We start from the raw sequence: 57,671 nt of genomic DNA, 5'->3' as shown, positions 1-57,671 counted from the left end.
TATATTTTTTTAACTCTCCTAAAACATAAATAACTAAGCTAATTCTATAGATTTCTGTACCAATTAAAAAGAGTAGATTTACATTATCTTTTAAATTATTATATCTTTATCAAATAGAAGGTTTTTTATAATTAATATCATCCTTAGGCACTTCTAAGTCCCATTAAATAATTATTAATTAATTTTTTAGGTAAATCCAATTTACATTACCAGGCCCCAGGCAAAAGTCTGTATTTTGTTTTCTCTGTATATTCTGTGTAACCTTCCAGTTCTTTTTGAAGAGTTTCATCCTCCAGATAGGTGCGGACTATCAGAATAATGATTATTATAACGGTGTAAATTAGAGTTAAACCAGATTCCAGTATCATAGGAACAGCAATGGGCCATAAAATCCCTGATAGATAACCTGGATGGCGAACTATCCTGTAAGGTCCTGAATTTACTACTTTCTGGTTTCTTTCTTTTTGTATTCTTACCGTTGGTTCGAAGAATGGATTTTGAACCATAGCCCAGACAATCAGGACTATGGAAATAATGAATAAACCAAGGCCTAACCCAAAATATTCCAGGCCTAACGGCCAGAAGTTTATATGGCCCAGATCCCATCCGGCTACAAAAAACTGGGCATAAATACCCAGAAATGTGTAAACTATGAGTATATATTTATCCCACGTCTTACTGCTCTCCTGAAAGGCAGAACCTCCCCTCTGATTAATTAATTCAGGGGTTAATCTGTACAAGATAATGAAACTTGTAAGATAATAAATAAAAGTTAGAATAAAGAATATCCATGCCCTTGGTATTTCAAACTGGCCTGCAGCAGCAAAAAAGATTATTGCCTGAGCTATCAAACTTAAAAAGAGTCTTAGAATATATCGGAAGGTATTTTTTCTTTCAAAATTTTCTTCCCAAATTATATTCTGGTTACAATTATAAATAAATTTGAGAATGCACAATATTATTCTAAACATTCAAATAAGGTAATAAAATGTCTTTCAACCATTTCCATTCCTTTTTAAACACTATTAATCTCCTTTTAAGACATAGAATTCATTTCAATAAAGAGAAAATAGGTAAAGTTCTAATCACGGAAGATAAACATGAATTCATTATTTTCAGGGAGGTTAAGGTAGATTCAAAAATAGATAAACCTGCAATATTCTGCGTCAAATTCCTTCTTTCAGAGATGAAACCCAAAAGCAACATACGCTTTTCATGGTTACCAGTGCCATTTTTTATAGGGCTACCCGGTTTTCAAGCTAAATTATGGACTCTCAACTATAAAAATAATTATTTTCAGGGAATTTACCAGTGGAAAAACCAGAAATACGCCCAAAAATATTCTAAATCATTGCTTATCGGTTTATGAGTCACAGATCAAAACCAGGGACCGTATATTTAAAATAGTCCTCAATACCAATTTAGAAGAATATTAAAAGTCTTTAAAATGAAAATTCATTATAATTTAGTTATATTATCTCCCCATTTATAGAAATGGTGTAATCCTTGATGATTATATTCTTTTGAGCTTTTTCTAAGGCTCTTTTAACTATAATCTCTATGCCGCCGCAGCATGGGACTTCCATGTGCACAATGGAAATTGAGTTAATATCCTGCTTTTCAAATATCTGGGCTAATTTATCCACGTATTGATCTATGGTCTGATCAAGCTTCGGACAGAGTATTATCAGAACTTTATCTTTTAAAAACCTCTGATGGAAATTTGCATAAGCAAAAGGCGCGCAGTCCGCCGAAATCAAAAGGTCTGCATTTTTCAAGTAAGGTGCGTTTGGATTTAGAAGTTGTAACTGCACAGGCCAGTTTCTAAGTTCTGCAGTCAATATCTTAGGTTTTTCTTTAGATTCAAACTTATTCTGGCTTAATTCCTGGGCCATTGAACCTGGACAAACACATGGAATTGAACTTTCTTCCTTATAATCTGGAATTTCGATATCTTTTTCATTTAAAAAGCTGATTGCCTGATTGAGTAAATCCTCCTGCCCATGATCATATAGATGCTTCAAATGGGCCTTTATTACATTAGGTCCTGCTTTTACAATATTTTCCATGACTTTATACTCATCATAAGGTCCTGCTTCTCTTGTTTCTACTTCTATTGCACCTTCCGGACAATCTCCAATGCATGCTCCCAGGCCATCACAGAATAAATCACTTACAAGTCTTGCTTTTCCGTCAATTACCTGTAAGGCACCTTCAGGACATCCAGTAACGCAACTACCACAACCAGTACATTTTTCTTCATTAATTTTTATAATATCCCTTTTCATAACAATCCCCCATTTTTTTTTCGCAGCTGACTAAATCCTATTATTTAAAGGCCTGATAAAGCATATAATTTGATATATATTAGTTTAATCCTTTAAAATGATGAGATTAGTTAAATCAGCAGAATTATTTTAGTTATAATATATGGAAAAGAATTAATAAAAATTGCGGAGTTTAAAAAATTCTCTACTAAATATTTAAGTAGAAATTTGACAGATGAATTAAATGAGATTAAATTGTTAGTCATTGGTAGTTAAATAGTTTGAGGATAATGTATGATTGAGAAAACCGTTGATTTAGGGGCAAATTTGATGAGAATCAGCTCAATAATAACTTTTAAAACCAATGTTTTTTCACTTCCATGGAGGAGAAATATATTAACAATTTTATGGCTCTTAGGTTTTTCCCTGTTCTGGATCGGTATGAAAATGCAGTTTGAATAAAAAAAAATAAATTTTGAAAGATTCTAATTTTTTGATATAACCATCTTTTTCAAGAAAAAATTCACAAAAATTATTAATATTATCTTCTATGAATAGATTTTATATCAGAAGGTATTTTATGGTTGGAGAACTTCCTGCAGACGGAGTATGCTCAGTTTGTGGTGGAACCCTCAAACACGAAACATGCAAAAACTATCAAAAACGTAGTTTTTGATGCACAGAAAATGCGAAGCATTTTCTTTAGCTTTGTTTTTGCTGCCTGCAAATCTACGATTTGCGGTTCAGGAAATAAATTTCCTTCAACGTCAAAATTTAGAGAATTTTGACAGTGTTTTGGGCCTGCAAAATCAAGATTTTCGAGTGAACTGGGAATTATTGAAGAAGAAACAGAAAGAGATCGAAGAACACCAAATAATCCTAGATGCATCGTGAAAAATGGAAAATTACAAAATGTCTGGAATGTGGACATATAGAAGCAAAAGAACTTTTAAACAGAGAAAAATTTAATTAAATCTCTTTTATTTTAGAATATCAATTAAATTCAAATTTATAATGCCTTAACCCTATTTGGAGGAATTATTTTCCCAACAATGATTGGGGCTAATAAATAACTTAAAAGGACATATGGCCACATATATCCGGCAAAAATGTTCCAGCCAATTAATATTTCCTCCACCGGTCGACCTAATACAAAACTTCCTCCCCATTCAAATATCAAAGTTAAAACCAGCCACAGGACACCGACTGATATCAAATCTTCAGTATTATACTCATCAGCATGCATTAAAAGCAGATATGCAAAGACAAAGTTAATAATTATCCGTGTGACCATTCCAATTTGATGAGCAATGAGTTCACCCCAGAATGGCTGGTAAATAAGGTTCATCAGAATGAAAAAATTGAATCCCGCAACTAATATCTGCATCAACCATGCTCTGATACTTAATATTAAAAATTCCCGGTTCAATATAATCACTTAAAAAAGAGGGAGTTGTTGGGAAAAATTTTTAATCCTGGAATAATGTCAGTATTCCCGTAATTAAAAGCCATAAACCAATTAATATCCCTAAATAAAGTGGATCTTTTATATAAACTGCTACAATAATGTAGATTATACCTAAAATTAAACTAATTAGACCCCCATAAAGTCCACCTTCAATTCTTGAAGCTATAGCTGCTATTCCTGCTATTATCAGCAATATACCTGCTATGAACACAAATATAGCAGCTGCAAAACTGAACCAGCCTGGAATAAAAATGAATCCTAAACCAAGTATTATAGCTAAAATTCCTAAAACTAATGCTGCAATTCCCCATCCTTTGTTTTCTCCCATTGAAGTTATACCTACTGCTAAAAGACCTACACCTAAAAATAGTATTGCAAGGCCCGTTAGTATGGCGAAAGGGACAACTCCTAAAAGCGGGAAAGCTATAATTATTAAACCAAGAACTATAAGAACTAATGCGCTCCCAATTTTCTTCATATAATGCACCTCTCCTTTTTTTTATCCAACAACTCTTTTAAATTTGAATCTATGTTTAATAATATAACTTTCTTAATTATTATAATTTATTATAACTGGATAGTTCCAATTATAGAATTATAATACAAAATGCAAAAAATATTATTAAATAACATTTAAAATAAATATCGAGGTTAATGCTAATGAATATCTAAAAAAAGTTTAGGTGAAAAAATGTTTTCAAATCTTAAAATATCCTCAATTTCTCCTTTAATCATTCTACTGATTATCTTCACGCTTTTATCATTGGGAATTTTATTCCCTATTTTAAGCTTGATTTTACTTGGGGCCATGATTGCCTACATAGTAAGGCCTCTAGCCCAAAAAATCAAACCTTTTGTTAGATATGAAACATTAGCAATACTACTCTCAATGGTAATCTTGGCCACACCCATAGTAATCATAATCTATTTCACTGTGGATCAAATTTCATTAATTGCTGCAGATATTCTTGGTTCAATTCCTGTTCCAACAAATGGTACTTCTACAGCTGTAAATAACACATTAATCAAGGCAAATGTCCAAAATTTAGGCCCATTAAATAATATAGCTAATGAATTAATAAATAAAATCGGCCAAATGATTGCACAATTCATTAAGTGGCTTGCAGGACAAATAATTGCTACTATTGCTTATATTCCTGCTCTATTTACAGATATGATTATATTATTGTTTTCAATATTCTATTTTGCTAAAGATGGGGATAAATTTGCTGCTTTCTTAAGAAGTATTCTCCCAAAAAATGAAACTTTTAATAAATTATATGGGCAAGTTGATGACATTTTAAAGTCTATAATGATAGTAAATGTTGTAACTGCCGTTATTCTTGGTTTATTATCAGTAGTACTCTATTATATCTTGGGTTATCCTTATGTTCTTCTTTTAGGGATTATCACAGCCATTTCAGAGTTTATCCCTGTTGTAGGTCCGTGGCTTGTGTATGGAACTCTTGGAGTATTCGATATTTTAACTGGAAACTATATCAGAGGAATTATTGTTATAATAGCTGGCTGGCTAATCGATACTTTAGTTGATATGTATATCAGGCCCCGTCTTGCTGGAAAACTAGCGGAAGTTCATCCTTTAGCTTTTCTAGTTGGTTTTATTTTTGGAGCAATCACACTAGGGGTCCCAGGACTTTTTGTAGGGCCTCTGATAGTTGGAATTACCTATGTCTTGTATCTGGCTTACAGGGACGAAAAAGTAAACCAAGAAATGCAAAATGTATGAGGTTTTTATGGCCGATAAAAAAGTTGAAGAACTGAAAAATGGACTAAAGGATAGAAACTGCGTATTAAAAACACACTCCGATGTTATAGAAATCACCTTTGAAAGAGAAAAAGATGCAGACTGGTTTGAAGATATTTTCAAATATCTACAAAAAAAATCCGCCGTGTGTTGTTTAATGCCAATCCGGCCAAAGAATGCCTCGCCTAAGTTCATATTCAATGTCAAGGACATGGATAAGCTCATAAAACTTATAAAAGATAATAAATAATATATATCTACTATTTCCTTTTGTGCCTCAAAGATTTTTAAGGTCTTCTTGGTTCAGCTTAAAAAATGTGATGAATGTACGAAATTTATAAAAATAAAAAAATTAATAGTATTTTAATGATACAAAACTACATACTGGCATATTCTTTTTTAGCACTTTTTTTAGGATATAGTTACATTGCGTTGTATGTTTCAAGCAGATATGGTGCTAAAATCGTTGGGTGGCCAACCGCAATAAAAAACAGAGACTATACTCTGTTTATTCTTACGATTCCCGAGGTAGGTCTTACCTTTAATACAGTAATTATATTCAATAATGGAATTTATGATATTCTTCCAGTGATAGTTGGTTTTATCATTATGTTTCTGGGCATGGGCTTTAATTTAATTGTAAGAATGAATTTAGGGAAAAACTGGGTTCCTCTTTCCAAAACAACAGAAGGCCAGGAACTTGTAACTGAAGGTATTTACTCCAGAGTCAGGCATCCTTTCTATTTATCGATATTAATTTTATTTTCGGGTGTTGCAGTGATTTCATGGAATTTATATGGCCTGTTATTTTTGATATTAACATTTTTGGCATTAATAATTAGGATAAAGAAAGAAGAGAATGAATTAATTGCGAAATTTGGCGATGAGTACAAAAATTACAAAAAAGAAACTCCAATGATTATACCTCGACTAAAATAATAAATTTCCAGAAGTATAGCCGGATTATCGAGATTTATATCTCTGGTCAAACTTTCGCCATGATTTGGCTATATACGGCTCGCATTTATCCAGTTCAGTTAAAAGACACATTCTGATATTTTCGCTCTCCACTTTTTCCTTTTTACCTATATTTTTGTTGATATTATTGAGAACTTCATCCAGTATATCCTTTTTTTCTTCTACGCTGTATCCTGCATCAATTGCTGCCTTTTGGAGCGAACCTTTAATTTTATCTGGATTATATGTTTCTATTGTTCCTTTCCTTTTTATTACCCTTGTCAAAATAGCACCTCAAAAATTGAAAATTTTTGTGTTTCGGAAAATCAAAGATTGCAAAAATCGAAGATTTTCGAGAGATTTTCCTCAACCTCTAATATAATATTACTTTTGAAAAGTTAAATATCTTCTTAACCTATTATAATCAGAAGTGATTATTTGGAATTTGATTTAATTTTAAATATATCAAGAAAAGATTTTAATTTAGATAAATTTGTTGATATACCTTACATGACAGCAATGTAGATGATTTCATAGTAAATAAGATGCTGAATATGATAAAATAATGGTTTATTATCATTCTTATTACATTATAGCGCGTGCAAGTGAAATAAGCCCAGAGCTATTTTATGAATATTGGGATGATTTTGCAACGCTGCTTAACCATGAAAATTCATATCATAGGGATTTTGGCCTTTCATTAATTGCGAATTTAACTAAAATAGATAAAATTAACAAATTTTCTAATATTTAGGGATTATTTTGAACACTTGAATGATGATAAATTTTACTACTGCAAGGAAATGTGTTCAAAATAGTGCAAAGATTATTGAAAATAAAGAAGAGTATAAAAATATCGTTGTTTTTCTTTTATTAGACTAGATGATATATACAATTTTCCGCAAAAACAAAAGGAATTAATTAAATCAGATATTATGGAAGTTTTTGATGGAATTTATAAAAAACTAAATGATAAAGATAAAATAATTGATTTCGTTAAGGCTCAATTGGATTAGTATCAGTTCCCCAACTAAAAGGAAAGCTAAAGAGTTTACAGAAAAGTATAATATATAAAATGTTTACTACATGGTGGTTAAATGGATGTGGAAGTAGTTAATTTCAAAGAAAAGTTCTCTAAATAGAGGAATTACATTCTTATAAGGTTATCGCTCAAATGAATGATTATTACTTTAAAATTGTTAAGGCTAAGCGAGAATTCATCTGGCATAGTCATCCAGAAACTGATGAAGTTTTTGTAGTTATAAAAGGAAACTTAAAGATTGATTTAAGAGATAAAACTTTAAATTTAAATAAGGGAGATATGGTGGTTATTCCAAAAGGAGTTGAACATAAACCTTCATGCAAAGAAGAATGCCATGTTATACTAATTGAACCTGCTGCAACTGTTAATACCAGTGATGCCGGAGGAGATTTAACTGATACCCAGATAGAATGGATATAATCTTTGAAAAGTTTTAAAAGTAAATATTATATCTCATATTTAATATTAAAGAGCATTAGGATAGGAAAGTACCTAAATGGATGTATTTAAGATACTAATCCCATATTTGCATTTGTTTAAATTAATACAGTTATAATTTTATTCTAGCATATGAAATAATCAATATATTCCATAAAACAGATACCACTTAGAATCTTCTTTCCAATTATAATCAATTCAATGCTCTGCTGTTTTACCACATTACATTCCATTAAATCTGCAATAAAGTCCAAAATCATATCTATTCCTGAACGCCTGAATTGGTATATATTTCCATATTTTACCTACGGGCTTTTTGGATCCATTCAACTTCATTAATTGATTCTTTCCATGAAAAAACCTGTTTATTTGTGGTTGCTTTCTTAAAATTTAATAATCCTGTTTTTGAAAATAGTATGGATCCTGTAAAAACAGTTGAAATGTATTCTAAATTAATAGACAAACATCTTAACTGATTTAGGAATATTTCATTCTCAATTAACTCACAAGTACCTATACCTCCCGGAATGAGCCTTATATGATTTTTTAAGCCAAATTTAAGAAATGAGTCTTTTAAAACATGTATTCCCTTGATATTTTTTATTATTCCACAATTCATAGAGTAAAAATGTAATTTAAGGATCTTAGTTAGTCTAACCAATATTTCAACTGGTTCATGTACATCTAATGTTCAAACTGGTTAAATAGTTATTACTTTATACATATTAAAACCCATTAAATTGAAATACATTTTAGCTATTAAATCATCCATCTGAAATGTTATCCATGAGATCTTCTTGATAACTTATCATTTATTGACAAAAAAGCGTCAAATAGGGGCATCAGAACAGTTTCTGCAATTTTTACCTTATACTTGAACCCTTTTCCTCCAAGTTCCTTTGAAACATCTCCTAAAAGTTCTGGAATATCCAGTTTTTGTGGGCATGCTTTTACACACTTTCTGCAGTTAATACAGAGATCTGCATGAGACTCGTTACCGCTGAAAACACCTCCAAAACGTGTTAAGTACGTAAAAGATGAACTTTTTGTTTTAAACATGTATTTGTGGTTATATAATCCAAAACATTCAGGTATATCAACTCCAACAGGGCAGGGCATGCAGTATCCGCATCCACCACAGTCTATTTTCATAAGGCTCCTGTATACTTCCTTTACTTCTTCATAAAGTTTTAACTCGTCTGAAGTTAATGAATTCGGTAAAGTTTCATCTGCAATTTTAATATTTTCTTCAACATGTTTTTCATTATTCATTCCAGAAACAACACATGTAACTTCTTCATGGTTTAAAACCCATTTTAATGCCCATTCTGCCGGGCTTCTTTTAATATCTGATCTTTCCCAAACTTCTGCTACTTTCTCAGGCACTTTTCCAGCAAGAAGACCTCCTTTTAAAGGTTCCATAATAAATACAGCCATTCCCTTTGAAGCTGCATATTTTACTCCTTCAGTTCCTGCTTGATTCTTTTCATCTAAATAATTATACTGGATCAAACATGCATCCCAGTCATAAGCATCTGCAATTCCTTTAAATGCTTCGCTGTTATCATGGAATGAAAATCCTGCATATTTTATTTTTCCCTTTGCCTTAGCATCATCTAAAAATTCCAAAACTCCTATTTCTTTAAGTTTTTCGAAGCTTCCTTTACCAAGGCTGTGGATTAAGTAGTAGTCAATACAATCTGTTTGGAGTTTTTCAAGCTGTATCTGGAGGTATTTCTCCATATCTTCATATTTTTTAATGGACCATGATGGCATTTTTGTGCAGAGCTTTACTTTTTTTCTGTATTCATCTGTTAGTATTTCTCCTAAAAATGATTCACTTGATCCTCCATGATATGCAAATGCAGTGTCGATAAAGTTTACTCCATTACCTATCGCATAATAAATCTGCTTTTTGGCACGTTCTTTATCAATTCTGCCGTTTTTTGTGGGTAATCTCATTGCACCAAAACCCAGTGCAGATATTTCATCTCCATTTATTTTTCTATATTGCATATTATTACCTCAATTTAGATTGACTTGTCAGTCGAATAATTTAAAAAAATATTACTTGGATATACCGTCCCAGAAAAGTTCAAATGATAATCCTATATTCTTTTCATTCATTTTTTCGGGATATTTCTCAAAATGCATCACTGTATTAAATACATTACCCCAGAAATAGTCAATAAGGAGTTCATCGTATATTTTTTTGATTTCATGCTCCATGATGCCCTTTTTATACACTTCAAGTAGTTCAATGAATTTATTTTCAATTCTTTCCTTTGTAAAGGCTGTGACATATGGTGAACAGTGAAATGATAGTATAAAATTGAATTTATAGGGGTTTTTTATACCAAAACATACAAATTTTAACCATAATGATTTAACATTTTCTTTAAATGATTTTTTATCGTCGAAATCGCCGCCTACTTCTTCCAGTATGCTTTCTTTGGTATAGATGTAAAGGCTGTCAATGAGTTCTTCTTTGGTCTTAAAATAATGGAAAAGCGTCCCTGTAGCCACTTCTGCAGTTTTAGCAATTTCTGCTGTTGAAGTTCCATGAAATCCCCTTTCAACAAAAAGTTTAAGAGATGAATCCAGTATTTTTTGTTCCTTTTCTTTCATTCTGACATCATGAAATAATTTTTTTCTAATAGACTGATTAGTCAGTTTAGTATTTAAGGTTTTCCATATGAAACTCCTCATTTTACCAATATTTTTAATGCACATACAACAGATCACCTAAAAAAATAAATTTTATTTTCAAGGAAGTATTCATTTTGAAACGCAGAGACAACACCACCCCATATAAATCGGATGATTAAGATGCCAATGTAGTTAATACACTTCCTTACTATGAATCTTATCATAAAGAAAACATAAATTTAATAAAATCCATGGAATTTGAGCCCGAAATCTGGCTTGATACAGGATGCGGGACTGGGACTCTTGTTAAAAAAGCAGTGAAAGAGTTTAAAAATACTAAGTTTTTATTACTGGACCCATCTGAAGGCATGTTAAAACAGGTACAAAAAAAGTTATCTTCCAATAAAAACTATGAAATTGAATTTCTTCGACCATCGCCAACCCCGGAATTAATATTAGAAGAAAAACCAGATGTAATTACCACTATCCAGTGCCATCATTATCTTTCAAGAAAAGACAGGGAAAAAACGGTTAATGTGTGTTATAAAATTCTAAAGGAAGATGGTGTGTTTATAACATTCGAAAATATCCTCCCTATTACTGAAAAAGGTATTGAAGTTGGAGAGAAATACTGGGAAAATTTCCATTTATCCAGTGGAAGGAATCCAGAAGAAATAGAAGAACATTTAAAAAGATTTGATCAGGAATATTTCCCAATAACAGTAGAAGAACATCTCAAATTATTAAGAGATGCTGGTTTTAGTTCTGTGGAGCTTTTATGGTTTGCTTATATGCAGGCAGGATTTTACTGTATAAAATAAACAATTATGTGTTAATATACATTATTTAACCAATTTAGCATATTATCAATTAAATAATGGCCAAAAAAGATTATGGAAAGATTAAACAATTTTCAGAAAATCCGAAAAATGCCTATCTTATAAAATTAAATAATTAAATGTTTAAATTCGAAGTTTAGATGATTAATGAATCCAGGTTTATTAAAATTCCCATTTGCAGGCATTTTTTAGAAAAAAATTGGAAAAAATTTGGGCATAAGTATTTAATAATCTTTATACAATAATATTAGATATATAACAAAATTTTGGCAATAATTATTGCAATTATATTGTTGGACATTTATTGAAATTTTTGAATATCTTTAGGAGTGAAAAAGTGCATAATATAGAAAAACTGAGTTCATTTAAAGAATATATCCCGCTGACCCGTAAATCCGGCGAGAAAAATGTGGGACTTCTTATAGATGGGCCAAATATGCTCCGGAACGAATTCCACCTCGATCTGGACATAATTAAAAAAATAGTATCTAAAAGTGGTAAAATAAAAGTTGGAAAGGTTCTTTTAAACCAGTATGCTTCAACCAAGCTCATTGAAGCTGTAACAAACCAGGGATTTTCCCCAATAATAGTGGCTGGTGACGTTGATGTTCAGCTGGCTGTCGAAGCCTTTGAACTAATCCATAATCCTAATATTGATGTAATTGCGATTATGACCCGTAATGCAGATTTTTTACCTCTAATAAATATTGCTAAAGAAAATGGTAAGGAAACAGTAGTTATTGGAGCCGAACCCGGCTTTAGTATAGCTTTAAAAAACTCAGCAGATAATGCAATAACATTAAACGTGGAACCAAATCCAAGACCTGCTTAATTTTTATCAATTTTAGTTTAATGGAACTTTATATCTTATTCAGGTATTCCTTTAATTTTTCTGAAGCTTTAAATGTGACAGGCTTACTGTGTCCTGTAAAAATTACTTCAATATCCAGATCTTCCAGTTTTTTGATGGATTCATTAGCCTGTTCATTATTTAACGTGAATATACGTGGAGGACCTTCGATTTTTCCCCCTTCATTTTTAAGATTATCACCTACAAAAATAGTCTTATTATTTTTATTATATAAACAAATACTTCCCGGAGTATGGCCCGGTGTATGTATAACCGTGTAGCCACAAATTTCATCACCATCCTCAAGTAAAATATCTGGTTCAACAGTTTGAGGCCTATAAATCATTTTTAATAGCTTTACTAATATTTTTGAAACTACCGGTTCATGCGGTCTTTTCTTTTCTTTAATATAATCTGCATCATCCTTATGAGCAGCGACTTTTGCTCCGGTGGCTTTTTTAAGTTCTCCAAGACTTCCAGTATGGTCAAAATGGTGATGTGTTAGAACAATTGTATTTATATCCTCGGGGTTGCGATTTAGAGTATTTTTCACATAATTTATGATCTTTTTAGAATTACCCGGATTTCCAGTGTCTATTAACATCATTTCATCACCCTCAACCAGATAACAGTTGCTCATTCCACTAAATTGATGTACTTTAGGGACTATCTCCATTATAAGACCTCATTATTAACCTTTTTCAGCTAAAAGCATGTAAATATCTGAAACCTTATCAGAATTCACAGATGATAGGTTGAGATAGCAGAATGGACAGTACGTAACAATCTTTTCAGGAATATTGTTTACTGTTTTTCTTGCTTTTGTAGTTGCAACAGATTTATCATGCGCCATAACGCCTGCACCCGCCCCACAACAGGGGCTTGCACTTTTATTTCCTGCACTGGTGAGTATCCTGCGTACATCATGGCTTTTCTCTCTTGCATGACATGGATCCTGAATTGTAAAATCCCCTTTTCTAACAGTTGATTTGCCTAATAACTCAATTGCAAGAATTATTTCTGGATTAAATTCATATTGCCCTTTATAATATTTATTAAATGCACTATAACAGCCAGGACATATTGTTATAATTTTTTTGACTCCTGCTGCCTTGAATTTTTCAATGTTTTTTCTTACTGTCTCATCTCCAGATTTAATATCCCCTAAATTAAATAATATGTTACCACAACATGTTTCATTGTTTAAAACGCCGTATTCTATGCCATTACTTTTAAGCAGGTTTTCTGCAGATGCAAGTATTTCTGGTGTCTTATATGTAGGTGTACATCCCCTAAATAACACAGTTTCCATTTTGGTTTGTCCATTATCCCCATTATCAGATGTAATCCCATAAGAATTACCTGATTGTGCTATATTTTTCCTTATTTCAGCCGTGTGGCGAGTTATGAGACTTTTACTTACTGCTATTTCTCTAGCGTAATGATTAAAGCCCGCGAGATGGCATTCATTACATAAACTGCATTTATACAGATTATCAAGATTTTTATCCTTTAAATTCCCGGTTAATCTTATTTTTAAATTACAATATAGAGAACTTATAGGAGAACAGTTTGAATTCTCTTCTTTTACTTTCATATCAATCATTCCTATTTTATTTTTTTTATTCTACCCTTTTCCAGTGCTTCAATAAATTTTCTACTTTCTTCTGCCAGAAATAATGTCTGGGCATAATAATCTTTTATTATGGTTAATTCTTCTTCAAAATCCCCTATTTTCTCATATTTCTCTATTATACCTGGAATTTTTTCTAAAGAAGGCATGATACTTTGTTCATATCTTTTTTTCTGCAATTCAATAAAAAATGTAGTTATATCTTTATCCACCTTGACATAGACCTTTCTGGACTTTGGTTTTTTAAATCTTTTTACCATTTGCCTTTCTTCCATGGCTTTTAAGGTGGTGCTGAGTCCAGATAAGCTGTATCCAGTCATTTCAGATAATTCTCCAAGAGATATTTCTTCTGGCTCACTTTGAAGAACAGATAATAGTCTTGATGGAAAATCATCAAGTCCAAGAGCTTTGCAACTCTCATATACAATTTCCCTAAATTCTTCCTTTGGAGAATTTTTTTTATTAGCCATATTAACTAAATCCATTGTTTTAAATTTATCTGAAATAAGTAAAGACTTCTTTATTCCTTTCTAAAGCCTGTGGATTTTTTTTAACTTTATATCCTAAAGATACTCCAAAGTGAACTTCATAATTCTCTGGAATATTGAATTTCTTCATTTTTTCAGGATCCGTAAAATAAAATTTTGCAAATCCAATCCAGCATGAACCTATATCCATGCTTTCGGCTGCAAGAAGCATGTTCTGTACTGCTGCCGAACAATCTACCATTGGAGTTACTGCATCCTTTTTTCCAGATACAATTACTGCTGTTGGTGCTCTATGAAAGATATTGAGCTGTTCTATTGCTCCCATTTGAGCTATCCATTCCACATCCATTTCCCGCATTACTGCCTTTGCACCTTCGCTGATTTCGTTAATTAAATCCTTATTCTGGATTATAGTGAAATGCCATGGCTGGTCATTATGTCCAGTAGGAGCATATATGGCTGCTTCAAGGATTTTTTCAAGTTCTTCATCTTTAATCTGGTCGGGAAGGTACTTACGTACGCTTCTTCTGCTTTTTATGTTTTCTAATACAGGGTTCATTTTTTACACCTTAATTTTTTAACTTTTTATATTTTCATAACTTTTAGTATTTTATGAAAGTTAAGTATAATAAATGTGTTTTGGCATATAAAGTTTTTGATTCTTACAAAAATCTTCAATTATATCATAAACCAAAAAAATAAATAACAATCTTAAAAAAATTCTTATAGTGTTAAAATGGCCTATCTAAGAATCTGAACTAAAGAATAGAAAAAAAGTGTATAAATGACTCTATCATCTTATTTTTCTCCATATATAAATGAATTGCAGGGTTATCCACCATATATCCTCCCCCAAACTTCATTGAATTTGAGAAAGACTATGAAAATTTCTATTTTAAGGATTCCAGTCTTAAAAAGGGCGTAAATATTTATTAATCGCTAAAAGAAAATGAAAAAGAGATTGGGTTTATAAGTTATAAGGCCATTCATCTTAAAAAATGCATGGTAGAAATAGATATCTGGCTTAAAAGCCTGAAATATACTGGATAAGGTTATAGAACTGCTGCAGTTAAGCTTTTATCCGATAAATTGTTCCATAAAGGATTTCATACAATTATAATCAGACACTGCTTAAAAAACATCCAGGATATTCGCTCTTATAAAAAATCAGGGTTTCGTGAGGAACTTTTTATTCCAGAAAATTTCTATAAAAAGAAATATGAAAACCCTATTGAAGGCGACTGTGATCCTTATGATGACCTATTCCTGGTTAAAGGAAGGATTAATTTCTGGAATTAAAAATAGATTCGATTCTATTAACGGTATCAATATCATCAATGCCTTTATCATCCCTTATTCTTTTAACAACAGGGAATCTCAGGGAATAACCGCTTTCATATTCAGGGCTTTTAACGATTTCGCTGTATGCAATTTCAAGTATGATTTCAGGTCTTGATTTCACTTTTCTACCTTTTTTTTCTATTATAAGACTTTCTACTTTATTTGAAAGTTCCAGGAGTGTTGCATCATCCAATCCCGTTGCTGTATGGGCTATTGTTTTCAGATTTCCTTCTTCATCCTGTGCGGCCACAAGATATGAGCCTATGAGATTTGCTCTCCTACCCCTACCATATGTACCCCCAACAACAACCAGATCAAGTGTTTCAGGCTCAGCTTTGAGTTTTAGCATCTTCTTACCCCTTATTCCTGGCATATAGGGAGCAGATGGATCTTTTATCATTATCCCCTCATGACCTGATTTAATGGAACTTTCAAACAACTTTTGAGCATCCTCAATGTTTTCTTTAGTTACAATAACTTGATTACTGAGCTCAAATTTGGAAGGTTCAATCTTAGCAATTGATTCCAGTATCTTCCGTCTCTCACCAAAGGGAGTGTCAATCAGGGGTTTTTTATAATAAAGAACATCGAAAAGATACATAATAAGAGGAACTTCAAGGCGTAATCTCTCAATTTCATATTTTCTGCGGACTCTCTGGAGAATGTACTGGAATGAAATTGGATTTCCATCTTTTGTAGCGATTATTTCTCCTTCCACAATTAAATCCTCAGAGGGAAGATATTTTTCTACATATTCAACAATTTCTGGAACTGCATTCTTTATGTTATCCAGTCTTCTTGTGAAAATTTTTATTTCATCACCAATTCTATGGATTTGAACCCTGAAACCATCATATTTGGTTTCACAGATTGCAGTACCCATTTCTTCTACTGAAACCTCGATTCCTGGCGAAAGCTGTGCGAGCATTGGTTTTACCGGTTTTCCAGGTATAAGATTCAGTTTTTTAAGCCCTTCTTCTCCTTTTTCCTTTGCAACTTCTGCCACAAGTCCCGGATCATTTGTAAGCATTAAAGCCCTTTCAACGACCTCTTTTTCTACATTAAAAGCTTCAGAAACAGCGTCTTTAATTGTGCCCTCGCCAATTCCTACTCTAAGCTCTTCAACCACTGTTCTTGAGATGTATTTCGCCTCAGCAGGGCTGGCTGAAGTCAGAAGCTCAATGAGTATTCTGATCTTCCTGGTCTGAGCATTTTTACCCGATATTTCTGCAAGTTTTGTCATGTTTTTATATACCTTCACTATGGTCAGGGGCCTTGTAAAAAGAGTTGATTGATATCTTTTGGCAAAAAGTGCCTCAGCAGCAAATCCTATATCTCCTTTGTCCCTTACGCTATCTTCCACAGTATCCATACTGACACCCACAACCAAAGAAATTGCTTTCATAAGAAGTTTTAAACCTATTCCAATCTCTTTTTCACTCCAAACGGGAAATACTTTACCTAATGATAGTAATGTAACAATAGGAAGGATTTCAGCTTCTGTATTTTTTAAAAACTCTGCAAGAATTGTGGTTTTTTCCAGTCTTTTTGTTGTGGAAGTCAGGGCTTCATAAACTTCTACAAGCTCTTTATATTTCATTTTACTTTGAAATTCGGGCATTTTATCACTAATTAAAATAAATATTAAATTCAACTGTCATATTTCTTTTTTATACTGTAGTTTAGATAAAGTTTATCTAATAAATCTATTCAAAATTTTTAAATTCCAAAATACAAATTATACTTTGAAACCCAGAATATTTAAAAAATTTACCTTTAAATCTATTTAAAATTAATTTAGGATATAGAACTGATTAATAATTAAATTAAAACATATAAAAGTGTTCTGGAGGATCTAAATGCCCGAATTACCTGAAGTGGAATCCTTTAAGAGATATATGGATAAAACATCCCTTAATAAAACTATTGAAAGTGTTGATATAAAAAGTCCTGAAATCCTTCAAAATATCGATAAACATGGGTTAAAGAATAGATTAGAGGAACATAAATTTCAATACACCAGAAGACATGGAAAATATCTTTTTGCACATTTGGATAACAATTATTGGATGGTTTTACATTTTGGAATGACTGGAAAACTTATTTACTTCAAAAATACTGATGAAATCCCCCTTTATGATAGAATTTTAATCGGATTTGAAGATAAGAGTTTTCTTGCTTTTGATGATCCCAGGAAGTTTGGAAAAATTAGTTTAGTTCATAAAACTGCTGATTTTATTAAAGAAAAGAAATTAGGTCCAGATGCATGTGAAATCGAGCTTAAATCATTTCAAAATATAATCAAATCACGGAAAGGCGCCGTTAAAACTTTACTAATGAATCAGAATATTCTTGCAGGTATTGGCAATATTTATTCTGATGAAATACTATTTCAAGCATGTATTCATCCTAAAACCTCTGCCAGTAAGCTTAATGATGAACAAATTGGAAATATTTATAAAATAATGAAAAATGTGCTTAAAACAGCTTTAGATAGACAAATTGCAAATCAGAAACTCCCAGAATCATTTTTAATTCCAAACCGTGTTAAAAATGGTAAATGTCCTAATTCTGATATAAAGCTTGAAACTATGAAAATTTCTGGTAGAACTGCCTATTATTGTCCAGAATGCCAAAAAAAATAATTTTAAATGAATATTCTTTTTAATTTTCTGAAATGTAATACTTTTTTGTTATATAATGGAAAACAATATACCCAAATTAGAATAAATATGCTATTATACTCCATCAACAGATGAAATATTTATTTTTAAGATTTATAATAGAAAATCGTTTCGTTAAACTGCCTCAATATATTTTATAATATAAATATATCCCTATTTATGAAGATTCAATACTCACATAGTAATAATTTAATAAAAATTTAAATATAATTAATAACAAAAATGTATTCATGGCAGCTTTAGACATAGTATGGTTATATGTGTCATCTGCATTTATACTGGCATTAATAGCAACATTAGGATTTATCACATTAAAAATAGGTATTTTTTCATATAAAGTAGTATCTGAATCTCTAATTGCAGTAAAAAGAATGGAAAACAACCAGATCATTAATCAAAACCCATCAGAAGCTACAGAAAAATTAGAAGCCCAAATAAAATTTGTGCAAAAATACATGGAAATTATAGAAAATAACTTTAAAAATATCAAGGAAATAAAATCCATGCTAAAGTACATTAACTCCATAGAAAGTTACTTTAAAAATTTCAGAAAAAACGGTATCAAAAACCCAAAATACGCTTATATTCAATTGTTCAAAAAATAAACCATGAATCTTGAAAATCTTTGCAAAGTGGCAAGCACCTGTATCCAGTGCCCTTTAAATAAAAGCAGAACAAGGGTTGTATTTGGAGAAGGACCAGAATATGCCAAAATAATGCTTATTGGGGAAGCACCCGGTAAAAATGAGGATGAAACTGGACGGCCATTCATTGGAATGGCAGGCAAATTATTAAGCGAAATACTGCATGAAGCAGGCTTGGATAGGTCGCAAATTTATATTACTTCCATTGTTAAATGCAGACCAGAGGATAACCGAAAACCAAAAAAGCCAGAATACAGCACATGTATAGATCTTTACTTAAGCAAGCAGATAGAGCTGATTGACCCAGATATAATTGGATTGCTTGGAAACAGCGCCGCCTATGCATTAATAGGAAAAAAGAACATTAAACAGATACATGGTGAGACTTATCAATTAAATGGCAGGAAATATATGGCTTTATTCCATCCAGCGGCGGCATTATATTCAAGGAACCTGCTTCCACAGCTTAAAGAAGACATGGTGACGCTAAAAAAAGCTATTGGACCCTGACTTTTATTATTTTTATATTCTATAAAAAAGTTTAAATTCAATCTAAAATATCTTTCAGCACCAACGCATTTTTTGTTGCATTAGCATTGTAATCATTGTTAAAGTAACAGAACACTTCCCTTGCTTTTGACTCCTTAATTTTTTCTGCCCATTCATTTAACTCTTTTTTTGAATATAAATAACGATATCTTTCATCATTTCCATTTTTACCGTGGAATCTTATATATGCTATGTTTGATGTAACTATAATATCTTCTGGCAAGTCTGGAGATGAAACAGAACAAAATCCTATGTTAAATTTATTTAAAATCTTGTAAACTTCACTTTCAAACCAGGTCAGGTGTCTAAATTCAATTACATTCTTTTTTGAATTATCCAGTTGCTCAACTGCATTTTCCAAAAAATCGAGATCTTTTGGTTTATTTGGAGGCATCTGGAATAATATACAGGCTAACTTATCTTCAAGAAGTTCTGCAAGTCTATAAAACCGATTGATAGTATTTTTAGTGTTTTTAAACATTCTTCTATGGGTTATAAGTTGATTGGCTTTTAAAGTAAATTTAAAATCATCAGGTGTCCTATCGTGCCATCCTTTGACTGTTTTTTCGTTTGGAAATCGATAAAATGTGTTATTGACTTCAACTGTTTGGAATTGTTCAGAGTAATATCCCAGCCATTTTGATTTAGATCCTCTTTCTGGATAGAATTTTCCGGCCCAGTCATTGTAATACCAGCCAGAACATCCTATAAAATAATTTACTTTCATTTAATTGTCCAATATAGATATCTAAATATGAGTAATGTTTATATTATACATTCATCTGCATCCAGTTTCTGTAATTTTAAAAAAATAAACTAGTCTTTGTAAATTATTCCATGTTTTAATTCATAATTTCGCCATGCTGCTGCAACAGGGACCTGATCTCCTACCCAATACTTTTCAAAATCTCTTATTAATACATCACGTATTTCATCAGCACCTACTTCTTTACTTTTTTGCACCAGTTTATTCACATCGTTCATTGTGTTATCTATAAGTTCTCTATGATCCTCTAAATCTAAACTGGCATCTTTAATGGCGCTTTCAATGGAATTTCTTACTTTTTCTTCACTATATTGTTCTCTTTTACCATTTCTTAATATTATATCTGTCATATTACCACATTACTGGATAAAATTAAATTTGATATTAATTTTGGATATATTTTTAAAAATAAAATAATGAAACTTGGAATTTTTATCATATTTTTATCTTATTCCATGAGTTTTCTCATAGTTTTTCCAGGATCGGGCTACCTCCGGAGCATCGCTTTCTAAATCATTTATAACTTCATTTCTAATTTCCCTGGTACTTATTTCATTCCTGTTTCTTGCAAGATTTTCTGCATCCTGTGTTGCATGTTCAATTGTTCCCATCTGATCAGTTAAAGTAAAACCCGCATCTGTAACAGCGTTTTCAATTGATTTTCTCAGTTTTTGTGGCCTAAATGGTTCTTTTTTACCATTTCTTTTTATCACATCAGTCATATAATCACCACCTGTATCATACATTTATTTAATTCTTTATTACTATGAGAAAAGTGATATAAATAATTTTCATATAACAATTATGCATTTAAAAGCTAAAAAAATGAACTTAAGTTAAAGAATAAAGAAAAATAAAATGGTTTAATGGAATTTTAATACTTCATTCCATGGGTTCTTTCGTAATTTCTCCAGGCTTGAGCTACCTGTTGATCATCCTGTTCTAAATCTCTTAATACAGTATCACGTATTTGTTTAACTTCTATTTGTTCCATTCCTTTTGCCATTTGTATAGCATCTTGTGAAGCGTGTTCTATTACTTCTCTTTTTTGACCTACATCAAACCCCGCATCTTTAACAGCGCCTTCTATGGACATTCTTAATTTTTCTTCTTTGAATTGTTCTCTTTGGCCATTTCTTTTTATTACATCTGTCATTTTATTTTACCTCCAATACTAACATGATAAGATTCTTTACAGCTGTTATTGATTTAAACTGTAGAATCCATTTCATGTTTTATGCATTTTTTATAATTTTGTAATACTCTTTTATGATCATTGGTATATAAAAAACTTTACATCCTATCAAGAAAGGCATTAAATATAAGTAAATATATTAAGTATTATTGGATTTAAAATCATTATAACAATTTAATTAAATGAAAAATAAATTTACAACCATATAAAACTAAAATAATGATTTAAATCCATTTATACATCTGTAAAATTTCCTCTGTAGTGGTAGCTTGTTCAGGAGACTTTTCTTCACGCCATCTTATAAATCGCGGAAATCTTAAAGCCAGACCCTGTTTTTTTCCTTCTTCCCAGTTACAGGTATGAACAGGGCTTTTAGTAATCTCAGATCCGAGTACCTCAACAACATATTTTGGAGTAAACCAGAAATCAGGCTCCATTTCTTTAGTTACAGTTGCCCTTGCAGGCATTTTATATACTCCAGCATCAGCAAGCTTTTCAGGCATATCTGCCAGTTGTTTATCAGAAAATCCAGTTCCCACTTTACAAACAGTTTCAAAGGTATCTTCAGTATGATTATAAGCAGCACATAAAAGAGCCCCGTATGTACCACTACGTCTGCCTCTCCCTGCATATGCACCTAAAATAACTAAATCAAGGGTATCTGACAGTTTACCGATATACTCTTTTTTCCATTTAATCCATGTCCAGTCTCGTCCCCCTGCTTGATAATATGAATCTTCTGCACATGATTTACACACAATACCCTCTAAATTTTTATTTAAACATTCCTGAAAGAAATCATCTATGCTATTCATGTCTGAACTAACCCTTCGATTGGCTAAAGCAATATATTTTGAACCCTCAATAAGTGTTTCAAGTTTATTCCGGCGTTCAGGATAACCGGTGTGCATAAATGATTTTCCATCCACATAAAGAACATCAAAAACCATATATCTAACTGGAATCTTTTTTCTATACTCTTTAACATCATATTTTCTCCTCCGCTGCATCAATATCTGAAAAGAAGCAAAAATATCATTTTCAAAGTCATATGCCATTGCTTCACCATCTAAAATCGCTTTTTCTACATTTACGTATCTTTTAATATTTTCAACCAGATCAGGAAATTGAGAGGTTACGTCGGTCGAACGGCGCGAATATAATTTAACACTCTTTCCATCCTTATGGGCCTGAATTCTTTCACCATCAAATTTTTCTTCGGCTGAAATATCACGAGATTTAATTTTATTCCTGATATCCTCAAATTTAGATACACGTTGGGCTAACATGACTTTAATAGGCCTATTAATTGTAATTTTTATTTCATTAATGCCCTTAATTCCTTTATTTTTTAGAACTCTGGCAACAAGCCCTATATCTGAACTTACATTATAAGCATGTTCAAGTTCTGCCTTTTTTTGTTTTGAACCGAAAAAAGCAACAGATAAAGCGTTTAAAATAGTCATATCTCCAACGCCAATGCGCATAGTGCCTTCAGCAAGCCGTGCGATGTATTTTCTGCCCACTTCGTCAGCTTCTATAAGCATTGAAGCCAGTATTTTCTTTTTAATTTCCTGAGAACCTTTTCCAAATGTATAAGCAATTTTCCTTAAACCATCAAAGATATCTTTTACAGATAGTTCTCCAGTATAATCAAAATAGTCTTTAAAAGGATTTTCCATATTCTTAACCATTTTAACTGCTACTTCGCCAATATCTCCAAGATTACGTATCTTTTCTTCAACTTCATCCTTTGGAATTCCACCTGCAAGAGATATTGCAGATTGAACCGTTTTTTCGCTTAATCCAAGAACAATACTTTCATATGGGGGTGCTATTCGTCCTAGCACCATGTAACATGCCTTATCTATTTCTTCTGGCTCAATATCTTTAAAAAGCCCCGATAAAATTGCTACCATTTCATTTTGAGAACTGGTATTTTCAATTCTTTCAAGGGTCCTGGTGAAAGCTCCAAAATTAATTTTAATCACCTGAAATCTTCAGGTAAGCATTTTTCAAATTGATTGAGATTTTCAATGATATCTTTTGGCCTGTAATTTGCCAGTTTAACCCATAATTCCTCATCATAAAGCATTTTTTCAGTTACAGGAACTGAAACCCCATCCACAGTATCTGGATCACTCATATGGAGCGAACCTAACGGTACTCGGCTTAATTTACCTGAAGGAGTCTGTGATGGGTCTATATTTATTGAATTCCCCTGTCTTTCATGTCCTCCTAAAACTTTAAAATCAGCCTGTTTATCCACTTTTTTAGCCCATTTACCTGTAAAATTTCTTTCAGGGTCATCTTTTGAATACCGGAAATATTTTTCATAAAATGAATTCGGCTCCTTGTGATCTAAAAAGAAAAAGACATGAAATGAATTTCCAGTCCAGTAAATAAATGGATCAATGTCTCCAAGTACATTAGGGAGTTCTTTATCTTCTTTTATGGTTTCTACAAAAATTTTTGTAGCTATCTGTGCCTGCTCTGCTGAAATTCCTTTAAATCTGTCAATATCAAAAAATATTCTGTCTATTTCTCCTCCCGGATTTTCATGATTTGTTGCATAAAAGAAATCAGCCAGTTTTCTTGGAAGGAAATACTGCCAGACCTTATTCTGTAAATCTGTAATATCATTTTTTGCATCTTTCAAGTGCTTTTCCTTTGATCTAAGCTCTAAAAAATCTAAATCCACAGCTTTAACCAGTTCTTCAACATATAGAGGATCTAATTTTGATCCTCTTTTAAGTAAATAGCGGACATATCCTTTCGGCAGCCATATTTTACTTGCAAGTTCTCGATTCTTTAAATATTTCTTTAATTTTTCTGCAACAATTGCATAAATCAGTAAAACATCAGTTTGGCCAAAAGGAGTAATTATATTATCTGTATTTTTTTTAGCAAAGTTCAGAATGGACGCCATATTAAATCAGCCAAAACATTTCAATTTATATACAGTAATAATATTGTTGGATAAATATTTATTATTTATTTTTAATCAAAAATCCTAATTTTATGGATATAATTTAACTTAGAATTCTTAAATGTGAAAATGAATAGATAAAAATGGAATTTAAATATTTGTTTTAGTTATTAAAAGAAATAGAGAAATTTTAGTTTAAATAAACCTTTTGAAACGTTCTTTTCCAACTTTACAGATTGGGCATACTTCTGGAGGTTCTTCCCTTGCACATAAATAACCACAAACGCTGCATCTAAATACAGGAACATCTAAAGAAGAAATTACGCTTCCTAATTCGCTTTTTGATTGTTCTCGTTCTTTTGGAGCAGGTCTTCTCTCAGGTATCGATGTTAATTCTTTTTTACCATTTAAGATGTCTCCAGAAATATAGAGACCACAGTAACATGTATCATACTCATTTAAATCAGGATCCCTATAGTCACAGGGGCAAATGATATCAAGGTCTTCCTCCTTATTACCTGCTGCAAGGCGGCATGGACACGACCCATAGCCATAACGCTGTTCATTCAGTAATATATTTTTAAGGAGATATTTAGTGAACTCCACATCAGGATTTAGATGATATCCATGAGCTTCAACATCTTTTTTTACCTTCTTATAAAATTCATCAAGTTCCTGGTCGCTGATATCGTTGTTCATTGAAGCTTCTCCTTAATTTCATCTTCTCTAAATCCTACAATAACATCCTCATCATTGATTACTACTGTTGGAAAAGAAAGCTGAGGATTCCACTTTTGTACTTCCTTTATAATTTCGGATCTTTCATCACCCTTCAAGAGATCAACATAAATATAATTAAAATCTATTTTCAAGCTTTCAAGAAGCATTCGAGTCTTTCTACACCATCCACAAGTACTTAATGCATAAAGAATTACTTTACCCTTATTTTCTCCTTCAACATGTTCCATAGCCACAATATCCACTCCTTCAATGTTCAATTATATTTAAACCCACATACTAATAGTTATTTAAAACTTTAAAAATTAAAACTAATTTCTGATCCAAATTAACCTGATTAATTCTACTTAGAATCCATAATTTAGTTTATAATAGATTTTAACAAAAATTAAGCCCGTTATTAAAACCCGTTATTTAATCTATTATTTTTTCAATTACAGATCCACATCCCTGGCATTCATATACTTCTAACCATCCAGTTGGATAGTTATATTCATCTATTTTTATTAACATATCAGATCCACATGTTGGACATGAATCAAATGCATATGTGCTCGTATTTCGAAGCATGTTAATTCTGGATCTCATATTACCACCAAGTAATACTTTTATATGTTTAAGTATTTTATTTTTTCGAAGAGTATCCAGTAACAATTAAAATAGAATATAAAATAAAAAAAGAAAGTTCTAACCTAAATTATCCCTTACAATCCTTAAAGCACAGAATTCCCCACACATAGTGCACATATCGCCCTTTGTAGGTGTACTTTCCCTGTATTTACGCGGTGTTTCGTGATCAAATGCCAGCTCAAACTGCTTTTCCCAGTTAAAACATCTTCTTGCCCTGGCCATCTGAAGCTCACTATTCCATGCACTTTTTATTCCCTTAGCCACATCAGCAGCTTGTGCAGCTATTTTAGATGCAACAACACCCTCTTTTACGGCTTCAACGTCAGGAATTGCAAGATGCTCCCTTGGAGTGACATAACATAGGAAATCAGCCCCTGAAAAGGCGGCTATGGCACCTCCGATTGCAGAGGTTATATGATCATAGCCCGGAGCAAGATCAGTTACAATTGGACCTAAAACGTAAAATGGAGCCCCTTTACAGATTGTTTTCTGAATTTTCATATTTGCTTCAATTTGATCAAGTGGAACATGCCCTGGCCCTTCAACCATGACTTGAACTCCAGCTTCTCTGGCCCTTTCAACAAGCTGACCAAGTATTATTAGTTCCTGAATTTGGGGAATATCTGAGGCATCCGCCAGACATCCTGGCCTTAATCCATCCCCTAAACTAAGGGTTACATCATATTCATGGGCTATTTCCAGTAAATAATCAAAATTTTTATAAAGAGGGTTTTCTTCTTTATTTTGAAGTATCCATGCGGCCAAAAATGCTCCTCCACGGCTTACAATACCCATAATTCTGTTTGAATTTCTTATTTTGTCTACAGTGTCCATTGTAATTCCTGAATGAATAGTCATGAAGTCAACGCCTTCTCTAGCCTGGTTGATTATGGCGTTAAACATATCATCTTCATCCATGTTGATTACTGCACCTTTTTTCTTAGATGCTCCCACAGCCGCCTCATATATAGGAACAGTTCCAATTGGAACTTCAATTGCCCCTATTATTTCTTTCCTAACCCCCTTTAAATGTGAACCCGTGCTCAAATCCATTACAGCATCAGCGCCGTATTTAACCGCTGTTCTGGCTTTTTCCACTTCTTTTTCTATGTTTTCTATTTCTGAAGATGAACCTACATTAGCGTTGATCTTGGTAGTTAATCCCTTACCAATGCCCTTAGGAATACTTTTACCATTAACATTCTTTGGAATTGTGATATATCCTTTTGATAATCGTTTGATAAGTTTTTGAATTTCTATATTCTCTTCTTTTGCAACCTTTTCCATTTCATTGGTGATTTGGCCTTTTCTAGCAGATTCTAATTGAGTCACTTTTAATCCCTCGTAGTTAAAAAAATTGAAATTGTTAAAATTTTGGTCTTTATCTTAATATATATGTTAAAATAAAATAAACTTATGATTAAAAAACTACAGGCAAAGAACATTATGATAGAAGAGGTTCATGTAACTTCACCAAATGACCTTGTTGCAGCCGCTAAATTGAAAATGATGAGATGTAATGTTGGGGGACTTCCTGTTGTTGATGATAAGAAACTTGTGGGAATAATAACCCATAGAGATGTTCTTTTAGCGGGGGGAGAAGCTTTAGGTCTCAAAGTTGGTGATTTAATGAGTAAAGATCTGTATGTGGCAAACAAAGACACACCTATCATGGAAATTACAAAAGTAATGGCAGATAAAGGTTATCAGAGAATTCCTGTGGCAGAAAATGGAATTCTTGTAGGCCTTATAACCCAGAGTTCTCTGATTCGTGCCCTTGCAGGGATAGATTAATTTTTATTGGCGTATTTCTACTAAATTAAAGGATCAGGTATTTTAGCATGTGGTTTATCCTTTAAACCCCCAATTTTATCAATTCTTATCTTTAAAAAATTTTCTCCATCTTCAGTAACTCCATAAATAGGTATTGAAGCTCCAACTGCGAATACTTCTCGATCTTTTCCTACTTCTCTTATATACTTTGATGCACAACCAGTCACAACATCTGCAGTATCAAATAGAGCTTCTGCATCATTTTTTGACATTCCAGTTACATGAGCAGCGAATATATAAATTTTAATGTCTTCATGTTCTTTTTCAATTTCTCTAAGCCTTTTTGCATCTTCGGGAGATATTATTGTAACTGCTATGTTTTTATAACCCATACCAATAGATTTTAATGCTCCTTTAATCTGATCAATTTCAGCAGTTTCAGGATCAAGGGTATTTTGAGCTCCGACTGCGTCTATGATTTCGGTAATTGGAGAAGTGCTTAAAAAAGCAGATATTCTACCGGCCATGCCCTGAACAAATTCAGGATCAGTTACAATCACAGTTCCACACCCTTCACTGACAATAACTGCACAATCGATTATATTTTCATCAAGGAGCGTGCCTAATGTTTCAGAAACCCCAAATGATAAAAAATCCTTCATACGCAATACTCTATCCCCTGTGCACATTCCAAAATCTTTAATTCTAAATTCTATATTTTTTTTGATCGCTTCAGGGGTAAGCTCTTTAATTCCCCTGTATTTATCAAAAAGAGGGCAGTAATTAATTTCTGGTTCTCCGACTTCCACAACTTTTCCATCTCTGACAACTACTCTTGTTTTTCCAAGTGCCTCTATTACATGTTCATCCATAGTATCACATCGGTAAAATTGATCTAATTTATAATATTCAAAGTTAAAGATATTATCTGTGTTTATAAGTTAATTAAAATATAATTTTTAAAGTTTTATTAATTAAAATAAGAGTGATTTTATGAGTTACAGAGGAGATTCCAAAGTATTTTTAGATTCAGCCGGTATTTCTATTGGTGACAGCGTCAAAATAATTAAAAAAGATATTTCTTATGAAGGAATGATCTTAGATAGGGCAGAAGATGCTGATGATAAGCATGTGGTTTTAAAACTTAATAATGGTTATAATATTGGTTTAGAAATAAAGGATGCCGATATAAAGCTTATAAAAAAGGGTGAAAAGCCAAAAATTGAATTAAAACCACTTAATATTGAAAAAAACCCTGAAAAGAGGGATATTTCCATTATATCTACTGGTGGAACTGTAGCATCCATAATTGATTACAAAACAGGAGCCGTTCACCCTGCGTTCACTGCAGATGACCTTTTAAGGGCAAATCCAGAGCTTCTTGAACTTGCAAATATCAAAGGAAATGCGGTTTTAAATATTTTAAGTGAAAACATGAAACCCGAGTACTGGATTAAATCTGCGAGATCAATAGCAGATGAAATTAATGATGGAGCTTACGGTGTTGTTGTTGCCCATGGAACAGACACCATGCACTACACTTCAGCAGCATTAAGCTTTATTCTGGACACTCCCGTGCCAGTTGTACTTACTGGAGCTCAGAGAAGTTCAGACAGACCTTCATCAGATGCATACCTGAATCTCTTAAATTCAGTTACTGCAGCTAAATCTGATATAGCAGAGGTAATGGTCTGTATGCATGGAACTGAAAATGATTCTTATTGTAATTTACATAGAGGAACGAAAGTAAGAAAGATGCACACATCAAGAAGAGATACTTTTAGAAGTATAAACATATCTCCAATTGCCAGAGTACATAATGGCAATATTAAAATTTTAGATAAGGAAATAAATTACAAAAAAAGGATCGATGGTGAAGTTAAACTTCAAGACGCTCTTGAACCAAATGTAGCATTTATTAAAAGCTATCCGGGGATTTCTGGAGAACTAATAGACTACCATGTGGACAAAGGCTATAAAGGAATCGTTTTAGAAGGAACAGGACTTGGACATTGCCCGGAGGATATCATCCCATCACTTGCAAGGGCAGCAGACAATGGAATACCCGTAGTTATGACATCCCAGTGTCTTTACGGGGCGGTGGATATGCATGTTTACAGTACTGGAAGAAAGCTTATATCTGCAGGAGTGATCTCTGCAGGTGATATGTTACCTGAAACTGCTTTTATAAAGCTTATATGGGCTTTAGGGCAGACAGATAAGTTAGATGAAGTCCAAAATATAATGCAGACAAATATTGCAGGAGAAATTCAGGATAAACTTTCTTTAAAATATTTTTTAATCTAATATAATTTACGGTGATTTAATGCTTGATTATAAAAAACTTGGACTCAAAATGGGACTTGAAATACACCAGCAGCTCAACACAGATGAAAAGCTGTTCTGCGCATGTGATTGTAATCTTACCGATATAGAGCCGGAATTTAAAATTCTAAGAAATTTAAGACCCACTCAAAGCGAACTTGGAAAAATAGATAGAGCGGCGTTTGAAGAGGCGAGAAGAAAACTAAACTTTATTTATGAAGCATATGCTCATGAAACCTGTCTTGTTGAAGCTGATGAAGAACCCCCACATCCTTTAAACCTGGAGGCTCTTGAAATATCTCTTATTCTAGCAACTCTCCTTAACATGCATGTTGTTGATGAATTCCATGTAATGAGAAAGCAGGTAATAGATGGAAGTAACACTGGAGGATTTCAGAGGACAGGACTTGTCGCAACTGATGGATATATTGAAACAGATTATGGAAGAGTTGTAATTGAAAATTTATGCCTTGAAGAGGATGCTGCAAGAAGAATAGGGCATGAAAAAGGCATGGTTACATTCAGACTGGACAGGCTGGGAATTCCGCTTGTTGAAATAACAACAGATCCCTCCATGAATCATCCAGAGCAAGTAAAAGAAGTTGCATATCAAATCGGGCAGATATTAAGAAGCACTAAAGTAAAAAGAGGACTAGGAACCATACGCCAGGATCTAAACATATCAATCCTTGAAGGGGCTAGAGTTGAAATAAAAGGAGTTCAAGACCTAGATTTAATGCCAAAAATGGTTGAAAATGAAGTTAAAAGACAGATAAATCTTTTAAAAATAAGAGATGAGTTAATTAATAGAAATGCATCAGTTGATGATAATTTATATGATGTTGCCAAAGTTTTAGGTGAAACAAGTTCTAAAATTATAGCTAAAGCTGAAAGTGTTTATGCAATTAAACTCAACGGATTTAAGGGGTTAATTGGAATGGAAATTCAGCCAGGGAGAAGATTTGGAACGGAACTTGCAGGATATGCTAAAAAAATGGGAGTATCAGGCCTCTTCCATACAGATGAACTTCCAGCTTATGGTATTGTGGAACATGAAGTAACTGCTTTAAATGAATTTATAGGGGCTGGAGAGAGTGATGCTTTTATTCTGGTTGCAGATGATAAAGAAAAAGTGATTAATGCTTTACAGGAAGTACGGAGAAGGGCTAAAATGGCGCTTGAGGGGATTCCGGAGGAAACAAGAAAAGTAACACCTGATGGAAACACAGAATACTTGAGACCGCTCCCCACAGCAAGCAGAATGTATGTAGAAACAGATATTCCAGCAATAAGTATTTCAAAAGAACATCTTGAAGATATAGCATCCGATTTACCTGAACTTCCAGAAGAGAAGAAGGAAAGGATAATTAAACAGTATAATTTAAGCGAAGATCTTGCAAAACAGCTTGTAAAAAATGATAAAGTAAGCAGTTTCGAAAATATTAAAAAAGAAACGGATACAGATTCTACAACTCTTGCTTCAACTCTTGCTTACACATTAATAGAGTTAAGAAGGGATGGATGCGATATAGATGAATTAAAAGATGAAATTCTGTTTGATACCTTCAATCTTTTGGAAGAAGGTAAAATTTCTAAAGATGCTATTTCCGATATTTTAGCAAATGTATGCAAAGAAAACAATTCCCCTGAAGAAGCAGCGAAAAGCCTGAATTTAATAATGCTATCTGATAAAGAAGTTGAAGGGATAATAAATGAAATAGTGGAATCCAATGAAAAAATGATAGAAGATCGTGGGATGGGTTCAATGGGTCCACTTATGGGTATGGCCATGAAAAAACTCAAAGGAAAAGCAGATGGTAAGCTTGTGAATAAACTTTTGAAAGATAAAATACAGAATATAATTAGTTGAAGAAAATCTAAAAAAGTCAGATAAAATCATTTGAGTAATTAAAAGAGCCATATTTAGCAAAATATTATGGTGGTTAAATGGACGAATATGATGTTATTATCGTAGGATCAGGGCCTGCAGGATTAACGGCAGGAATTTATGCCGGGAGACAGGGATTAAAAACCTTAATTCTTGAAAAAGGTGTTATTGGTGGGGCAGCATTAATGGTTCCTAATATGGAGAATTATCCCGGATTTGAATTAATTCCAGGCAGACAATTAATAGAATATACCAAAAAACAGACATTAAAATATGCCAGAATCAATGAACTTGAAGAAGTCCAGAAAATAGAGATAAAAAACGAGGATGAAATAATAGTATCCTCCCAGAAAAATGATTATAAGGCCAGATCAGTGATTTTATGCACAGGAACCACCCACAGAAAATTAGGAGTTTCCGGTGAATCTGAGTTCCTTGGAAGGGGTGTTTTTTACTGTGCAGTTTGCGATGGGCCCCTATTTGTCGGTAAAAGAATTCTAACAATTGGTGGAGGAAATACAGCAGCCCAGGGGGCATTATATCTGGATAATATCGGCTCTTATGTTGCTGTCGTTCATAGAAGAGATGAACTCAGGGCAGAAAAATATCTGCATGAAAAATTAGAAGAAAAAGAAATTCCAATAATATGGGATACTGTTGTGGATGAAATAAAGGGAGATAAAGTTGTAGAAAAAGTAGTTCTGCAAAACAGAAAAACTGGTGAAAAAGGAGAATATGACATAGATGGAATATTTATAGCAGTGGGAGAAATACCCTTTAACAGCTTAGCAAAAGATATCGGAATAGAATTAAATAAACCAGGATATATTGTAACTGATAAAAGCCATAGAACTAATATACCTAGAATATATGCTGCAGGAGATATTACTGGGGGAATTAATCAATGGGTTGTGGCATGTGCAGAAGGTGCAGTAGCAGCATTGTCTGCATACGACGACCTACAAAAATAAAAGAGAATACTTAATTAGAAAATACTGATACGTGATTATAATGGAATGCAAGGACTATGGACTTACAAGAAGTACAGAAAGAGACAATTTAAATCTAAATCCTCTTCAGCGCGGAGGAATTTTGCCTGTTGAAGCAAAAAAAGCCCTATTAGAATATTCTGATGGTTACAGTGTCTGTGATTACTGTGCTGGAAGACTGGATCAGATACCTGCCCCCTCAATTACTGGATTTTTAGATGATTTAGCTCAATTTATCAATGTTGATGAAGTTAGAACCACTCATGGGGCGAGAGAAAGTAAATTTGCCATAATGCATGCCTTATGTGATCCGGGAGATACCGTAATTGTAGATGGAAATGCACATTACACCACCCATCTTGCTGCAGAGCGAAATGGGCTTAAAATGATTGAAGTTCCAAATAACGAACATCCAGAGTATAAGATAACCCCTAAAAGTTATAAGGAAACTTTAGAAAATGCTATTGATAAAGGAACAGACGTTAAACTTGCATTACTTACCCATGTTGATGGTGATTACGGTAATTTAACAGATGCAAAGAAAATAGGAAATATAACGCATGAAAAAGGTGTTCCAATCATTTTAAATTGTGCTTATTCTATGGGAAGGTTACCTATTGATGCTAAAGATCTGAACATGGATTTTGTGGTTGGAAGTGGTCATAAAAGCATGGCAGCCTCAGGACCAATCGGCGTGCTTGGAATGAGAGAAGAATATGCAGATAAAGTGCTTCAGGTTTCTAAAAGACATCAAGTTAAGGAGATTGAGATGCTTGGATGTACCAGTAGAGGAGCACCAATAGTCACTTTGATGGCATCACTATCTTATGTTGCAGAGAGGGTCGAGAATTGGGATGAAGAAGTGAATAAGACTAGAAATTTTGTAAGACAAATGGAAGAAATTGAAGGCATAAAACAAATTGGTACAAGACCTAAAGACCATGACCTCACCCGATTTGAAACTCCAATTTTCGATAAAATTGCCGAAAAACATCCGCGAAGAGGCTTTTTCCTATATGAAGAACTTAAAAAGAGAAATATCGTGGGGATAAAACGTGGGCAGACTAAATGGTTTAAATGTAGTGTTTATGGATTCAGTGAAGAACAGATAAATTACATTGCAGATTCATTTAAGGAAATTGTGGAAAAATTAATTTAAAAAATATTTTTTAATTTTTTATTTCAGTTAACTTCGAAAGTTTTTTATCTTATAAAAAATGATATACCAATGACTTATTCTCAGGGCAGGGTGAAATTCCCTACCGGCGGTATCCTGATTTATATTGGGAAGCCCGCGAGCGCTTCTTTTTATTAAAGGAGGTCAGCAGATCTGGTGAAAATCCAGAGCCGACGGTGAAAGTCCGGATGGGAGAGAATAGGAATGTCTACAAAGTTTTTATCACTTGTAGTGTATTTACTCTTAGACTAGTCTATGTTATTTTTGCCCTGATTCATGTAAGTCAACTTAAAGGAGGTTTTACTACCATGAATCAAGATTTACTGGCACAATTTGGTAACTCAGTGGGCAGAGTGGAAAATGCTCTAAATTCCTTGCGTTGTGGCCAGGGCGTAATAGTTACCGATGATGAACAAAGAGAAAATGAAGGCGACATAATTTTTGCTGCAGAATCTCTTACTGAAGCCCAAATGGCTATTTTAATTCGAGAATGCAGTGGTATTGTCTGCTTATGCCTAACTGATGAAAAAGTAAATGAGCTAGGATTACCAATGATGGTAAAAAATAACTCCAGCCGATTTAAAACAGCGTTTACAGTATCTATTGAAGCTGCAGAAGGAGTTACTACTGGTGTATCAGCATATGATAGAGTTAAAACAATTAAAACTGCTATTGCAGATAATGCAAGACCTGAAGATCTTCACAGGCCAGGGCATGTATTTCCACTAAGAGCTCGTCCAGGAGGTGTACTGGAACGCAGAGGACATACAGAATCCGTTGTTGATATGATGAGTTTAGCAGGGTTAAAACCATGTGGTGTGCTCTGTGAGCTTACTAATTATGATGGAACAATGGCACGTATGCCAGAAATAGTAAATTTTGCCATAAAACATGACATGCCAGTAGTTACAGTTGAAGATCTGGTTAATTATCGTAAAAATATTGAACAGAACTCAAAATAAAAAAAATAATAGTTTTATTATTAATATTTAAACCTGATATCTCAGGTTTGTTTTTATTTTAAACATAATTATTTCTCTTAAACCATTCCACAGAATCCTTAATAGATTCTTTTATAGGGCGAGGTGAAAAACCAAGCTCATCTTTAGCTTTTTTAGAACTTATTTCACAATTACTATTTAATACTTCAATAGAATAACCAGTAAACAGTGGTTTACTCTTACTAAATTTGTAATATATTGGAGAAAATTTAGAAACGGCTTTTACAAACCATAATGGCATTTTAAACTTTGGTGCGTTCATTCCAGTAATTTCTTCAAGATACTTCATTAAATCGTGAACTGTAATTGTTTCGCCTGATAAAATATAGGTTTCACTACTTCTACCATATCTTGAGGCAAGAATAATCCCATCTGCAACATCTCTAACATCAACAAAATCATAAGCCCCATCAACATATGCTATTTGACTACCCTTTAAAAAATTCACAAATAACTGTCCCATCTGAGAAATTCTATAATCATAAGGACCTATCACACCACTTGGACAAACCAAAACAGCATCAAGACCTTTTTCAACTCCTTTTAAAACTTCAAGCGATGCACGAGCTTTAGACTGATCGTAACCACCTCTTGAATATTGAGGTTCAAACGAACAAGTCTCGTCAATTGGAATGCCGCGTGGCGGTTCTTTTAGAGCATGGATTGAACTCGTATAAACCAAACGCTTTACACCAGTTTTAAGGCAAGCATCAACTACATTACGGGTTCCTATAACGTTTACTCGGTGTAAGTGTCCATCGGTATCGGGCAGTATAGAAACAATTCCTGCAAGATGGTATACTATTTCGGCTCCTTGGAAAGCATTAATCAGTGAATTAACATCTTGAATATCTCCTTCTACAATTTCAACTTCCAGTCCTTTAAGTGGATTAAGATCAGCAGAAGAGCGAGCTACTACCTTTACATTTTCTCTATTTTCTAATAATTTTCTAACAAGTACGTTTCCAAGATGTCCTGTTGCTCCTGTAACTACGATCATAATTATGATCCCTATAATGTAATGATTTTTATTTATTCCAAGGAGCTATTGAATTTATCTATTAACCGTTTTACTTAAATGGATCTTAGAAGTGTACACTATCTTTAGTATTAATTTATCTTATTAATATATGATAAAATCAATTATTTTTACTTTAAATAAATTATATTGTTGTTTTAGATTTAAAAAGTTTAAATGTATTATGATAATTTATATACTTAAGTACAAATAACTGTATAATCTCATAAGTTTTATTTTATAACATTTATAAACCTTATTTTTGGATATAAATTTACTAATTATAATTTATAATTAATCATGTGTAATATATTTGATTTTAGAATGATATAATGAATAATACAATTCTTTTTGATCATTAGAATTTAAATATTTATATTAAAACTATAAATGATCTTTAAATACGTTTTTAATGCAATTAAATTAATAATATTGTATTACTTTTATATATAAAGATTACCATTTGTCATAAAAGAGAAAGGCTTTTTATGATATAAGTATGATTCTTAATTAATAATTAATTAAATGGGAAATCAATATGAAGTGGCAATTAATATTTTTAATCTTTATATCATTATTTACAATGATATTTTGCAATTCTGCTTTTGCATCTAATTTTAATTATGATTATACTAATGATATTGATTTTGATAATGGGACAATGGCAGGATTAGAGCATAACACTACTCACAATCAATTACAGATTTCTAATCCGCCAACAACTATTCCTTTTATTTGGGTTCCTAATAGTAACAATGGAACAGTTTCAAAGATAGATACACGAACTGGTAGGGAACTGGCTCGTTATCGTGTAAGTCCTTATTCATATTCTTCACCTTCAAGAACAACAGTTGATCTTCAGGGAAATTGCTGGGTTGCAAACAGACAGACGGGTACAGCAGTTAAAATTGGATTATATGAAAATGGAGGATACATTGACCGAAATAGGAATGGTGTTATTGAGACTTCCAGAGATTTAAATGATGATGGGGTGATTAGTGGGGCTGAATTACTTGCATGGGGCGCTGATGAATGTGTCATTTATGATATTATTCTAATCCCCGGAAAAGAAGGTACTTATGTTCCGGGACAATACACGGGAAGTTACGCTAATGATTCATATAATCCGGGGCCTAGAGGAGTTGCAGTCGATGCTCAAAATAACATATGGGTTGGAACTTATGCAACAATGAAGTTCTATTATATAAATGGTTCTAATGGGCAAATTATTAAGACTGTTGATGTTTCACCAGTAGCTCATACTTCTTATGGTGTTATAATTGATCAAAATGGAATTATATGGTCTTCTGGCCATAATGGAACTAATGTACTTAGATTAGATCCGAAAACTAACTCATTTACAAAAATAAATGTGGGTCATTTTGTTTATGGGCTTGGAATTGATAGAAACAATCATCTTTTTGTCTCAGGATGGACAGATTCTAAACTCACAAAAATTGATACATTAACAGGTACAATAGAATGGACAAAAAGCTGTCCAACGCAATCTAGAGGTATTACGGTTACAGATGATGGAGATATTTGGATTGCAAACTCACTTGCAGGTACAGTAACCAGATATTCTAATGATGGAGTTTTAAAAGCCACAATAAATGTTGGAAATACTCCAACAGGCTTATCTATGGATGCTGATGGCAAAGTGTGGGTAGTTAATTATGGTGATGAATACATTAAAAGAATAAATCCAGCCACAAATACCATAGAATTATCAAAAAGAATCCCTGGAGGGCTTCATTATGGTTACAGTGATATGACTGGCGCAATATCACGTACAATAACCACAAAACTTGGAACATGGACCATAACACATGATTCTGGTGTGAATAATCTTCCTTGGGGCGTTATTTCTTGGAATAGTTTTATACCTGAGAATACAAGCTTAGAAGTCCAAGTTAGAAGTAGTAATGATAAAATAAGCTGGTCAAACTGGGAAGAAGCGCAAAATGGAATGATTCTAAGTTCAACATTACCTGGAAGATATTTACAAGTCCTAGTCACCTTCCAGATCATATCTGGCCAGACATCACCCATACTCTATGATTTATCTGTTAAAGCAAATGTGGCAGATATTTCCATTAAAATAGCTGATAGTCAGGATCCAGTTTCAGCAGGTGAAGAATTAACCTATACAATTAATGTGAGTAATCTGGGACCATCTGATGCAAGAAATGCAATATTAAGTGATACATTTCCATCACAACTACAAAATATTCAGTATTCACTAGATAATGGAAGTGTGTGGGGTAACTGGACAGGATCACTTAATTTAGGAACTTTAAGTGTAAATAGTTCAAAATCAGTTTTGATTAAAGGTAAAATTCCTTCTCCGACTCTTGATGGTTCCATTACCAACATTGTAAGTGTAAGTTCAGATACTCTTGATTTAAACACAGCTAATAATGTTTGCAGCGAATCTACAACTGTAAATACAAGGGCTGACCTTGCAATTACAATAAATGCTAGCAATACTTCACTGCATGTTGGGGATACTGTTAAACTAACGATTACAGTGAAAAATAATGGTCCAAGTGATGCTACAGGAGTTAAAACAACTTATTATATTCCTAATGGATTTAAACATATTAGTATCTCTTCTAATTCTTATAATCCTTTTACTGGATTGTGGAGTATTGGAAACCTTACAAGTGGTTCAATAGTGTATTTGAACGTTTCTGGGAAAGTAGAGAATGTTGGTTTAATTAATAATACTGTGATGGTTTCAGGAAATCAAACTGATCTTAACATGACTAATAATAATGCGAGCTTGCTTTTGAGTGTTTATCCTAATCCTTGGGGTCATTGGAATCCTTTAAATTCTGGAAATGGGAACTCTAATGGGAATCATTATGGTAATTCTGGGGGTGGTTTAGGATCAGGTTCTGGAGGTTCTACTCAAAACGGTAATGGGAATCATTATGGAAATTATGGGGATAATGGAAATCTTGGTAATGGTCAAATTAATACTGGTTCTGGTAATTATAATGAATTTTCGATTTTTGGCCCTTTTACACCTTATTTAATGGGTAATGACAATCCTTTATCTGGCTTGGCCAGAGACAGTAATGAAGCATGGAAATATAATAATAAGGGGTCTGTATATGGTCCATTTGCAGGAATTTTGAATAGTCCTTTTAATCCTTTTGGTTTCCAGTTTTATACTTGGGATAAACTTATACAAGCGGGCCAAAAGGCATGGCAGACTGGTAATATATGGGACTTTTTTGACACTAACTTCTACCATTTCTATGGATACAGTAATTTGAATAAAATGTGGGGTGGAGAAAACATTAAAGCATTACTTTACTATGGTTTTGGAATAGACGAAAATGGAAACATGTCTATTGCCAATTTCTTGCTAAATCTGGTAGCAATCATACCCATTGGCAGAGCAGGAACAATTGTTGGCAAATTCTTGGCAGGAGTACTGGAAAAAGCAGGAATAAAAATAGGAATAAGTCTTGCTGAAAACTGGTTAATACGTAAATTTGGAAATTTTTTGAGTGATTTAACTCAGAAGTTTGGGTTGCGTAACCCTGAAAGATTGCAGGATATTGTGGGATTTATAGGGAATGTTCTTCTTCCGAATCCTGTGGGTTGGGTTGCAGATATTTTTAAGGGATTGGCTAAGTTAACTGGTAATGAGAAATTAATCGCTGCTGCAACTGCTTTCAGCAGTTTTCAGTTTAAGAGGGGTTTAGGAGAACTTGGTAATCTTTTGATTAGTCCGGATCCTATTAAGAAAATATGGAATATTTATGGTGAAATTGGAGGCTTTTTAAACAGAAATCTCAATTACTTAGCAGATTCAACTAAAAAATTTATTAATCGGGCTGTAAATGCTGTGAAGACCGGCATAGGAAATGTGATCAATAAGATTACTACTACAGTTAAGCAACAGATTCCTAAAGCTGTGACTACAGTTAAGAAGGTTGTAAATAAAGTGATTAACAATGTTAAAACAGTTGTTAAGAAAGCTGTTACCACAGTAAAAAAGACTGTTAAAAAGGTGATCACTACAGTTAGGAAAGTGGTGACCAAAGCTGTAAATACAGTGAAGAAAGTAGCAAGCACTGTTAAAAAAGCAGTATCTTCAGCCGTAAACTGGATTAAAAATAAAATTCGATGGCCCTGGTAGTGAGGTGGTTAATATGGGATTATTTAGTGCAGAACCGACTAATAAAGTTGCTAATAAAGTTTTAGATGAGTTTAATAATGTTGAAGGATTAAAAGAAGTAGTGGATGGGATATTATCATTACAAGAGAATGAAATTTATGAAAAGCTTGTCCATATGGATAATCCTATTGATTCTAGTGTTGATAAGAGGTATGGTGCTAAGAATAATGAGTATTCGGATTTAGAGCTTTTAGCAGCTAAACATTTAAGTAAGTTTCCTTTGAGTATTCCTTTAGCACCTTTAATCGGCATAAAGCATTTTTGGGTGATTTATACTTTTATCGGTGACCTTTATAGTATTCGCACTGCTCATAAAATTTATCAAGAGGATCTATACGGGGTAGAAAATGGAACTATGGCCACACGGATAGTGTTATTATTGGAAAACTTCGATTCAAACCAAAAAACACCTCAACCTACAGTGGAATTCTTTAAAAAGTTGGGTAAGGTTAAATGGCAGGATAAAGAGGCTAAAAAGCTTCTTAATGATATCAGCAATTTTTTGTTCACATTGGCTTTCAATAAATGGGGAGGAAAAAATGTTCATTGGGATTTTCCTGCAACTGAAAAAGCTTTTATTCTGCTTTTATCTGGTTGCAGTGCGGTATTAGAAGGTAGAAATAAAATAGATACCTTTGACGTTATAAGGGCGAATAAAACATATTTGAAACTGTTGAACACGGATATTAGCAAGTTGATGTGATAATAATGTTTTTAAGGGCAGAACCAACAGAAAAAGCTGCAGAAAAAGTGTTAAAAGAATTTTGTTACGAGGAAGGATTAAAAGAAGTTGTAGGAGGTATATTGGATTTACAACGATCAAAGTTTATGAAGCGTTTGTTTTTGGCAGAGGCAATGATTCTTGTTTGAATTCAGGAGATTTTGATGAGGTATCAGAGTTAATTAAATTGGCTTCTAAAAAAATGAGTAAGTTTCCTTTAAATATTCCAATTGCACCTTTAATAGTAGCTAAAGATGTGATGGTGACATACACAGTTCTTTATGATTTGTACAGTATTAGTTTGGATAGAGATTTTACTTCGGATGAATTGCATAATATTTTTTATGGTCATATGGCCACACGTATTCTCTTAATGTTGGATGATTTCGATTCAACCAGAAAAACACCAGAACCTACGACCGGATTCTTTAAAAGGTTGGGTAAGGTTAAATGGCAGGATAAAAAAGCAAAAAAACTCTTCAATCATATTCAAGGAATTAGATTCATGTTAATGCATAATAAATGGAAAGGAACAGAAGGACCTTCATCAACTTTCAGAGTCACAGAAAAGGCATTCATCAAGCTTTTATCTGGTTGTAGTGCAGTAATAGAAGGAAGAGATAAAATAGATACTTTTGATGTTATTAGGGCCAATCAAACTTACTTAAAATTAATTAATACTGATATTAGTAGTTTAATGTGGTAGAAATGGGTATTTTAGATGCATTTTCATCGGCTGAAAAATTATCAAAGAAGATATTGAAAGAATTTAATGGATTAGATGGCGTAGAGGAGGTAGTGAATGAAATTATGGGTTTGGGAGATTCTGAAATTTACTGGAAATATTTCCAAGCTACTAAAATGGAAGGAGAAATTAATGAGCAGGAATTTGAATTAACTAAGGATGAAAAGCAAAATATACGCTTAATTAACCTTGCATATGATAATTTAAGTAATCCTGCGCTAAATATTCCTCCCATTACAGATTTAATAGAATTTTTAGCATTTTATGTAATGTATCGTATTTTTGAGGATATTTATTACGTATATAAAGGCAGTAAAATGAATCATGGAGATAAAGTAAAAATATTGTACGGTAAACTTGATGAAAGGATTGTTTTTGCCTTAGATAAATTTGATGAAGTCTTAAACACACCTGAACCAACTGTTGAATTCTTCCTTAAACTAAAAAGAACCAACTGGAAAGACAAAAAAACTAAAAAATTATATGGAAGACTACATGAACTTAATAGTAATAATTTCATCGAAAAACGAAAGACAGTAAATAATAAATTCACGGCTACAGAAAATGCTTTTATCCTTTTCCTTGCTGGTTGCAGTGCAGTAAATGATGGTAGGGATAAAATTAAGCAATCTGATATTATACGTGCTTATAAAACTTATTTTAAGCTATTAAATACTGATATTACTAAACTAGTGTGATTATTATGAATTGGAGGAAATTTCTTGGAATTATAGTGGCTATTATTGTATTTTTTGGACTTGCAACAGTAATTGCATTATCTGCTAATTATCTGGGACAATCAGCAGGAAATCCAATTATAAGGATTTTTGGGTTATTAACATGCTTTATAGTAGCTTCTTTTGTTTATAACTTGATAAAAGGAGAAGAACCAGAACAGGAGGTTAAGGAGAAACAAGGCATTACAAGTGATAAGATTTCTAAGAGACTTGCTGAAAAGAGGAAAGGGAAAATAGAGTAAATTTTATGAGGATAAAAATGAAAATTGGATTATTTTTAAAATTAGCTCAATTATTTTTTTGGAAGGCTGAAATAAAACTTAGATCCTATGCCATATTCAGATTCAACCCAAACCTGTCCATTATGTCTTTCAATTACTTTTTTTACTACTGATAATCCTATTCCCGTCCCTTGATATTTTACTCTTGTATGCAAACGTTGAAATATTCTAAATATTCTGTCAAAATATTCTTCTTCTATTCCTATTCCATTATCTTGCACACTGAATACATATTCTGAATTTTCCATGTCTTCTAATGCTGAAATATGGATTTTTGGGTTTTTATCTACTTTTCTGTATTTAATGGAATTACCTATGAGGTTTTGAAAGACTCTCATTAGTTGATCACTATCTGCAATTACATTGGGTAATGGATCATAAGTTATCTTTGCATTGTTTTCCTCTATAGAATTTCTAAGGTTATTGATAGCTTGATTTAGGATATAATTGCTATTCACTTCTTTAAATTCATTTCCTTGGGTTTCAACACGGGAATATTCCAGCAAATCTTGAATTTGTTGTTTCATTCTCTTTGCAGCGTCCACGATATAACCTATGAATTCATCTGCATCACTATCAAACTTACCTTTATAACGCATCTCAAGAAGCTGTGTAAAGCTGGCAATAGTCCTAAGGGGTTCTTGAAGGTCATGCGAAGATACATATGCAAATTGTCTAAGTTCATCATTAGAACGCCTTAAATCAGCCAGTAGATTAGTAAGCTGTTTTTCATTTTCCTTACGTTCAGTAATATCAAATAGGGTAGATCGACTCATAACGAACTTTCCCGAAGGATCTGTAAGGGCAGTTGCATTTAAGAGAATTGGTAAAATAGAACCGTCTTTTTTTACCATGTCAAGTTCAAGGCCATATATTTCTCCGCATTCTTTTAAAAGCGAAAAATATTTTTGGAAGGTTTCAATACTTTCATCTGTAATTAGATCTGTCATTTTTTTCTTTCTAATGATTTCTTCTCTTGAATATTGAAGCCAGTTAAGTTCAGTATCATTAATTTGCACAAAATAGCCATCTTTATCAAGTGAATGATAACCACATGGAGCATTGTTGTAAAGATCTGAAACCTCATTTAGTGCATTTTGAAGTTCTGCAGTTCTTTCTTCAACTTTTTCTTCAAGATAGCTATGTGCATGTCGTAGTTCTTCTTCAATCTTTTTACGTTCACTGATATCTCTAATTATCATGCTTGTCTTTACAGTACCATCGACATCTGTAAAAAAACTTGAAGTAACTTCACCAATAAAATGAGATCCATCTTTTTGTTTAAAGATAATTTCAGTCGATGATTTATCTTCATCGGTTCCCTCATTAAGAAAATGGCTTAAATAACTCTCTTTAACAATAATACCATCTTGGCCAGTTTTTTTAAGTTCTTCTTCAGTCATATTGAACATGTAACATGCTGCAGGATTGGCTGAAAGGATACTGCCATCGGGTTTTGTCATTAATATGGCATCAAAACTGTTTTCATACAATGAGCGATAGCGGACTTCATTTTCTTTTAATTTTTTATCAATGGAGTGCTTATAAAGAGCAATTTCTATATATCCTCTTAATTCATTGTAATTAATAGGTTTAGTTATAAATCCATAAGGTTTTGTTAATTTAGCTCTTTTAAAGGTTTCTTCATCTGAAAAAGCAGTTATATAAATAACAGGGATATCAAAAAGAGACATTATTTTATCAGCGACAGTAATACCATCTGTATTTCCTTTTAGAATTATATCCATTAATACTAAGTCTGGTTTTAATTCCCCAGCTTTTTTAATGGCCTCCTTTCCAATTGAAGCAATAGAAACTACTTCAAAACCTCTATTTTCTAACGCTTTTTGGATATCCATCGCAGTAATAGCTTCATCTTCAACAATCAAGATTTTAGTGGGCATGTACTATCGTCTATATTTTTATTAGTGATACAATTTAAATTTTTTTAAATAAACTTTTGAAAATCTCAAATGTAAGACAAATAAAGAATACTAAAGTTAAAATAATTATTAATAAAACATAGGGTCAATAAATAAATAATAATATTCTTTTGATTTTCAATATAATTTTGAATAGGAAACTAAAGCAAGTATGGGGTTTAATTTATAGTTAAAAGCTTAAAAATACATATTTCACACGTATAATCATAAATAAATGAAATGCGGAGAATGTGAAAACGAAGACACGAAAATAGAATCTAATTGATTCTTTCAAAAATTGGAATTTATCAAGTAAGGGGGTATAAAAACTAATTTTTAGTCTTTTCTTAAGTATTAAATCTAACTAAATACATAATAATATTAATTAATTTATTGTATGGGGGGTGATTTAAATTAATCATTCAGGCCATGAACATGGAATGGAACATGAAATGAAGGAAGATAAGGGTAAATGCGTCTTATGTGGCAAAAAGATGGATGAAAAACATAGAATGGAAAAAGAACACACCCATCATGGAATGATTGAAGACTATAAAAGAAGATTCTGGGTATCACTTATTTTAACCATACCAATTTTACTTTTATCTCCTATAATTCAGGAATTTTTTGGGCTTGAATTTTTAAGATTTAATGGAGATATGTATGCTCTTTTCATATTATCATCTATTGTCTACTTTTATGGAGGATATCCATTCCTTAAAGGTATTTTTGACGAAATCAGGATGAGAGCACCTGGAATGATGACGTTAGTAGCTGTTGCAATTACAACAGCATATTTATACAGTAGTGCTGTAGTTTTTGGCCTTATGGGCGAGGTATTTTTCTGGGAACTTGCAACACTTATTGATATCATGCTTTTAGGGCACTGGCTTGAAATGAGATCTGTAATGGGAGCTTCAAGGGCTCTTGAAGAGCTTGCAAGACTCATGCCCTCAAGTGCCCATAAAATAGTGCATGAAGGACACACTATAGATGTTCCACTGGATGAATTAAACGTCGGCGACCACGTACTCATTAAACCTGGCGAAAAAGTTCCGGTAGATGGTGAAATAATAAGCGGAAAAACAAATATTGATGAATCAATGCTCACAGGAGAATCTGAGCCAGTTTTCAAAGAAGAAGGTAATGAGGTCATCGGAGGTTCTATAAATGGTGATGGATCCATTAATGTCGAAATTAAAAAAACAGGTAAAGACTCGTTTTTATCACAAGTTATAACTCTTGTTGAAGAGGCACAGTCAAGTAAATCCCGTACTCAAAATCTTGCAGATCGTTTTGCTCTTTTATTAACCATTGTGGCTCTAGGCGGTGGATTTCTAACACTTTTGGTGTGGTTAGGGCTCACGAGCTTTGGACTTGCATTTGCACTTGAAAGAGCCGTAACTGTAATGGTTATAGCATGTCCGCATGCACTTGGACTTGCAGTTCCCCTTGTTGTTGCAGTATCAACTGCTTTATCTGCCCGGAACGGACTTTTAATAAGAGATCGAGTTGCATTTGAAAAATCACGAAACATTGATGCTGTAATATTTGATAAGACTGGCACTCTTACACAGGGTAAATTTGGAGTAACAGATATCATTTCTTTAAGCGATGATTACAGCAAAGAAGAAATATTAAAATATGCAGCATCCCTTGAATCATATTCAGAACATCCAATTGCCAGAGGAGTTGTAGAATCCACCGAAGATACTTTTAATGTCGAAGATTTTAAATCAATCCCTGGAAAAGGAGTTCAGGGTAAAATTAATGGTAAACATGCAGAAGTTATAAGCCCGGGATATTTAAGGGAACAAAATATAGATATTTCCAGTAATAAAGTGGATAAAATTTCTGCACAGGGAAAGACAATTGTTTTTGTTATTATAGAAGGAGAACTTAAAGGTGCAATTGCACTTGCCGATATTATAAGGGAAGAATCTAAAAATGCAATAAAAGAGCTCAAAAAAATGGGAATTGAGTGTATAATGATTACAGGAGATAGAAAAGAAGTTGCAGAATGGGTATCCGGTGAAATTGGACTGGATACATATTATGCAGAGGTTTTACCTCAAGAAAAAGCCCAAAAAGTAAAAGAAATTCAATCTAAAGGTTTAACCGTAGCCATGACTGGAGATGGCATCAATGACGCCCCTGCACTTGCACAGGCAGATATAGGAATCGCGATTGGTGCAGGAACCGATGTAGCTGTTGAAACCGCGGATATTATCCTTGTAAGGAGCAATCCTCTTGACACTGTTTATATTGTAAAGCTTTCAAAATCCACATACAACAAAATGGTTCAAAATCTTGCCTGGGGAACAGGATACAATGTTTTCGCCATTCCAATTGCTGCAGGTGTTCTCTTTGCATACGGAATTATCTTAACTCCCGCTGCTGGAGCAATATTAATGTCAGCAAGCACAATTATCGTGGCGGTTAATTCAAGATTCCTTAAAATAGAAAAATAATAAAAAATTATTTATTAATTTTAATAACAGGGAACTGAACTTCTGTAAGCAGTTCTTCGGGCTTTACTTCATTTGGATTATTCAGATAAACTTCTGTAACCGGCCCTATGATATCATAGTTATTTTCAATTGCATATTTCGCTAATCCATCAATTACCGGCCCCACCTGATCATAAGGACCTTTATGCATTGTTGAAATCACAGTATGTTCTGGAATTATCTTTACCTGTACGTTTCCTTCGTCATTTGCAGCGCCTTCAAATGAAGCCCCGATTTCATAAAACAATTCCTCTGGAGGAACATCATCTGGTCTGTTGAAATAAGCCCCATAAATCATTCCGGTCATATTAAGGTCTTTTTTCATCAGCCAGCCTACTACTTCTTCCATAAGCTCCGGAATTTTATCATAAGTGCCCCTATACCGTATAAATGCAACTTGTGTATCTTTCATCCTTTTTTCTTCTACTTCCATATTTTATCCTCCATTACTATATTGATCATGGAGGGATAATTATTTTTTCATAACTGGGAACTGCACCTCTGTGAGTAATTCGCTTTCATCTACTTCCATTGGATTGTTAAGATATATCTCCTTAACTGCACCTTCAATTTCATAGCCGTTATTCATAGCAAATTCAATCAACGCTTGATAAACCCGCGCTGCCTGCCCATAAGGGCCTTTATACACTGCAGATACTGTTTGATGAGCTGGAACTTTTTTAATCTTTACTCTGCCTTCTCCATTGGCGTTTCCAGTAAATGCAATCCCTACTTCGTATTTTAGATCTTCATGGGGCACTTCCATAGGGCTGTTAAAGTATATGCCGTATGGCGGTTCTGTGATCTGTAAATTTTCTTTCATAACATAGCCAACTACTTCGCCAAAAAGTTCAGGGAGCTGTTCATAAGATCCTGTAACAGATATATAAGCTACCTGGGTTTCTTCTATATTTTTAACTTTTATTTCCATAACAACACTTCCAAAAGCAAATTTACATCATTTAAGCTTCTCAACTTGCATTGTTAATGATTTCTTTCCCGACTCTATATACATTTATGTAAGAGCATGTGAAAACTAATCCCAAACACAGATAATTACTATAATTTCATGCAATTAGAAGTAACATATTATGAAAATAAAAAATGTGTTGAAATATTATTCTAATTTATCTCTGGCTCTTTTTGCGCTCATCTGGAATCAATATTCTTACCCCCCAAAGATCCATATAACATATAAGGACTCTGGATTCCCTAACTTTTCATGAGCATTTCATTGCTTTCACGTATTTATAAACGTTTTATTCATTAATTAACATTTTAATTAAAAACCGCCTGGATATAAACAAAAAACTTTGAAAACATGATGATTAAAAATTGTGCAAAATATTTTTAATCTTAAACAATAAAACAAATTAAATTAAGTTAGTAAAAAATTATGATTACAAAAACTAATTAATAAAGACCGGTGGAATCAAAAATGGAAAAAATAGTGCTTGGTCTCCCTAAAGGGAGTTTAAATAATGTAAATAGAGGAAATACTCATCAATTATTTGTTGATGCAGGTTATGATGTTAAAGGATATGAACCTGGAAAAGAAGAGAATGAAATTAACATTGCCAATGACCCTGAAATCAAGGCATTCTTAACACGACCACAAAGCGCTCCTGTAGAGCTTAACAGACAAATACTCGACATTGCAATTGTTGGAGAAGATTGGATTAAAGAAGAATCCGTTAATGCAAAAAATGATTCAATAAAAAAAATTGGAGACCTTGATTACGGCCAGACCAGACTTATAGTGGCAGTACCCAATGATGCTCCTTATAAAACACTCGCCGACTTCTTCAAAGCCAATGCTGATCGAAAAAATCCCATATTGTGCTTTACAGAATATCCAAACCTGACCAGACAGCATTTCATGAACAATGAAGGATATAAAGAAATTTACGGTGAAAGCAAGCCCCTGGTTCAAATAAGAGGTCTCTGGGACGGGGATAACAAACAGGTTCAGGTAATAAATTCTGATGGGGCGACCGAAGTTTATATAGCTAAAGGAGCGGACCTTGTTGTTGACAATACCCAAACAGGGAGCAGTTTAAAGAAGGCAGGCTTAAAAATACTGGAAACCATTATGGAATCAAGCGCAGGACTTTATGCTGGTCCCGGATGTACTGGTCAAAAAGCTAAAAAGGCAGAAATGATGTTTGAACAGTTATTTGGGGCAATAAAAGCCAGAAAATATTTTGATGTAAAATTCAACATATCCAATGAAAGAGTAGACGAAGTAAATGGTTTTTTAATGTCAAAGGGTTTCTGTTCTGACGAACCAACCGTTGTCAGCGGTTCAAATTTTTCCCAGGTCAACGTCTTAATTCCAAAAACCATGTTTCCGGCAATGCTCAGGGCAATAAAAAGTTACGGAGCATCTGCCATTGTAAGAGAAAATGTAAAACAGTATGTGAAATAACCATTAAAATTCTAATAATAATCAGGAGAGATCTATTTGAAGCAGTTTTTAATCACTCCTGCTGCAGGAAAACGTTTAATAGCAAAGGCTTTGGCTGAAAATAAAGCCATAAATAAGGTCCTTGAATCTGGAACCCTGATAATCATTGCCGGCACCACCAATGGTTACATTGCAGAGGAGATTTTATCTAAAACTGGCCAGATTAAAGATTTTTCCAGAAGAAGATTTTTTAGAGGTATTGTACTTCCTCCTGGCGGACTTGTAACGGCTGCAGGCCGTTTAAAAGATGAAAAAGGATTCCCTGGTGATGTTGTAATTAAAAATGGAACCTGGCATAAAGGATTAACAATTTTCGATGTTGTGGATGACCTGAGAGAGGGAGATGTGGTTTTAAAAGGTGCAAATGCTTTAAATTACCAGGATAATCAAGCGGCAGTTTATATTGGTGATCCACACGGAGGTACTATTGGTGCAGCGATTCAAGCTGTTGTTGGACGTCGAGTCCAACTAATTCTCCCCATTGGTATGGAAAAACGTGTTTTAGGAGATTTAAATGATTTAGCCATGCGACTGAACTTACCTGGCGCTCAGGGCCCGCGCTTATTACCCGTTCCTGGCAAGATTTTCACAGAAATTGAAGCTATTTACGAGCTTACAGGAGCTAAAGCGGAGCTGGTTGCTGGTGGAGGAGTTGGTGGAGCAGAGGGTTCAATCTGGCTTGCAGTTAGTGGTGTAGAAGAGCGGATTCAATCTGCTGAAAAACTTATAAAATCTATTTCTTCTGAAAAACCATTTGAATTTTAATAAACAAAAAATCAAAAAAAAGAATAAATAAAATTATTCTACAATTCTTACATCCTGAACTGGAGGTTTAGTGGGTATCGCTCTTGCTATTAAGATTGTTGCAATTACTGCAATAATTGTAATTAATACTGCATAAATTATTAATCCGGTTACACCACTTCCGGCCTGGAAAAATTGCGCTATTATAGCCTTTATAGCTTCATTCCATGCCAATGCAGCAATTAATCCAAAGGCCGTTGTTATTAATGTGGCCATAGTAGTCATAACCTCACTCTTTACATTATCCGCAGTCTCCCTCATTTTATTTCCTCCTACAAATTCTTGTTGTTAGTTTATTATAATTTAATATATAAATTTAATTATTTATGAAGATTTTTTAACCCTTATTATTGTATTTTCAGGCCATTATCCATTTTAAAATAATTTAATAAATTCATATTTTGAAAAGGATAAATTAAAAATAATTTTTGAGCCCTTACTATTTTGAAGTCCTAAAAAGCAGTATTAGATGCGGATAAAAAAAAATAATCTTATTTATTTTTTATTTTTAGAAAGATAGTCTTCCATTGCCTCTATTTCTTCATCTAAAAGGGAGCTTTTGTCGTATTTTTCATGTCTTAAAAGTAGCCATATCCCCAATGTTGCCCCTATAAGGGCTCCAATAACATCCAGAATTAAGTCTGTCATCGTATCATGATACGGGTCTAATAATGGAGAACCTTGAGTTAAAGTTCCATGAGATATCCCAAAATTTGTTGCAGGACCTATTACCATGTCATAAGCGTATTCACTTACCTCAAGTATACCTCCAAGCCCTATTGTTATCAAAACAATTACGGCCCATGACATTAAATAACTTGCCCTGAATTTTCCAAGAAGATATCCTATATAGAACAGCAGTATTCCCATAAACGAGATAATACTGGGAATCATGGTGTGTTGAAATTTATCATAGTAATCAAAGCGTGCATAGAACCCTAAAGAATTGGCAATAACATATTCAAACGTTACTATAACCAGAAAAAGAATTTCAATTTCCAGGGGAACAAAAATATGTTGACGGGTTAAGATTGCAGGAAGAAGAATCAGAAATACCGCAATAAGAATAACAATTCCAAAAACTGAATATCCAAATATAATTTCATAAATACCAAAGGATATCAGGAAAATTCGCAGAATCCATGCTATAGTTACGCTTGTTTTGTGACTTTCAAATAATTTGTTACCGCCTTCAATCATTTTTTACACCGTATATTATTAACATGCGTCATGAATATTAAAATCTTTTTCAAAAATTAATTTTTATTATGAATATTTAAATAATGTAATAAAAAAATACTTTATTAAATTAAATGAGGTCATTAATATGGATGATGATAAAATTTTCAAAATTGCTTTAATCACAACGATTTTAGGGTTATCAGGTATGCTGCTTCTTGCAGATAAAGTGATGCCCCAGGAAGTCAAAATAAAAAGCATCGAAAAGGGCATGTTAGACACAGAAATTATGATTGAAGGTGTTATTACTGAAATAGATAAATCATCACAGAGCAACACTTATTTTATGCAAATAATAGATGATACTGGTAAAATAACGGCTATAATTTTTCCCAATACGGTTTTAGAAATTGAGAAGAGTAGTTTAAATATTTATTCATTAAAAAACCATAGAATAAAGATGACAGGAAAAGTTACTACCTACAATGGAAATTTAGAACTTATTCTAAAGGACGCAGCATCATTAAAAGTTGTAGCGTAGACAATGATTCACTCCTTGGACATCTTAAGATCTAAAGTGTATTTTTTTACTTCTCCCAACATATCACCTGCATAATATGATGAAAAGATTATACCAAGCACTGTAGTTGCCCAAAATGAAACAAGTCTGTCTGCAATTGCAATACTTCCCGCAAGTGCTCCAGAAACCCCAAAAAATACTAAAATCCCGGTTATAGCTACTTCAATTGATCCTATTCCGCCTGGAAGGGCTGAAATAACCCCAATAATGTTAGCTATTAAAAAAATTATAATAACTGCAACAAAGTTAATATCAACTCCAAATGCATAAAATACAATATATAACCGGGAACATTCTAAAAGCCATGCCATAATTGACATTATACATACAAAGATAAGGTTCTTGCTGGTTGTAAAAGAATTAGTGTATCCAGTCATTCTTTTTAGACCATCTCTAAATTTAAAGTACATATTATCCAAAACATTGTCATTAATGGGCAATTTACATAAAAATGGGTGAATTTTTTCATATATCCATATGCTTGTATCTTCCCTCCAGTTAATCAGATAAATCAGTACTACGATAAATAGAGTAACAGATCCACCTAACATTGACATAAAACGGGTGTTTTCAACCCATATTGAAGATATGATCAATAAAAAACCCACTATGACAAGATCAAAAAATCTTTCAGTAAGACCTGCTGAAAGTCCCTCAGATAAATTGATTTTATTGATTTTTTTAGCTGCAACTGCACCCATTACTTCTCCTGCAGTTCTCATTGGAGAAAAGTTTCCTGCAAAAAGCCCAATTACCTTTACAATATAATTATTCTTGAATTCAAAGGGTTTATTTATTATAAACCCCCACCTAAATGATCTAACGCCTATTGCAAGAAAATGAATTAATAATGCCACAAAAAACCACTTTAAATTGACGGTTTTAAAGGTATTTATTATATTTTCTGGGCCGATCCATAAAATAAGTATAATAATTAATGCTATGCTAATGGCGAATACATAAAATCGTTTCAATTGAATTCCCCAGAAATATTTCAATGGATATTTGTTTCATTATAGTCTAACATGCAGTATAAATGTACTTCCCAAAGAAATTTCCTTAAATAAAAAATGAATAACGTATCTGATTAAATATTTCTTAATTTACGTGTGAAAAGTTTCATAATAAACAATATGTATCTTAAAACATGTATTTTTGACACATGAGATTTCTCCAGTCCGTATGTACTGGGAATGGTAATTTCTTTGATTTTTATATTGTTTTTAGATGCTATATAAAGCATTTCAGATTCATATACATAATCATCATATTTTATATCTAAAAAGAGAGTTGAAGCATCTTTAGACATGGCCCTAAATCCGCTCTGGCTATCTGTAAGTTCATATCCTGTTACATATCTTATAAGTCTCGTTGTAATTTTATTTGATGCTCTTCTTTGGATTGGCATATTTTCAGGATTTCCCTTTTTAAATCTGGAACCCAATACAATTTCAAATCCATTAATATATGATGCTAATAAGGGTATATGGTCAGGATTATGTTGTCCGTCCCCATCAATTAATATGATAATATTATATCCTGATTTTAAAATATCTCTAAGCCCTGATTTTATTGCTGCCCCTTTTCCCCTGTTTTTATCGTGCTTGATAACTCTGGCCCCGGCATTAATAGCCTTTTCTGATGTATGGTCATCTGAACCATCATCTATAACCAGAACATCGGAATACTTTAATGCTCCCTTAACAACATTTTTGATGGCTCTTTCCTCATTATAAGCAGGGATAATAGTTATAATCTTCATTTTAACTCCTTATATTCCATAGTAGTCTAACGTTGCATATATCTTTATATAATTTGCAAAATTATGTTCAATTACTCCATTTGTCTTTATATCCTAAACTATTCTGTTTGAAGAATTATGTGATGTTTAAAGACTTAAAAACATGAAAATTCAATTTAAATTGAGATATTTATACTTAAAACATGTAGAGCATGAATCCTGGTTAATTATCACTTTAGATATCTGTACAATCAGATTTGAAATAAATAATTCTCCTTTTTCAAAGTTTGTTTATTAAAATAAACACTAAAAAGTATTTGTGGTTGAAAATCAAATATTAATATATACACATTACTAATAAATCGGTGATAATTATGAAAAAATTATTTGGAACATTTGGGGTTAGAAGAGTTGCTAATACAGAATTAACGCCAGAATTTGCATCAAAATTAGCTGCATCCTATGGTAGCATTGTCAAAGGCAAAGTCGCAGTGGGGGGCGACACCAGAACCACCACAGAAATGATAAAACATGCTGTAATTTCTGGATTGTTATCTTCAGGTTGCGATGTTGTGGATCTTGGATTTTTACCCACTCCTGCAGTACAGTATGCTGTTAGAAATTATTATGATGGGGGGGTGATAATAACCGCGTCACATAACCCTCCAAAATATAATGGAATCAAGTTTGTTGATTCTGATGGAATTGGAACTCCTGATGATATGGAAATAAAAATAGAAAAGATGTTCTTTAACGATAATCCTGATAGAGTATCCTGGAATGAAATTGGAGAGGTAGAAACCAATTCAGGGCTGTTAGAAGAGTACATTGAAAATGTTATTAACCGTGTTGATGGTGATGCAATAAGAAATGCTAAACTAAAGGTGATAGTAGACTGCGGAAGCGGAGCAGCATGCTTTACAACCCCATTTCTGCTTAGAAAATTAGGATGTGAAGTTATTACCATGAACTGCCAACCTGACGGCTTTTTCCCGGGAAGAAACCCCGAACCAACTGAAACAAATCTTAAAGAACTTATTGAAGTTGTTAAAGCAACAGGTGCGGATCTTGGTGTTGCCCATGATGGTGATGCAGACCGTACAATCTGTATTGATGAAGAAGGAAACTTTGTTTTTGGCGATAAATCATTTGCACTTGTTGAAAAATATATTTTAAAAGAAAACAAGGGCGGATTAATTGTTACAACCGTTGCAACGTCCTCTGCAATTTATGATATAGCCAGTGAATATAATGGAGAAGTTATAGCAACAAAAGTTGGTGATTTAATTGTTGCACGGGAATTAAAAGATAAAAATGGTTTATTTGGCGGCGAAGAAAACGGAGGATTAATATTCCCTGATTTTGTTTATGGAAGAGATGCTGCACTTTCCACTGCCAAAATCATTGAAATAATTGCAAAAACTGGAAAACCACTCTCCAGGCTTATAGAAGAATTACCTATGTATTATTCTGAAAAAATGAAAATAGAATGTCCTGACAAGCTGAAACATAGAATAATGCAAAAAATAGCAGAAGAAACCCGTGAATTTGAAGTTGACACCACAGATGGTGTTAAAATAATTAAAGAGGACGGATGGGTCATAATAAGGCCTTCTGGAACAGAACCAATATTCAGATGTTTTGCAGAGGCCAAAACCCTAAAAGAAGCTAAAAAAATGGCCAAATGGGGAATTTCTCTTGTTTCAAAATATCTGAATCAATAAAAATTGATTTTTAAGATAAAATATTTAAAATAAGCATGGGTGGAAGAATATCCTACAAAATCCTTTTAATCTTTCCCTTTTTTGATCCTTCTGGTTTAATCCAGAATTATCTTAAGGTTTGATTTTTTGGATGTTTGTATAAGGATATTCTCCCAGCTTTTACTATGATCATTATCCTATAAATAATTTATTATTCGAGATAAAAAATATATTACTTTTTAATGTTTATCTGTAGAAACCGTAGAACTCCGCGCAATAAGCACATAAAGGGAATTTACCTTGTCTGTAATAGCTCTCATCATCTGCATTGATGTTGAATTTCTTATGGCAGATAAAACAGACTTCAATTTTTTCTTTTATTTCCTTTTCTGATCCAAAATCCTTTTTATTCTCTTCAATTTCTTCTTTTTTAATATTTTTCATTTTAATGACCTTGAATTAGTAAATTAGTTTAAAATCATGATTTTTCGAATATTTTCATTAGTTCATTAGGATATTATGCCCCAACTTAACTTAAATTTTATTTATAATTTTAATGCAAAAAATAATTATATTTTAACAACATAATAAGAAACATGACACCCAAAAAAAAGAAAGTAGTATGGGGAATTACTGGAAGCGGGGATAGAATAATAGAAACTGTAAAGATCATGGAAGAAATTAGAAAAGAATACGAAGATGAATTCGACATAAGAATTTACGTTTCTAAAGCTGGAGATCAGGTTTTAAAGTATTATGGATTGTTTAAAGAATTAGAAGTAGAATTTGACAGAACATGGGTTGAAGTAAATGCAAATGCACCATTTTTAGCTGGCCAGATACAGTTAGGTCAATTTGAATTTATGATAATTGCCCCAGCAACATCAAACACCGTTGCCAAGATTTCTCTTAGAATAGCTGATTCATTAATTCCAAATGCAGTAGTTATGGGTCAAAAAGTAGGATTACCCACCTATATTATGCCTTCTGATTTGGAGGAAGGGAAGGTAATAACAAAACTCCCAGACGGACGCGACCTTGAGCTAACAATAAGAAAAGAAGATGTGGAACACGTTAAACGGCTTACTAAAATGGATATAAATATTTTAAGCACCCCTGAAGAAATAAGGGATGTTTTTAAGAAACACTCGAAAGCTAAAAAATGAATTATCGCGGAGGAGCATCCCTAATTTGTAGAGTAACTTTAAATTTATAACCTGGTCCCTCTTCATCCTCTGTAAGGGGTGATATTCCTCTAAAATAATGGTTCCATCTTGCCCCAGAGCCTGCAATGTCTATTCCAATCCCTTCCATATCGTTTACGCCTGAAAAAAACGCGTAAACATCTGACAATTCCTCTCTTGGAGCTCTAAAATTAATTTCAACCACTCCACCAGTTCTATTTATAAATTTAACAAAATCTTCTTTTATTTTAGTCATATCTTTTCCGGTTGCTACATTTTCCTGTCCAGTATCCCTTATAAATACAACATTTGATTCATCCATAAAATAACCTCAATTTGATTATTAAATCTATATAATAATTTAGGTCTGAAAGTATAAATTATTTTCTACTATATATAATCCAGTTAATTCATTTAGAAGATATTTATACAATAAAAAAAGGAACACAGTACTTCCAGGATGATTTATGGTTTCAATTCAATGAAATATTCTTAATAGTTAAAATTATTTTTAGTGGGTATATTCTAATCAGAATTTATAGCCAAATTTTCTTAAAAATTCCTTTCTTTCTTCCTCATCTTCCCTGCTTTCAATCCCTTTAGGTCTTGAACCATCTATTACACCCATTATTCCACTTCCCTGTTCTGTACTTGCAATTATTACCTGGACAGGATTTGCCGTAGCACAATAAATATTTACAACTTCAGGAACGCTCATTATCCGCTGTAAAACATTGATTGGATATGCATTTTTAAGAAATATTAAAAAGGAATGGCCACAACCAATTTCAAAAATTTTATCCCCTGCCAGCTTAACCAATACTTCATCATTACCTGCTTTCCGAACAAGACACGGACC

Annotated in this window: 65 protein-coding genes and 1 riboswitch; of the genes, 30 read left to right on the top strand and 35 right to left on the bottom strand. The window is 32.9% G+C overall.

Annotation, left to right across the window (positions count from 1 at the left end; all coding sequences use genetic code 11):
* Positions 1-206: 206 nt before the first annotated feature.
* Positions 207-851 carry an isoprenylcysteine carboxylmethyltransferase family protein gene (locus QMD61_02370; GenBank protein MDI6723474.1) on the bottom strand — a complete coding sequence of 215 codons (645 nt, stop codon included), beginning with the start codon at positions 849-851 and terminating at the stop codon, positions 207-209.
* Between the two features lie 137 nt (positions 852-988).
* Here QMD61_02370 and QMD61_02365 point away from each other — a divergent pair, with 137 nt between their 5' ends.
* Entirely contained in the window at positions 989-1,369 is a 381-nt protein-coding gene (locus QMD61_02365) for a hypothetical protein (protein MDI6723473.1), read from the top strand.
* A gap of 100 nt (positions 1,370-1,469) precedes the next feature.
* Here the strand turns inward: QMD61_02365 and QMD61_02360 are convergent, their stop codons facing one another.
* A complete protein-coding gene (locus QMD61_02360; GenBank protein MDI6723472.1) occupies positions 1,470-2,288 on the bottom strand; it encodes a 4Fe-4S binding protein in 819 nt (272 codons plus the stop codon).
* Positions 2,289-2,561: 273 nt separating this feature from the next.
* Here QMD61_02360 and QMD61_02355 point away from each other — a divergent pair, with 273 nt between their 5' ends.
* A complete protein-coding gene (locus QMD61_02355; GenBank protein ID MDI6723471.1) occupies positions 2,562-2,729 on the top strand; it encodes a hypothetical protein in 168 nt (55 codons plus the stop codon).
* Between the two features lie 547 nt (positions 2,730-3,276).
* Here QMD61_02355 and QMD61_02350 read toward each other — a convergent pair.
* Both QMD61_02350 and QMD61_02345 read right to left on the bottom strand, forming a co-directional pair.
* Entirely contained in the window at positions 3,277-3,696 is a 420-nt protein-coding gene (locus QMD61_02350) for a hypothetical protein (protein ID MDI6723470.1), read from the bottom strand.
* A 40-nt stretch (positions 3,697-3,736) separates the two neighbouring features.
* Positions 3,737-4,213 carry a DUF308 domain-containing protein gene (locus tag QMD61_02345; protein MDI6723469.1) on the bottom strand — a complete coding sequence of 159 codons (477 nt, stop codon included), beginning with the start codon at positions 4,211-4,213 and terminating at the stop codon, positions 3,737-3,739.
* 213 nt (positions 4,214-4,426) lie between these two features.
* On the opposite strand from QMD61_02345, the gene QMD61_02340 reads away from it, so the two are divergent.
* The 3 genes from QMD61_02340 to QMD61_02330 all read left to right on the top strand — a co-directional run bounded on the left by QMD61_02340 (position 4,427) and on the right by QMD61_02330 (position 6,439).
* Complete coding sequence (locus tag QMD61_02340) at positions 4,427-5,482, top strand: AI-2E family transporter (protein MDI6723468.1); 1,056 nt, start codon at positions 4,427-4,429, stop codon at positions 5,480-5,482.
* A gap of 7 nt (positions 5,483-5,489) precedes the next feature.
* Positions 5,490-5,750: a hypothetical protein gene (locus tag QMD61_02335; GenBank protein MDI6723467.1), complete on the top strand. Its 261-nt coding sequence runs from the start codon at positions 5,490-5,492 to the stop codon at positions 5,748-5,750.
* A 116-nt stretch (positions 5,751-5,866) separates the two neighbouring features.
* Positions 5,867-6,439 (top strand): isoprenylcysteine carboxylmethyltransferase family protein, encoded by a 573-nt coding sequence (locus QMD61_02330; protein ID MDI6723466.1) that lies wholly within the window; start codon positions 5,867-5,869, stop codon positions 6,437-6,439.
* 24 nt (positions 6,440-6,463) lie between these two features.
* Here QMD61_02330 and QMD61_02325 read toward each other — a convergent pair whose 3' ends face one another.
* Positions 6,464-6,742 carry an ATP cone domain-containing protein gene (locus QMD61_02325; GenBank protein ID MDI6723465.1) on the bottom strand — a complete coding sequence of 93 codons (279 nt, stop codon included), beginning with the start codon at positions 6,740-6,742 and terminating at the stop codon, positions 6,464-6,466.
* An 889-nt stretch (positions 6,743-7,631) separates the two neighbouring features.
* Here QMD61_02325 and QMD61_02320 point away from each other — a divergent pair.
* Positions 7,632-7,919, top strand: coding sequence for a cupin domain-containing protein (locus QMD61_02320; protein ID MDI6723464.1), 288 nt, complete (start codon positions 7,632-7,634; stop codon positions 7,917-7,919).
* A 319-nt stretch (positions 7,920-8,238) separates the two neighbouring features.
* Here the strand turns inward: QMD61_02320 and QMD61_02315 are convergent, their stop codons facing one another.
* From QMD61_02315 to QMD61_02305, 3 genes are all read right to left on the bottom strand, one after another.
* The gene (locus tag QMD61_02315) at positions 8,239-8,598 is read right to left on the bottom strand and encodes a hypothetical protein (protein MDI6723463.1); all 360 of its coding nucleotides are present in this window, start codon (positions 8,596-8,598) and stop codon (positions 8,239-8,241) included.
* A 119-nt stretch (positions 8,599-8,717) separates the two neighbouring features.
* Positions 8,718-9,953 carry an aldo/keto reductase gene (locus tag QMD61_02310; GenBank protein ID MDI6723462.1) on the bottom strand — a complete coding sequence of 412 codons (1,236 nt, stop codon included), beginning with the start codon at positions 9,951-9,953 and terminating at the stop codon, positions 8,718-8,720.
* A 51-nt stretch (positions 9,954-10,004) separates the two neighbouring features.
* Positions 10,005-10,565, bottom strand: a complete 561-nt coding sequence (locus QMD61_02305; protein MDI6723461.1) for a TetR/AcrR family transcriptional regulator — start codon at positions 10,563-10,565, stop codon at positions 10,005-10,007.
* Between the two features lie 272 nt (positions 10,566-10,837).
* Between QMD61_02305 and QMD61_02300 the strand changes: the two genes are divergently transcribed.
* Together QMD61_02300 and QMD61_02295 are read left to right on the top strand one after the other, a co-directional pair.
* Positions 10,838-11,407: a class I SAM-dependent methyltransferase gene (locus QMD61_02300; protein MDI6723460.1), complete on the top strand. Its 570-nt coding sequence runs from the start codon at positions 10,838-10,840 to the stop codon at positions 11,405-11,407.
* 355 nt (positions 11,408-11,762) lie between these two features.
* Positions 11,763-12,257 carry a TIGR00288 family NYN domain-containing protein gene (locus QMD61_02295; protein ID MDI6723459.1) on the top strand — a complete coding sequence of 165 codons (495 nt, stop codon included), beginning with the start codon at positions 11,763-11,765 and terminating at the stop codon, positions 12,255-12,257.
* Positions 12,258-12,285: 28 nt separating this feature from the next.
* Here the strand turns inward: QMD61_02295 and QMD61_02290 are convergent, their stop codons facing one another.
* The 4 genes from QMD61_02290 to QMD61_02275 are packed head-to-tail and all read right to left on the bottom strand — an operon-like array spanning position 12,286 to position 14,955.
* Positions 12,286-12,951, bottom strand: coding sequence for an MBL fold metallo-hydrolase (locus QMD61_02290; protein ID MDI6723458.1), 666 nt, complete (start codon positions 12,949-12,951; stop codon positions 12,286-12,288).
* A gap of 15 nt (positions 12,952-12,966) precedes the next feature.
* A complete protein-coding gene (locus QMD61_02285; protein ID MDI6723457.1) occupies positions 12,967-13,872 on the bottom strand; it encodes a (Fe-S)-binding protein in 906 nt (301 codons plus the stop codon).
* 11 nt (positions 13,873-13,883) lie between these two features.
* The gene (locus QMD61_02280) at positions 13,884-14,378 is read right to left on the bottom strand and encodes a winged helix-turn-helix transcriptional regulator (GenBank protein MDI6723456.1); all 495 of its coding nucleotides are present in this window, start codon (positions 14,376-14,378) and stop codon (positions 13,884-13,886) included.
* A gap of 25 nt (positions 14,379-14,403) precedes the next feature.
* Entirely contained in the window at positions 14,404-14,955 is a 552-nt protein-coding gene (locus tag QMD61_02275; GenBank protein ID MDI6723455.1) for a nitroreductase family protein, read from the bottom strand.
* 530 nt (positions 14,956-15,485) lie between these two features.
* Between QMD61_02275 and QMD61_02270 the strand changes: the two genes are divergently transcribed.
* Entirely contained in the window at positions 15,486-15,695 is a 210-nt protein-coding gene (locus tag QMD61_02270) for a hypothetical protein (protein MDI6723454.1), read from the top strand.
* Here QMD61_02270 and QMD61_02265 read toward each other — a convergent pair.
* Entirely contained in the window at positions 15,679-17,337 is a 1,659-nt protein-coding gene (locus QMD61_02265) for an ATP-dependent DNA ligase (GenBank protein ID MDI6723453.1), read from the bottom strand. The genes QMD61_02270 and QMD61_02265 overlap by 17 nt on opposite strands.
* Positions 17,338-17,596: 259 nt before the next feature.
* On the opposite strand from QMD61_02265, the gene QMD61_02260 reads away from it, so the two are divergent.
* The 3 genes from QMD61_02260 to QMD61_02250 all read left to right on the top strand — a co-directional run bounded on the left by QMD61_02260 (position 17,597) and on the right by QMD61_02250 (position 19,575).
* A complete protein-coding gene (locus QMD61_02260) occupies positions 17,597-18,382 on the top strand; it encodes a DNA-formamidopyrimidine glycosylase family protein (protein ID MDI6723452.1) in 786 nt (261 codons plus the stop codon).
* A 269-nt stretch (positions 18,383-18,651) separates the two neighbouring features.
* The gene (locus QMD61_02255; protein ID MDI6723451.1) at positions 18,652-19,026 is read left to right on the top strand and encodes a hypothetical protein; all 375 of its coding nucleotides are present in this window, start codon (positions 18,652-18,654) and stop codon (positions 19,024-19,026) included.
* 3 nt (positions 19,027-19,029) lie between these two features.
* Positions 19,030-19,575: a uracil-DNA glycosylase gene (locus QMD61_02250; GenBank protein ID MDI6723450.1), complete on the top strand. Its 546-nt coding sequence runs from the start codon at positions 19,030-19,032 to the stop codon at positions 19,573-19,575.
* 37 nt (positions 19,576-19,612) lie between these two features.
* Here QMD61_02250 and QMD61_02245 read toward each other — a convergent pair whose 3' ends face one another.
* The 10 genes from QMD61_02245 to thiC form a co-directional block, all read right to left on the bottom strand.
* On the bottom strand, positions 19,613-20,341 hold the full coding sequence (locus QMD61_02245) for a DUF72 domain-containing protein (protein ID MDI6723449.1): 729 nt from the start codon (positions 20,339-20,341) through the stop codon (positions 19,613-19,615).
* A gap of 89 nt (positions 20,342-20,430) precedes the next feature.
* Positions 20,431-20,730: an ATP cone domain-containing protein gene (locus tag QMD61_02240; GenBank protein ID MDI6723448.1), complete on the bottom strand. Its 300-nt coding sequence runs from the start codon at positions 20,728-20,730 to the stop codon at positions 20,431-20,433.
* Between the two features lie 93 nt (positions 20,731-20,823).
* Positions 20,824-21,102 (bottom strand): ATP cone domain-containing protein, encoded by a 279-nt coding sequence (locus tag QMD61_02235; protein ID MDI6723447.1) that lies wholly within the window; start codon positions 21,100-21,102, stop codon positions 20,824-20,826.
* Positions 21,103-21,254: 152 nt separating this feature from the next.
* Positions 21,255-21,536 (bottom strand): ATP cone domain-containing protein, encoded by a 282-nt coding sequence (locus QMD61_02230; GenBank protein MDI6723446.1) that lies wholly within the window; start codon positions 21,534-21,536, stop codon positions 21,255-21,257.
* Between the two features lie 263 nt (positions 21,537-21,799).
* Entirely contained in the window at positions 21,800-23,566 is a 1,767-nt protein-coding gene (locus QMD61_02225; protein MDI6723445.1) for an ATP-dependent DNA ligase, read from the bottom strand.
* The gene (locus QMD61_02220; GenBank protein MDI6723444.1) at positions 23,563-24,504 is read right to left on the bottom strand and encodes a hypothetical protein; all 942 of its coding nucleotides are present in this window, start codon (positions 24,502-24,504) and stop codon (positions 23,563-23,565) included. The genes QMD61_02225 and QMD61_02220 overlap by 4 nt, the downstream gene beginning before the upstream one ends.
* Before the next feature lie 195 nt (positions 24,505-24,699).
* Positions 24,700-25,203, bottom strand: coding sequence for a ferredoxin-thioredoxin reductase catalytic domain-containing protein (locus QMD61_02215; GenBank protein MDI6723443.1), 504 nt, complete (start codon positions 25,201-25,203; stop codon positions 24,700-24,702).
* Entirely contained in the window at positions 25,200-25,502 is a 303-nt protein-coding gene (locus tag QMD61_02210) for a glutaredoxin family protein (GenBank protein MDI6723442.1), read from the bottom strand. The genes QMD61_02215 and QMD61_02210 overlap by 4 nt, the downstream gene beginning before the upstream one ends.
* A 154-nt stretch (positions 25,503-25,656) precedes the next feature.
* Positions 25,657-25,830, bottom strand: coding sequence for a hypothetical protein (locus QMD61_02205; GenBank protein MDI6723441.1), 174 nt, complete (start codon positions 25,828-25,830; stop codon positions 25,657-25,659).
* 99 nt (positions 25,831-25,929) lie between these two features.
* Positions 25,930-27,204, bottom strand: coding sequence for a phosphomethylpyrimidine synthase (thiC, locus tag QMD61_02200; protein ID MDI6723440.1), 1,275 nt, complete (start codon positions 27,202-27,204; stop codon positions 25,930-25,932).
* Between the two features lie 84 nt (positions 27,205-27,288).
* Between thiC and QMD61_02195 the strand changes: the two genes are divergently transcribed.
* On the top strand, positions 27,289-27,666 hold the full coding sequence (locus QMD61_02195; GenBank protein MDI6723439.1) for a CBS domain-containing protein: 378 nt from the start codon (positions 27,289-27,291) through the stop codon (positions 27,664-27,666).
* Between the two features lie 20 nt (positions 27,667-27,686).
* On the opposite strand, the gene QMD61_02190 is transcribed toward QMD61_02195, so the two are convergent.
* Positions 27,687-28,517, bottom strand: a complete 831-nt coding sequence (locus tag QMD61_02190) for a DUF2099 family protein (protein ID MDI6723438.1) — start codon at positions 28,515-28,517, stop codon at positions 27,687-27,689.
* A gap of 121 nt (positions 28,518-28,638) precedes the next feature.
* Here QMD61_02190 and gatD point away from each other — a divergent pair, with 121 nt between their 5' ends.
* From gatD to ribB, 5 genes are all read left to right on the top strand, one after another.
* A complete protein-coding gene (gene gatD / locus QMD61_02185; protein ID MDI6723437.1) occupies positions 28,639-29,952 on the top strand; it encodes a Glu-tRNA(Gln) amidotransferase subunit GatD in 1,314 nt (437 codons plus the stop codon).
* A gap of 19 nt (positions 29,953-29,971) precedes the next feature.
* On the top strand, positions 29,972-31,840 hold the full coding sequence (gatE, locus tag QMD61_02180) for a Glu-tRNA(Gln) amidotransferase subunit GatE (GenBank protein MDI6723436.1): 1,869 nt from the start codon (positions 29,972-29,974) through the stop codon (positions 31,838-31,840).
* 77 nt (positions 31,841-31,917) lie between these two features.
* Positions 31,918-32,829 carry a thioredoxin-disulfide reductase gene (gene trxB, locus QMD61_02175; protein MDI6723435.1) on the top strand — a complete coding sequence of 304 codons (912 nt, stop codon included), beginning with the start codon at positions 31,918-31,920 and terminating at the stop codon, positions 32,827-32,829.
* A gap of 40 nt (positions 32,830-32,869) precedes the next feature.
* Positions 32,870-34,006 carry an O-phospho-L-seryl-tRNA:Cys-tRNA synthase gene (pscS, locus tag QMD61_02170; GenBank protein MDI6723434.1) on the top strand — a complete coding sequence of 379 codons (1,137 nt, stop codon included), beginning with the start codon at positions 32,870-32,872 and terminating at the stop codon, positions 34,004-34,006.
* Positions 34,007-34,078: 72 nt separating this feature from the next.
* Positions 34,079-34,228: riboswitch (FMN riboswitch) on the top strand.
* The gene (ribB, locus tag QMD61_02165; protein MDI6723433.1) at positions 34,213-34,986 is read left to right on the top strand and encodes a 3,4-dihydroxy-2-butanone-4-phosphate synthase; all 774 of its coding nucleotides are present in this window, start codon (positions 34,213-34,215) and stop codon (positions 34,984-34,986) included. It overlaps the preceding riboswitch by 16 nt.
* Positions 34,987-35,044: 58 nt before the next feature.
* On the opposite strand, the gene QMD61_02160 is transcribed toward ribB, so the two are convergent.
* Positions 35,045-36,025, bottom strand: coding sequence for an SDR family oxidoreductase (locus QMD61_02160; protein ID MDI6723432.1), 981 nt, complete (start codon positions 36,023-36,025; stop codon positions 35,045-35,047).
* Between the two features lie 556 nt (positions 36,026-36,581).
* On the opposite strand from QMD61_02160, the gene QMD61_02155 reads away from it, so the two are divergent.
* From QMD61_02155 to QMD61_02130, 6 genes are read left to right on the top strand one after another with little or no spacing between them, the layout of a single operon-like run.
* A complete protein-coding gene (locus QMD61_02155; protein ID MDI6723431.1) occupies positions 36,582-40,199 on the top strand; it encodes a CARDB domain-containing protein in 3,618 nt (1,205 codons plus the stop codon).
* Between the two features lie 13 nt (positions 40,200-40,212).
* A complete protein-coding gene (locus QMD61_02150; protein MDI6723430.1) occupies positions 40,213-40,941 on the top strand; it encodes a hypothetical protein in 729 nt (242 codons plus the stop codon).
* 5 nt (positions 40,942-40,946) lie between these two features.
* The gene (locus tag QMD61_02145) at positions 40,947-41,108 is read left to right on the top strand and encodes a hypothetical protein (GenBank protein ID MDI6723429.1); all 162 of its coding nucleotides are present in this window, start codon (positions 40,947-40,949) and stop codon (positions 41,106-41,108) included.
* On the top strand, positions 41,105-41,665 hold the full coding sequence (locus tag QMD61_02140; GenBank protein MDI6723428.1) for a hypothetical protein: 561 nt from the start codon (positions 41,105-41,107) through the stop codon (positions 41,663-41,665). The genes QMD61_02145 and QMD61_02140 overlap by 4 nt, the downstream gene beginning before the upstream one ends.
* Positions 41,666-41,667: 2 nt before the next feature.
* Positions 41,668-42,402, top strand: a complete 735-nt coding sequence (locus tag QMD61_02135; GenBank protein MDI6723427.1) for a hypothetical protein — start codon at positions 41,668-41,670, stop codon at positions 42,400-42,402.
* A 5-nt stretch (positions 42,403-42,407) separates the two neighbouring features.
* Positions 42,408-42,683 (top strand): hypothetical protein, encoded by a 276-nt coding sequence (locus QMD61_02130; GenBank protein MDI6723426.1) that lies wholly within the window; start codon positions 42,408-42,410, stop codon positions 42,681-42,683.
* A 50-nt stretch (positions 42,684-42,733) separates the two neighbouring features.
* On the opposite strand, the gene QMD61_02125 is transcribed toward QMD61_02130, so the two are convergent.
* Positions 42,734-44,626, bottom strand: coding sequence for a PAS domain S-box protein (locus tag QMD61_02125; protein ID MDI6723425.1), 1,893 nt, complete (start codon positions 44,624-44,626; stop codon positions 42,734-42,736).
* Positions 44,627-45,084: 458 nt separating this feature from the next.
* Here QMD61_02125 and QMD61_02120 point away from each other — a divergent pair, with 458 nt between their 5' ends.
* The gene (locus QMD61_02120) at positions 45,085-47,115 is read left to right on the top strand and encodes a copper-translocating P-type ATPase (GenBank protein ID MDI6723424.1); all 2,031 of its coding nucleotides are present in this window, start codon (positions 45,085-45,087) and stop codon (positions 47,113-47,115) included.
* 7 nt (positions 47,116-47,122) lie between these two features.
* Here QMD61_02120 and QMD61_02115 read toward each other — a convergent pair whose 3' ends face one another.
* On the bottom strand, positions 47,123-47,587 hold the full coding sequence (locus QMD61_02115; protein MDI6723423.1) for a GyrI-like domain-containing protein: 465 nt from the start codon (positions 47,585-47,587) through the stop codon (positions 47,123-47,125).
* A gap of 39 nt (positions 47,588-47,626) precedes the next feature.
* On the bottom strand, positions 47,627-48,085 hold the full coding sequence (locus tag QMD61_02110) for a GyrI-like domain-containing protein (GenBank protein ID MDI6723422.1): 459 nt from the start codon (positions 48,083-48,085) through the stop codon (positions 47,627-47,629).
* A gap of 507 nt (positions 48,086-48,592) precedes the next feature.
* Here QMD61_02110 and QMD61_02105 point away from each other — a divergent pair.
* The gene (locus tag QMD61_02105) at positions 48,593-49,582 is read left to right on the top strand and encodes an ATP phosphoribosyltransferase (protein MDI6723421.1); all 990 of its coding nucleotides are present in this window, start codon (positions 48,593-48,595) and stop codon (positions 49,580-49,582) included.
* 36 nt (positions 49,583-49,618) lie between these two features.
* Positions 49,619-50,386 (top strand): hypothetical protein, encoded by a 768-nt coding sequence (locus tag QMD61_02100; GenBank protein MDI6723420.1) that lies wholly within the window; start codon positions 49,619-49,621, stop codon positions 50,384-50,386.
* Between the two features lie 33 nt (positions 50,387-50,419).
* Here QMD61_02100 and QMD61_02095 read toward each other — a convergent pair whose 3' ends face one another.
* Complete coding sequence (locus QMD61_02095) at positions 50,420-50,686, bottom strand: DUF5654 family protein (protein ID MDI6723419.1); 267 nt, start codon at positions 50,684-50,686, stop codon at positions 50,420-50,422.
* 234 nt (positions 50,687-50,920) lie between these two features.
* On the bottom strand, positions 50,921-51,625 hold the full coding sequence (locus QMD61_02090; protein MDI6723418.1) for a hypothetical protein: 705 nt from the start codon (positions 51,623-51,625) through the stop codon (positions 50,921-50,923).
* Between the two features lie 127 nt (positions 51,626-51,752).
* Between QMD61_02090 and QMD61_02085 the strand changes: the two genes are divergently transcribed.
* Positions 51,753-52,145: a DNA-binding protein gene (locus QMD61_02085; GenBank protein ID MDI6723417.1), complete on the top strand. Its 393-nt coding sequence runs from the start codon at positions 51,753-51,755 to the stop codon at positions 52,143-52,145.
* A gap of 8 nt (positions 52,146-52,153) precedes the next feature.
* On the opposite strand, the gene QMD61_02080 is transcribed toward QMD61_02085, so the two are convergent.
* Together QMD61_02080 and QMD61_02075 are read right to left on the bottom strand one after the other, a co-directional pair.
* Complete coding sequence (locus QMD61_02080) at positions 52,154-53,158, bottom strand: flippase-like domain-containing protein (protein ID MDI6723416.1); 1,005 nt, start codon at positions 53,156-53,158, stop codon at positions 52,154-52,156.
* A 113-nt stretch (positions 53,159-53,271) separates the two neighbouring features.
* The gene (locus QMD61_02075) at positions 53,272-53,946 is read right to left on the bottom strand and encodes a glycosyltransferase family 2 protein (GenBank protein ID MDI6723415.1); all 675 of its coding nucleotides are present in this window, start codon (positions 53,944-53,946) and stop codon (positions 53,272-53,274) included.
* Positions 53,947-54,299: 353 nt separating this feature from the next.
* Here QMD61_02075 and glmM point away from each other — a divergent pair, with 353 nt between their 5' ends.
* Positions 54,300-55,649: a phosphoglucosamine mutase gene (gene glmM, locus QMD61_02070; protein MDI6723414.1), complete on the top strand. Its 1,350-nt coding sequence runs from the start codon at positions 54,300-54,302 to the stop codon at positions 55,647-55,649.
* Positions 55,650-55,874: 225 nt separating this feature from the next.
* Here the strand turns inward: glmM and QMD61_02065 are convergent, their stop codons facing one another.
* Positions 55,875-56,072 carry a hypothetical protein gene (locus tag QMD61_02065; protein MDI6723413.1) on the bottom strand — a complete coding sequence of 66 codons (198 nt, stop codon included), beginning with the start codon at positions 56,070-56,072 and terminating at the stop codon, positions 55,875-55,877.
* 152 nt (positions 56,073-56,224) lie between these two features.
* Here QMD61_02065 and afpA point away from each other — a divergent pair, with 152 nt between their 5' ends.
* Entirely contained in the window at positions 56,225-56,794 is a 570-nt protein-coding gene (afpA, locus tag QMD61_02060; GenBank protein MDI6723412.1) for an archaeoflavoprotein AfpA, read from the top strand.
* A gap of 1 nt (position 56,795) precedes the next feature.
* Here the strand turns inward: afpA and QMD61_02055 are convergent, their stop codons facing one another.
* Both QMD61_02055 and QMD61_02050 read right to left on the bottom strand, forming a co-directional pair.
* Positions 56,796-57,134, bottom strand: coding sequence for a hypothetical protein (locus QMD61_02055; GenBank protein ID MDI6723411.1), 339 nt, complete (start codon positions 57,132-57,134; stop codon positions 56,796-56,798).
* A 207-nt stretch (positions 57,135-57,341) separates the two neighbouring features.
* Positions 57,342-57,671 (bottom strand): adenosine-specific kinase (locus tag QMD61_02050; protein ID MDI6723410.1); only part of this gene is annotated, 330 nt, incomplete at its 5' end.

This window comes from Methanobacterium sp. (assembly GCA_030017655.1).
Classification (GTDB): Archaea; Methanobacteriota; Methanobacteria; order Methanobacteriales; family Methanobacteriaceae; genus Methanobacterium_D.
The sequence above is the reverse complement of the archived record's forward strand: the minus strand, read 5'-3'. Positions and strand labels throughout refer to the sequence as shown.

Bases quoted from the DNA above. Each gene is read 5' to 3' on its own strand.
- QMD61_02365 (MDI6723473.1), top strand. From the start codon at position 989: ATGTCTTTCAACCATTTCCATTCCTTTTTAAACACTATTAATCTCCTT.
- QMD61_02360 (MDI6723472.1), bottom strand. From the start codon at position 2,288: ATGAAAAGGGATATTATAAAAATTAATGAAGAAAAATGTACTGGTTGT.
- QMD61_02355 (MDI6723471.1), top strand. From the start codon at position 2,562: ATGATTGAGAAAACCGTTGATTTAGGGGCAAATTTGATGAGAATCAGC.
- QMD61_02345 (MDI6723469.1), bottom strand. From the start codon at position 4,213: ATGAAGAAAATTGGGAGCGCATTAGTTCTTATAGTTCTTGGTTTAATA.
- QMD61_02340 (MDI6723468.1), top strand. From the start codon at position 4,427: ATGTTTTCAAATCTTAAAATATCCTCAATTTCTCCTTTAATCATTCTA.
- QMD61_02335 (MDI6723467.1), top strand. From the start codon at position 5,490: ATGGCCGATAAAAAAGTTGAAGAACTGAAAAATGGACTAAAGGATAGA.
- QMD61_02330 (MDI6723466.1), top strand. From the start codon at position 5,867: ATGATACAAAACTACATACTGGCATATTCTTTTTTAGCACTTTTTTTA.
- QMD61_02320 (MDI6723464.1), top strand. From the start codon at position 7,632: ATGAATGATTATTACTTTAAAATTGTTAAGGCTAAGCGAGAATTCATC.
- QMD61_02310 (MDI6723462.1), bottom strand. From the start codon at position 9,953: ATGCAATATAGAAAAATAAATGGAGATGAAATATCTGCACTGGGTTTT.
- QMD61_02305 (MDI6723461.1), bottom strand. From the start codon at position 10,565: ATGAAAGAAAAGGAACAAAAAATACTGGATTCATCTCTTAAACTTTTT.
- QMD61_02300 (MDI6723460.1), top strand. From the start codon at position 10,838: ATGGAATTTGAGCCCGAAATCTGGCTTGATACAGGATGCGGGACTGGG.
- QMD61_02290 (MDI6723458.1), bottom strand. From the start codon at position 12,951: ATGGAGATAGTCCCTAAAGTACATCAATTTAGTGGAATGAGCAACTGT.
- QMD61_02285 (MDI6723457.1), bottom strand. From the start codon at position 13,872: ATGAAAGTAAAAGAAGAGAATTCAAACTGTTCTCCTATAAGTTCTCTA.
- QMD61_02280 (MDI6723456.1), bottom strand. From the start codon at position 14,378: ATGGCTAATAAAAAAAATTCTCCAAAGGAAGAATTTAGGGAAATTGTA.
- QMD61_02275 (MDI6723455.1), bottom strand. From the start codon at position 14,955: ATGAACCCTGTATTAGAAAACATAAAAAGCAGAAGAAGCGTACGTAAG.
- QMD61_02265 (MDI6723453.1), bottom strand. From the start codon at position 17,337: ATGAAATATAAAGAGCTTGTAGAAGTTTATGAAGCCCTGACTTCCACA.
- QMD61_02260 (MDI6723452.1), top strand. From the start codon at position 17,597: ATGCCCGAATTACCTGAAGTGGAATCCTTTAAGAGATATATGGATAAA.
- QMD61_02255 (MDI6723451.1), top strand. From the start codon at position 18,652: ATGGCAGCTTTAGACATAGTATGGTTATATGTGTCATCTGCATTTATA.
- QMD61_02250 (MDI6723450.1), top strand. From the start codon at position 19,030: ATGAATCTTGAAAATCTTTGCAAAGTGGCAAGCACCTGTATCCAGTGC.
- QMD61_02245 (MDI6723449.1), bottom strand. From the start codon at position 20,341: ATGAAAGTAAATTATTTTATAGGATGTTCTGGCTGGTATTACAATGAC.
- QMD61_02240 (MDI6723448.1), bottom strand. From the start codon at position 20,730: ATGACAGATATAATATTAAGAAATGGTAAAAGAGAACAATATAGTGAA.
- QMD61_02235 (MDI6723447.1), bottom strand. From the start codon at position 21,102: ATGACTGATGTGATAAAAAGAAATGGTAAAAAAGAACCATTTAGGCCA.
- QMD61_02230 (MDI6723446.1), bottom strand. From the start codon at position 21,536: ATGACAGATGTAATAAAAAGAAATGGCCAAAGAGAACAATTCAAAGAA.
- QMD61_02220 (MDI6723444.1), bottom strand. From the start codon at position 24,504: ATGGCGTCCATTCTGAACTTTGCTAAAAAAAATACAGATAATATAATT.
- QMD61_02215 (MDI6723443.1), bottom strand. From the start codon at position 25,203: ATGAACAACGATATCAGCGACCAGGAACTTGATGAATTTTATAAGAAG.
- QMD61_02205 (MDI6723441.1), bottom strand. From the start codon at position 25,830: ATGAGATCCAGAATTAACATGCTTCGAAATACGAGCACATATGCATTT.
- QMD61_02195 (MDI6723439.1), top strand. From the start codon at position 27,289: ATGATTAAAAAACTACAGGCAAAGAACATTATGATAGAAGAGGTTCAT.
- QMD61_02190 (MDI6723438.1), bottom strand. From the start codon at position 28,517: ATGGATGAACATGTAATAGAGGCACTTGGAAAAACAAGAGTAGTTGTC.
- gatD (MDI6723437.1), top strand. From the start codon at position 28,639: ATGAGTTACAGAGGAGATTCCAAAGTATTTTTAGATTCAGCCGGTATT.
- gatE (MDI6723436.1), top strand. From the start codon at position 29,972: ATGCTTGATTATAAAAAACTTGGACTCAAAATGGGACTTGAAATACAC.
- trxB (MDI6723435.1), top strand. From the start codon at position 31,918: ATGGACGAATATGATGTTATTATCGTAGGATCAGGGCCTGCAGGATTA.
- pscS (MDI6723434.1), top strand. From the start codon at position 32,870: ATGGAATGCAAGGACTATGGACTTACAAGAAGTACAGAAAGAGACAAT.
- ribB (MDI6723433.1), top strand. From the start codon at position 34,213: ATGGGAGAGAATAGGAATGTCTACAAAGTTTTTATCACTTGTAGTGTA.
- QMD61_02160 (MDI6723432.1), bottom strand. From the start codon at position 36,025: ATGATCGTAGTTACAGGAGCAACAGGACATCTTGGAAACGTACTTGTT.
- QMD61_02155 (MDI6723431.1), top strand. From the start codon at position 36,582: ATGAAGTGGCAATTAATATTTTTAATCTTTATATCATTATTTACAATG.
- QMD61_02150 (MDI6723430.1), top strand. From the start codon at position 40,213: ATGGGATTATTTAGTGCAGAACCGACTAATAAAGTTGCTAATAAAGTT.
- QMD61_02145 (MDI6723429.1), top strand. From the start codon at position 40,947: ATGTTTTTAAGGGCAGAACCAACAGAAAAAGCTGCAGAAAAAGTGTTA.
- QMD61_02135 (MDI6723427.1), top strand. From the start codon at position 41,668: ATGGGTATTTTAGATGCATTTTCATCGGCTGAAAAATTATCAAAGAAG.
- QMD61_02130 (MDI6723426.1), top strand. From the start codon at position 42,408: ATGAATTGGAGGAAATTTCTTGGAATTATAGTGGCTATTATTGTATTT.
- QMD61_02125 (MDI6723425.1), bottom strand. From the start codon at position 44,626: ATGCCCACTAAAATCTTGATTGTTGAAGATGAAGCTATTACTGCGATG.
- QMD61_02120 (MDI6723424.1), top strand. From the start codon at position 45,085: ATGGAACATGAAATGAAGGAAGATAAGGGTAAATGCGTCTTATGTGGC.
- QMD61_02115 (MDI6723423.1), bottom strand. From the start codon at position 47,587: ATGGAAGTAGAAGAAAAAAGGATGAAAGATACACAAGTTGCATTTATA.
- QMD61_02110 (MDI6723422.1), bottom strand. From the start codon at position 48,085: ATGGAAATAAAAGTTAAAAATATAGAAGAAACCCAGGTAGCTTATATA.
- QMD61_02105 (MDI6723421.1), top strand. From the start codon at position 48,593: ATGGAAAAAATAGTGCTTGGTCTCCCTAAAGGGAGTTTAAATAATGTA.
- QMD61_02095 (MDI6723419.1), bottom strand. From the start codon at position 50,686: ATGAGGGAGACTGCGGATAATGTAAAGAGTGAGGTTATGACTACTATG.
- QMD61_02090 (MDI6723418.1), bottom strand. From the start codon at position 51,625: ATGATTGAAGGCGGTAACAAATTATTTGAAAGTCACAAAACAAGCGTA.
- QMD61_02085 (MDI6723417.1), top strand. From the start codon at position 51,753: ATGGATGATGATAAAATTTTCAAAATTGCTTTAATCACAACGATTTTA.
- QMD61_02075 (MDI6723415.1), bottom strand. From the start codon at position 53,946: ATGAAGATTATAACTATTATCCCTGCTTATAATGAGGAAAGAGCCATC.
- glmM (MDI6723414.1), top strand. From the start codon at position 54,300: ATGAAAAAATTATTTGGAACATTTGGGGTTAGAAGAGTTGCTAATACA.
- QMD61_02065 (MDI6723413.1), bottom strand. From the start codon at position 56,072: ATGAAAAATATTAAAAAAGAAGAAATTGAAGAGAATAAAAAGGATTTT.
- afpA (MDI6723412.1), top strand. From the start codon at position 56,225: ATGACACCCAAAAAAAAGAAAGTAGTATGGGGAATTACTGGAAGCGGG.
- QMD61_02055 (MDI6723411.1), bottom strand. From the start codon at position 57,134: ATGGATGAATCAAATGTTGTATTTATAAGGGATACTGGACAGGAAAAT.